Source organism: uncultured Neptuniibacter sp. (genome assembly GCF_947498015.1).
GTDB lineage: Bacteria > Pseudomonadota > Gammaproteobacteria > Pseudomonadales > Balneatricaceae > Neptuniibacter.
On record NZ_CANMIR010000006.1, the window covers coordinates 1 to 57,671 of the forward strand.

General features: G+C 47.4%; 48 protein-coding genes, 1 tRNA gene and 2 rRNA genes (1 of these 51 running past the window's edge). 32 read left to right on the plus strand and 19 right to left on the minus strand.

Going from position 1 to position 57,671, the window contains the following annotated elements; genetic code table 11:
• Position 1: 1 nt before the first annotated feature.
• The 4 genes from Q0882_RS09105 to Q0882_RS09120 all read left to right on the plus strand — a co-directional run bounded on the left by Q0882_RS09105 (position 2) and on the right by Q0882_RS09120 (position 3,942).
• Positions 2 to 77 (plus strand) — tRNA-Ala (locus Q0882_RS09105).
• Between the two features lie 227 nt (positions 78 to 304).
• A 23S ribosomal RNA gene (locus Q0882_RS09110) occupies positions 305 to 3,188 on the plus strand.
• 149 nt (positions 3,189 to 3,337) lie between these two features.
• A 5S ribosomal RNA gene (rrf, locus tag Q0882_RS09115) occupies positions 3,338 to 3,453 on the plus strand.
• A gap of 234 nt (positions 3,454 to 3,687) precedes the next feature.
• Positions 3,688 to 3,942: a succinate dehydrogenase assembly factor 2 gene (locus Q0882_RS09120; RefSeq protein WP_299180507.1), complete on the plus strand. Its 255-nt coding sequence runs from the start codon at positions 3,688 to 3,690 to the stop codon at positions 3,940 to 3,942.
• A 414-nt stretch (positions 3,943 to 4,356) separates the two neighbouring features.
• Here the strand turns inward: Q0882_RS09120 and nadB are convergent, their stop codons facing one another.
• Positions 4,357 to 5,949, minus strand: a complete 1,593-nt coding sequence (gene nadB, locus Q0882_RS09125) for an L-aspartate oxidase (RefSeq protein ID WP_299180510.1) — start codon at positions 5,947 to 5,949, stop codon at positions 4,357 to 4,359.
• Positions 5,950 to 6,228: 279 nt separating this feature from the next.
• On the opposite strand from nadB, the gene rpoE reads away from it, so the two are divergent.
• The 14 genes from rpoE to Q0882_RS09195 all read left to right on the plus strand — a co-directional run bounded on the left by rpoE (position 6,229) and on the right by Q0882_RS09195 (position 17,765).
• Positions 6,229 to 6,810 (plus strand): RNA polymerase sigma factor RpoE, encoded by a 582-nt coding sequence (gene rpoE, locus Q0882_RS09130; RefSeq protein WP_299180513.1) that lies wholly within the window; start codon positions 6,229 to 6,231, stop codon positions 6,808 to 6,810.
• Positions 6,811 to 6,840: 30 nt separating this feature from the next.
• Positions 6,841 to 7,677: a MucB/RseB C-terminal domain-containing protein gene (locus Q0882_RS09135; protein ID WP_299180516.1), complete on the plus strand. Its 837-nt coding sequence runs from the start codon at positions 6,841 to 6,843 to the stop codon at positions 7,675 to 7,677.
• Entirely contained in the window at positions 7,674 to 8,108 is a 435-nt protein-coding gene (locus tag Q0882_RS09140; RefSeq protein ID WP_299180519.1) for a SoxR reducing system RseC family protein, read from the plus strand. The genes Q0882_RS09135 and Q0882_RS09140 overlap by 4 nt, the downstream gene beginning before the upstream one ends.
• A 33-nt stretch (positions 8,109 to 8,141) precedes the next feature.
• The gene (locus tag Q0882_RS09145; protein WP_299180523.1) at positions 8,142 to 9,548 is read left to right on the plus strand and encodes a DegQ family serine endoprotease; all 1,407 of its coding nucleotides are present in this window, start codon (positions 8,142 to 8,144) and stop codon (positions 9,546 to 9,548) included.
• A 110-nt stretch (positions 9,549 to 9,658) separates the two neighbouring features.
• Positions 9,659 to 11,458, plus strand: coding sequence for a translation elongation factor 4 (gene lepA, locus Q0882_RS09150; protein WP_299180526.1), 1,800 nt, complete (start codon positions 9,659 to 9,661; stop codon positions 11,456 to 11,458).
• A 20-nt stretch (positions 11,459 to 11,478) separates the two neighbouring features.
• On the plus strand, positions 11,479 to 12,291 hold the full coding sequence (gene lepB, locus Q0882_RS09155) for a signal peptidase I (protein ID WP_299180529.1): 813 nt from the start codon (positions 11,479 to 11,481) through the stop codon (positions 12,289 to 12,291).
• Positions 12,292 to 12,302: 11 nt separating this feature from the next.
• Positions 12,303 to 12,677 (plus strand): DUF4845 domain-containing protein, encoded by a 375-nt coding sequence (locus tag Q0882_RS09160; RefSeq protein ID WP_299180532.1) that lies wholly within the window; start codon positions 12,303 to 12,305, stop codon positions 12,675 to 12,677.
• Positions 12,674 to 13,354 carry a ribonuclease III gene (gene rnc, locus Q0882_RS09165; RefSeq protein WP_299180535.1) on the plus strand — a complete coding sequence of 227 codons (681 nt, stop codon included), beginning with the start codon at positions 12,674 to 12,676 and terminating at the stop codon, positions 13,352 to 13,354. The genes Q0882_RS09160 and rnc overlap by 4 nt, the downstream gene beginning before the upstream one ends.
• 2 nt (positions 13,355 to 13,356) lie before the next feature.
• Positions 13,357 to 14,292 (plus strand): GTPase Era, encoded by a 936-nt coding sequence (era, locus tag Q0882_RS09170; protein WP_366915924.1) that lies wholly within the window; start codon positions 13,357 to 13,359, stop codon positions 14,290 to 14,292.
• Positions 14,293 to 14,309: 17 nt separating this feature from the next.
• On the plus strand, positions 14,310 to 14,999 hold the full coding sequence (recO, locus tag Q0882_RS09175) for a DNA repair protein RecO (protein WP_299180538.1): 690 nt from the start codon (positions 14,310 to 14,312) through the stop codon (positions 14,997 to 14,999).
• 13 nt (positions 15,000 to 15,012) lie between these two features.
• Entirely contained in the window at positions 15,013 to 15,783 is a 771-nt protein-coding gene (pdxJ, locus tag Q0882_RS09180; protein ID WP_299181086.1) for a pyridoxine 5'-phosphate synthase, read from the plus strand.
• Complete coding sequence (gene acpS, locus Q0882_RS09185; protein WP_299180540.1) at positions 15,780 to 16,154, plus strand: holo-ACP synthase; 375 nt, start codon at positions 15,780 to 15,782, stop codon at positions 16,152 to 16,154. Before pdxJ ends, acpS begins: the two co-directional genes overlap by 4 nt.
• Positions 16,155 to 16,160: 6 nt before the next feature.
• Complete coding sequence (locus Q0882_RS09190) at positions 16,161 to 16,889, plus strand: SDR family oxidoreductase (protein ID WP_299180542.1); 729 nt, start codon at positions 16,161 to 16,163, stop codon at positions 16,887 to 16,889.
• Between the two features lie 27 nt (positions 16,890 to 16,916).
• Positions 16,917 to 17,765: an amidohydrolase gene (locus Q0882_RS09195; RefSeq protein ID WP_299180545.1), complete on the plus strand. Its 849-nt coding sequence runs from the start codon at positions 16,917 to 16,919 to the stop codon at positions 17,763 to 17,765.
• A gap of 44 nt (positions 17,766 to 17,809) precedes the next feature.
• Here the strand turns inward: Q0882_RS09195 and Q0882_RS09200 are convergent, their stop codons facing one another.
• Both Q0882_RS09200 and Q0882_RS09205 read right to left on the minus strand, forming a co-directional pair.
• Positions 17,810 to 18,985: a mandelate racemase/muconate lactonizing enzyme family protein gene (locus tag Q0882_RS09200; RefSeq protein WP_299180548.1), complete on the minus strand. Its 1,176-nt coding sequence runs from the start codon at positions 18,983 to 18,985 to the stop codon at positions 17,810 to 17,812.
• Positions 18,986 to 19,024: 39 nt separating this feature from the next.
• Positions 19,025 to 19,792: a class II aldolase/adducin family protein gene (locus tag Q0882_RS09205; protein WP_299180551.1), complete on the minus strand. Its 768-nt coding sequence runs from the start codon at positions 19,790 to 19,792 to the stop codon at positions 19,025 to 19,027.
• 369 nt (positions 19,793 to 20,161) lie between these two features.
• Between Q0882_RS09205 and Q0882_RS09210 the strand changes: the two genes are divergently transcribed.
• The gene (locus tag Q0882_RS09210; RefSeq protein WP_299180554.1) at positions 20,162 to 21,379 is read left to right on the plus strand and encodes a bifunctional alpha/beta hydrolase/OsmC family protein; all 1,218 of its coding nucleotides are present in this window, start codon (positions 20,162 to 20,164) and stop codon (positions 21,377 to 21,379) included.
• On the opposite strand, the gene Q0882_RS09215 is transcribed toward Q0882_RS09210, so the two are convergent.
• Positions 21,376 to 22,191 carry an AraC family transcriptional regulator gene (locus Q0882_RS09215; RefSeq protein ID WP_299180557.1) on the minus strand — a complete coding sequence of 272 codons (816 nt, stop codon included), beginning with the start codon at positions 22,189 to 22,191 and terminating at the stop codon, positions 21,376 to 21,378. The genes Q0882_RS09210 and Q0882_RS09215 overlap by 4 nt on opposite strands.
• Before the next feature lie 9 nt (positions 22,192 to 22,200).
• Complete coding sequence (locus Q0882_RS09220; RefSeq protein ID WP_299180560.1) at positions 22,201 to 22,803, minus strand: LysE family translocator; 603 nt, start codon at positions 22,801 to 22,803, stop codon at positions 22,201 to 22,203.
• Positions 22,804 to 23,022: 219 nt separating this feature from the next.
• Between Q0882_RS09220 and cysM the strand changes: the two genes are divergently transcribed.
• The 9 genes from cysM (at position 23,023) to Q0882_RS09265 (ending at position 34,628) form a co-directional block, all read left to right on the plus strand.
• Positions 23,023 to 23,925, plus strand: coding sequence for a cysteine synthase CysM (gene cysM, locus Q0882_RS09225; RefSeq protein WP_299180562.1), 903 nt, complete (start codon positions 23,023 to 23,025; stop codon positions 23,923 to 23,925).
• Positions 23,926 to 24,174: 249 nt separating this feature from the next.
• Positions 24,175 to 26,439 carry a GTP diphosphokinase gene (gene relA, locus Q0882_RS09230; protein ID WP_299180564.1) on the plus strand — a complete coding sequence of 755 codons (2,265 nt, stop codon included), beginning with the start codon at positions 24,175 to 24,177 and terminating at the stop codon, positions 26,437 to 26,439.
• A gap of 20 nt (positions 26,440 to 26,459) precedes the next feature.
• Positions 26,460 to 27,281 carry a nucleoside triphosphate pyrophosphohydrolase gene (gene mazG, locus Q0882_RS09235; protein ID WP_299180567.1) on the plus strand — a complete coding sequence of 274 codons (822 nt, stop codon included), beginning with the start codon at positions 26,460 to 26,462 and terminating at the stop codon, positions 27,279 to 27,281.
• Between the two features lie 2 nt (positions 27,282 to 27,283).
• Complete coding sequence (locus tag Q0882_RS09240) at positions 27,284 to 27,676, plus strand: hypothetical protein (protein WP_299180570.1); 393 nt, start codon at positions 27,284 to 27,286, stop codon at positions 27,674 to 27,676.
• A gap of 142 nt (positions 27,677 to 27,818) precedes the next feature.
• Positions 27,819 to 30,428 carry a phosphoenolpyruvate carboxylase gene (ppc, locus tag Q0882_RS09245; protein WP_299180573.1) on the plus strand — a complete coding sequence of 870 codons (2,610 nt, stop codon included), beginning with the start codon at positions 27,819 to 27,821 and terminating at the stop codon, positions 30,426 to 30,428.
• A gap of 377 nt (positions 30,429 to 30,805) precedes the next feature.
• Complete coding sequence (adk, locus tag Q0882_RS09250) at positions 30,806 to 31,465, plus strand: adenylate kinase (protein WP_299180575.1); 660 nt, start codon at positions 30,806 to 30,808, stop codon at positions 31,463 to 31,465.
• Between the two features lie 124 nt (positions 31,466 to 31,589).
• A complete protein-coding gene (gene hemH, locus Q0882_RS09255; RefSeq protein WP_299180577.1) occupies positions 31,590 to 32,600 on the plus strand; it encodes a ferrochelatase in 1,011 nt (336 codons plus the stop codon).
• Entirely contained in the window at positions 32,600 to 33,337 is a 738-nt protein-coding gene (gene rlmB, locus Q0882_RS09260) for a 23S rRNA (guanosine(2251)-2'-O)-methyltransferase RlmB (protein WP_299180579.1), read from the plus strand. The genes hemH and rlmB overlap by 1 nt, the downstream gene beginning before the upstream one ends.
• A gap of 67 nt (positions 33,338 to 33,404) precedes the next feature.
• Complete coding sequence (locus Q0882_RS09265; protein WP_299180582.1) at positions 33,405 to 34,628, plus strand: DEAD/DEAH box helicase; 1,224 nt, start codon at positions 33,405 to 33,407, stop codon at positions 34,626 to 34,628.
• A 65-nt stretch (positions 34,629 to 34,693) separates the two neighbouring features.
• On the opposite strand, the gene Q0882_RS09270 is transcribed toward Q0882_RS09265, so the two are convergent.
• The 3 genes from Q0882_RS09270 to Q0882_RS09280 all read right to left on the minus strand — a co-directional run bounded on the left by Q0882_RS09270 (position 34,694) and on the right by Q0882_RS09280 (position 39,687).
• The gene (locus Q0882_RS09270; RefSeq protein WP_299180585.1) at positions 34,694 to 35,869 is read right to left on the minus strand and encodes an acetate/propionate family kinase; all 1,176 of its coding nucleotides are present in this window, start codon (positions 35,867 to 35,869) and stop codon (positions 34,694 to 34,696) included.
• A 2-nt stretch (positions 35,870 to 35,871) separates the two neighbouring features.
• Positions 35,872 to 36,840 carry a bifunctional enoyl-CoA hydratase/phosphate acetyltransferase gene (locus Q0882_RS09275; protein ID WP_299180588.1) on the minus strand — a complete coding sequence of 323 codons (969 nt, stop codon included), beginning with the start codon at positions 36,838 to 36,840 and terminating at the stop codon, positions 35,872 to 35,874.
• A gap of 189 nt (positions 36,841 to 37,029) precedes the next feature.
• A complete protein-coding gene (locus Q0882_RS09280) occupies positions 37,030 to 39,687 on the minus strand; it encodes a bifunctional diguanylate cyclase/phosphodiesterase (protein ID WP_299180591.1) in 2,658 nt (885 codons plus the stop codon).
• A 308-nt stretch (positions 39,688 to 39,995) separates the two neighbouring features.
• Between Q0882_RS09280 and Q0882_RS09285 the strand changes: the two genes are divergently transcribed.
• Both Q0882_RS09285 and Q0882_RS09290 read left to right on the plus strand, forming a co-directional pair.
• Positions 39,996 to 41,030: a DUF2333 family protein gene (locus Q0882_RS09285; RefSeq protein ID WP_299180593.1), complete on the plus strand. Its 1,035-nt coding sequence runs from the start codon at positions 39,996 to 39,998 to the stop codon at positions 41,028 to 41,030.
• 91 nt (positions 41,031 to 41,121) lie between these two features.
• A complete protein-coding gene (locus tag Q0882_RS09290) occupies positions 41,122 to 41,550 on the plus strand; it encodes a PilZ domain-containing protein (protein ID WP_299180596.1) in 429 nt (142 codons plus the stop codon).
• A 38-nt stretch (positions 41,551 to 41,588) separates the two neighbouring features.
• Here the strand turns inward: Q0882_RS09290 and Q0882_RS09295 are convergent, their stop codons facing one another.
• From Q0882_RS09295 to Q0882_RS09330, 8 genes are all read right to left on the minus strand, one after another.
• On the minus strand, positions 41,589 to 41,954 hold the full coding sequence (locus tag Q0882_RS09295; RefSeq protein ID WP_299180598.1) for a histidine triad nucleotide-binding protein: 366 nt from the start codon (positions 41,952 to 41,954) through the stop codon (positions 41,589 to 41,591).
• A 65-nt stretch (positions 41,955 to 42,019) separates the two neighbouring features.
• A complete protein-coding gene (locus Q0882_RS09300; protein ID WP_299180600.1) occupies positions 42,020 to 43,546 on the minus strand; it encodes a SpoVR family protein in 1,527 nt (508 codons plus the stop codon).
• Positions 43,543 to 44,829 (minus strand): YeaH/YhbH family protein, encoded by a 1,287-nt coding sequence (locus tag Q0882_RS09305; RefSeq protein WP_299180602.1) that lies wholly within the window; start codon positions 44,827 to 44,829, stop codon positions 43,543 to 43,545. The genes Q0882_RS09300 and Q0882_RS09305 overlap by 4 nt, the downstream gene beginning before the upstream one ends.
• Before the next feature lie 96 nt (positions 44,830 to 44,925).
• Positions 44,926 to 46,848 carry a PrkA family serine protein kinase gene (locus tag Q0882_RS09310; protein WP_299180605.1) on the minus strand — a complete coding sequence of 641 codons (1,923 nt, stop codon included), beginning with the start codon at positions 46,846 to 46,848 and terminating at the stop codon, positions 44,926 to 44,928.
• A 177-nt stretch (positions 46,849 to 47,025) separates the two neighbouring features.
• On the minus strand, positions 47,026 to 48,141 hold the full coding sequence (locus Q0882_RS09315; protein WP_299180608.1) for a dihydrolipoamide acetyltransferase family protein: 1,116 nt from the start codon (positions 48,139 to 48,141) through the stop codon (positions 47,026 to 47,028).
• Entirely contained in the window at positions 48,138 to 49,121 is a 984-nt protein-coding gene (locus Q0882_RS09320; RefSeq protein WP_299180611.1) for an alpha-ketoacid dehydrogenase subunit beta, read from the minus strand. Before Q0882_RS09320 ends, Q0882_RS09315 begins: the two co-directional genes overlap by 4 nt.
• A 2-nt stretch (positions 49,122 to 49,123) precedes the next feature.
• On the minus strand, positions 49,124 to 50,206 hold the full coding sequence (gene pdhA, locus Q0882_RS09325; protein ID WP_299180613.1) for a pyruvate dehydrogenase (acetyl-transferring) E1 component subunit alpha: 1,083 nt from the start codon (positions 50,204 to 50,206) through the stop codon (positions 49,124 to 49,126).
• A gap of 24 nt (positions 50,207 to 50,230) precedes the next feature.
• On the minus strand, positions 50,231 to 51,274 hold the full coding sequence (locus tag Q0882_RS09330; protein ID WP_299180615.1) for an amino acid dehydrogenase: 1,044 nt from the start codon (positions 51,272 to 51,274) through the stop codon (positions 50,231 to 50,233).
• 499 nt (positions 51,275 to 51,773) lie between these two features.
• Here Q0882_RS09330 and Q0882_RS09335 point away from each other — a divergent pair, with 499 nt between their 5' ends.
• Entirely contained in the window at positions 51,774 to 53,330 is a 1,557-nt protein-coding gene (locus Q0882_RS09335; RefSeq protein ID WP_299180618.1) for a FecR domain-containing protein, read from the plus strand.
• Entirely contained in the window at positions 53,330 to 54,454 is a 1,125-nt protein-coding gene (locus Q0882_RS09340) for a CHASE2 domain-containing protein (protein WP_299180621.1), read from the plus strand. The genes Q0882_RS09335 and Q0882_RS09340 overlap by 1 nt, the downstream gene beginning before the upstream one ends.
• A gap of 25 nt (positions 54,455 to 54,479) precedes the next feature.
• Here Q0882_RS09340 and purD read toward each other — a convergent pair whose 3' ends face one another.
• From purD to fis, 3 genes are all read right to left on the minus strand, one after another.
• Positions 54,480 to 55,766 carry a phosphoribosylamine--glycine ligase gene (purD, locus tag Q0882_RS09345; protein WP_299180624.1) on the minus strand — a complete coding sequence of 429 codons (1,287 nt, stop codon included), beginning with the start codon at positions 55,764 to 55,766 and terminating at the stop codon, positions 54,480 to 54,482.
• A 116-nt stretch (positions 55,767 to 55,882) separates the two neighbouring features.
• Positions 55,883 to 57,463 (minus strand): bifunctional phosphoribosylaminoimidazolecarboxamide formyltransferase/IMP cyclohydrolase, encoded by a 1,581-nt coding sequence (gene purH, locus Q0882_RS09350; RefSeq protein WP_299180627.1) that lies wholly within the window; start codon positions 57,461 to 57,463, stop codon positions 55,883 to 55,885.
• A 36-nt stretch (positions 57,464 to 57,499) separates the two neighbouring features.
• Positions 57,500 to 57,671: the 3' portion of a DNA-binding transcriptional regulator Fis gene (fis, locus tag Q0882_RS09355; RefSeq protein WP_297311576.1), read on the minus strand. 113 nt of this gene lie beyond the right edge of the window; the window shows 172 of its 285 coding nt (coding positions 114–285); its start codon lies beyond the right edge, outside the window — the gene reads right to left on this strand; its stop codon occupies positions 57,500 to 57,502.

Here is a 57,671-nt window from a genome sequence, read left to right on the forward strand (position 1 = left end):
TGGGGCTATAGCTCAGCTGGGAGAGCGCCTGCTTTGCACGCAGGAGGTCTGCGGTTCGATCCCGCATAGCTCCACCATCTCCTTTAGGAGAGAAGGGAAGAGTTTTAAAACATAGATCATCGACAGAAAATGTTTGTTGGATGAATTATTTTTTAAAGCTTTTTTGCTTTAAACGCTCTTTAACAATTTGGATTTGATTCATTGATTTAGATTGACATGTAGTTTTACTGCATGCGCCAATTCGGCGAAATCTATCGTTACTGTACCAACAAGTTACTGTGATCCAGACGCCTTCGGGTTATATGGTCAAGTGACTAAGCGTGCACGGTGGATGCCTTGGCAGTCAGAGGCGATGAAGGACGTTGTAACCTGCGATAAGGTTCGGGGAGCTGGTAAACAAGCTTTGATCCGGACATTTCCGAATGGGGAAACCCACCTATTTATAGGTATCTTTTACGTGAATACATAGCGTATTAGAGGCGAACCCGGGGAACTGAAACATCTAAGTACCCGGAGGAAAAGAAATCAACCGAGATTCCCTAAGTAGCGGCGAGCGAACGGGGATTAGCCCTTAAGCAATATTGTAGTTAAGAGAACACTCTGGAAAGTGTGGCCATAGTGGGTGATAGCCCCGTATCTGAAAACTTATATATTGTGAAATCGAGTAGGACGGGACACGTGATATCCTGTCTGAATATGGGGGGACCATCCTCCAAGGCTAAATACTCCTGACTGACCGATAGTGAACCAGTACCGTGAGGGAAAGGCGAAAAGAACCCCTGTGAGGGGAGTGAAATAGACCCTGAAACCGTGTACGTACAAGCAGTGGGAGCCGTTTTCGGACGGTGACTGCGTACCTTTTGTATAATGGGTCAGCGACTTACTTTTAGTGGCAAGGTTAAGCATTTGCGGAGCCGTAGGGAAACCGAGTCTTAATAGGGCGTCCAGTCGCTAGGAGTAGACCCGAAACCGAGTGATCTATCCATGAGCAGGTTGAAGATGCAGTAACATGCATTGGAGGACCGAACCGACTGTCGTTGAAAAGCCAGCGGATGACTTGTGGATAGGAGTGAAAGGCTAATCAAACTCGGAGATAGCTGGTTCTCCTCGAAAACTATTTAGGTAGTGCCTCGTGTCTAACCATGGGGGGTAGAGCACTGTTTCGGCTAGGGGGTCATCCCGACTTACCAACCCGATGCAAACTCCGAATACCCATGAGTTCAATCACGGGAGACACACGGCGGGTGCTAACGTCCGTCGTGGAAAGGGAAACAACCCAGACCGTCAGCTAAGGTCCCAAAGTTTATGCTAAGTGGGAAACGATGTGGGAAGGCTCAGACAGCTAGGAGGTTGGCTTAGAAGCAGCCACCCTTTAAAGAAAGCGTAATAGCTCACTAGTCGAGTCGGCCCGCGCGGAAGATATAACGGGGCTAAGCATAACACCGAAGCTACGGATGCACTTTGTGCATGGTAGAGGAGCGTTCTGTAAGCTGTTGAAGCGGAAGCTGTAAGGCACCGTGGAGGTATCAGAAGTGCGAATGCTGACATGAGTAACGATAAGGGAGGTGAAAACCCTCCCCGCCGGAAGACCAAGGGTTCCTGTCCAACGCTATTCGAGGCAGGGTGAGTCGGCCCCTAAGGAGAGGCTGAAGAGCGTATCCGATGGGAAACAGGTTAATATTCCTGTACTGCTCATAACTGCGATGGGGGGACGGAGAAGGCTAGGCTAGCGCGGCGTTGGTTGTCCGCGTTTAAGGTAGTAGGTTGAGGACTTAGGCAAATCCGGGTCCTTAAGACCGAGAACCGATGACGAGGTCCTATATGGACTGAAGTAGTTGATGCCATGCTTCCAGGAAAATCCTCTAAGCTTCAGGTTATGACTAACCGTACCCTAAACCGACACAGGTGGTCAGGTAGAGAATACTAAGGCGTATGAGAAAACTCGGGTGAAGGAACTAGGCAAAATGGCACCGTAACTTCGGGAGAAGGTGCGCCGGTTTTGGTGATGGGATTTACTCCCTAAGCTGAGGCCGGTCGAAGATACCAGGTGGCTGCGACTGTTTATTAAAAACATAGCACTCTGCAAACTCGAAAGAGGACGTATAGGGTGTGACGCCTGCCCGGTGCCGGAAGGTTAATTGATGGGGTTAGCTTAGGCGAAGCTCTTGATCGAAGCCCCGGTAAACGGCGGCCGTAACTATAACGGTCCTAAGGTAGCGAAATTCCTTGTCGGGTAAGTTCCGACCTGCACGAATGGCGTAACGATGGCCACACTGTCTCCACCCGAGACTCAGTGAAATTGAAATAGCTGTTAAGATGCAGTTTACCCGCGGCTAGACGGAAAGACCCCGTGAACCTTTACTACAGCTTCACAGTGGACTTTGACATTACTTGTGTAGAATAGCTGGGAGGCTTTGAAACTTGGACGCCAGTTCAGGTGGAGCCACCTTTGAAATACCAGCCTGGTAATGTTGAGGTTCTAACCTAGGTCCCTAAGCGGGATCGGGGACATTGTGTGGTGGGTAGTTTGACTGGGGCGGTCTCCTCCCAAAGAGTAACGGAGGAGCACGAAGGTACCCTCAGCATGGTCGGAAATCATGCAATGAGCGCAAGAGTAGAAGGGTGCTTGACTGCGAGACAGACACGTCGAGCAGGTACGAAAGTAGGTTCTAGTGATCCGGTGGTTCTGTATGGAAGGGCCATCGCTCAACGGATAAAAGGTACTCCGGGGATAACAGGCTGATACCGCCCAAGAGTTCACATCGACGGCGGTGTTTGGCACCTCGATGTCGGCTCATCACATCCTGGGGCTGAAGCCGGTCCCAAGGGTATGGCTGTTCGCCATTTAAAGTGGTACGCGAGCTGGGTTTAGAACGTCGTGAGACAGTTCGGTCCCTATCTGCCGTGGGCGTTTGAGATTTGAGAAGAGTTGCTCCTAGTACGAGAGGACCGGAGTGAACGAACCTCTGGTGTACCGGTTGTGATGCCAATTGCATTGCCGGGTAGCTACGTTCGGACGGGATAACCGCTGAAAGCATCTAAGCGGGAAGCCTCCTTCAAGATGAGATCTCACTGGGACCTTGAGTCCCCTAAAGGGCCGTTGAAGACTACGACGTTGATAGGTTGGGTGTGGAAGCGCTGTGAGGCGTTGAGCTAACCAATACTAATTGCCCGTGAGGCTTGACCATATAACGCCCAAGGCGTTTGGCAAGTAATTTGTTAGATACAGAGAAAGCGTGATAGAGAGTAACGAATTAGCGTTGCGGATAAGACTACAGTCATTAAGAAAGTCTAGATCATAGAGAAGAAGAATCAGATCCGAGTTGTAACAGTTTTGCTTGGCGACCATAGAGTTGTGGAACCACCTGAATCCATACCGAACTCAGACGTGAAACGCAACATCGCCGATGGTAGTGTGGGGCTTCCCCATGTGAGAGTAGGTCATCGCCAAGCATTTAATTAAGAGAAAGCCCCGGTCACCCAGTGATCGGGGCTTTTTCGTTTTAGGCATATGAAAGCAGGGGGAATGCATGCAGTTGTCAGTATGGATCTCGCGGGCCTTTAAGGATGTGAATGAACCGGGGTTCTTAATATAAGTCATAGGAATATTTCAGATTCGCTTTATAATGGCATGGCTCTATGATTGAGATAAAATGAACATTGAACTTAATAGGAAAGACCTGACTAATGTATACAGAAGAGGATATTCGTCGCCTAAAATGGCAAAGCCGTCGTGGTATGCTTGAGTTAGATGTGTTGTTTGTTCCTTTCGTTGATGAAGCTTTTTCTGAGCTTGATCAAGAGGATCAGAAGCGTTTTGTTAAGTTACTCGATGAAGAGGATCAGGACCTGTTTCTTTGGTTGATGGAGCGTGAGGTACCACAAGATCCCGATTTGCAAAGGATTGTGAGGATTATATTGGAGCGTGTTCAGCCTAAGTGATCTCCATTTAAACCAATCGAAGATATTTCTATCGATTTTTACTGGGCTTCACCTGATTGCGGTGGGGTATGCTTTAGCTCTGGACTTAACGCTAGAGTTAAAGCTTTGCATGTTATTAGCGATCAGTTTTTCATTTGCCTTTGCTATTAAGAGGGCTGTGCTTAATGTTTCTCCCTTTTCAATTGTTTCAATCTCATGGCATCCAGATACCGGCTTAGTACATCTAAAGCAGCTTAATGGACAGGTACTGCAAGTTGATGGCCTTAATCGTAAGGTGGTATGCCCTTTCTGTGTCTATATAGAGTTTAGTGTTGTGGAGCGGTTCTTTCCTGTACCCGTGATAGTTTTTACCGATAGCTGTTCTGAAAAAAACTTTAGACGGCTGAGAGTTCTTGCATTACATGCAAAAATTTCTTAATTCCAGATGAAGTTCTCGGGTGTGAGAATTGTGTCTAATGGCTCCGGCCCTAGATTTGGGAAATCTAGGGTATAGTGTAGTCCGCGACTTTCTTGTCTCTGCATTGCCGAGTTGATAATCAGCTCTGCGACCACTGCGAGGTTACGCAACTCTAGAAGATCATTGCTGATTTTATAGTGGCTGTAGTATTCGCTTATCTCTTGCTGCAATAAATCTACTCTATGTTTTGCGCGCTGAAGTCTTTTCGTTGTTCTTACAATGCCAACGTAATCCCACATAAAACGTCTTATTTCATCCCAGTTGTGTGAAATGATCACGTCTTCATCCGAATCTGTTACCTGTGTCTCATCCCAGGGAGGAATTAACGCCTCTTCTAGTGGTTTCTTCAGGGATATTGCAACATCATCAGAGGCTGATTTTGCGTAGACGAGACACTCTAGGAGAGAGTTACTTGCTAAGCGGTTTGCTCCATGTAAACCGGTAAACGATGTTTCACCAATGGCATAAAGTCCAGGAATGTCTGTCCTGCCTTTCTCATCAGTTAGTACTCCGCCGCAGGTGTAGTGGGCTGCAGGAACAACTGGAATGGGTTCTTGTGTCATATCAATTCCGAGTTTAAGGCAACGTTTATAGATAGTAGGGAAATGTGCCTGGATAAACTCTTTGGGCTTGTGGCTAATATCTAGGAACAGGGAGTCACATCCAAGACGTTTCATCTCATGGTCAATCGCACGTGCAACAATATCTCTGGGAGCAAGCTCTGCACGTTCATCAAATTGATGCATGAACTGTGTACCATCTGGTAACAGAAGTTTGCCTCCTTCGCCCCTCACGGCTTCAGTAATCAGAAATGACTTAGCTTGTGGGTGATAGAGGCACGTTGGATGAAACTGATTAAATTCCATATTGCCGACACGGCAACCAGCACGCCATGCCATCGCTATGCCATCACCAGTCGCACCATCGGAGTTACTGGTGTAGAGGTAGGCTTTTGATGCTCCCCCAGTTGCCAGAATGACGTGTGCAGCCTGAAACACTTCTACGTGTCCTGTTAGTGCATTCAGAATGTAAGCGCCAACACATCTATTCTGAGCCAGTCCTAGCTTTCTTCGTGTGATCAGGTCGACAGCAATATGGTGCTCGAATAGATCAATATTGGGGTTGCTTTCTGCTTGTTGTATTAGAGTTGTTTGTAGTGCTTTGCCGGTGGCGTCGGCAGAGTGAATAATTCGTCTGTGGGAGTGACCACCCTCTTTGGTTAGATGATAGTCATCTTTCTCCTGAGTGAAGGGAACGCCTTGTTGTATTAGCCAATCTATGCTCTCTTTGCCATGATTAACCGTAAACTCTACCGCTTCTTTATGACTTAAGTTTACACCGGCTGTCAGTGTGTCTTCAGCATGAGCTTGGGTGCTATCAGTTGTATCGAGTACTGCTGCTATCCCCCCTTGCGCCAGCCAGGTTGAGCCGCTTGTGAGTTTTCCCTTGCTGAGTACAGCCACCTTAGCGTGAGGAGCTAGTTGAAGTGCCATGGATAAACCGGCTGCACCGCTACCAATGATTAATGCGTCGTAATGATGATGCTGCATGGGGGGACTCTTATGATTCGCTGCTGTCGGGATCTGTGGTGAGTAAGTGCTGGCTTATACTAACCAAATAAGCCGAGCTATTGTTTTTTTATAGACGAAAGGCGCAATTTATCATTTTTTTATGGGCTGAGGGAACTAAGTCTGTTTTAGCTGCTCATAGAAGTGTCCCGATGCTCGTTATGAGGTTGATATGTTGTCCTAGTAGAAGAGATACTGTTGTTGCTATAACCTCTATGCTTATAGTTATTAAGTCTCATGGAAATTATTAAGGATTGCCGAGTGTCGAATGAAAGCCAGACAGTAGTTGATAAGCAACTGGTTGAACGCGTTAAAGCGGGAGACAAGCGTGCGTTCGATCTGTTGGTAAAAAAATATCAACACAAAATAATAGCGTTAATTGGGCGTTATGTTTACGACCAGCATGAAGCTCTGGATGTGGCTCAAGAAACATTTATTAAAGCGTATAGGGCCCTTCCAAAGTTCCGTGGCGATAGTGCCTTTTATACTTGGTTGTACCGGATTGCTATTAATACGGCCAAGAATCATCTGGTTGCAAGAGGGCGCAGGCCTGCTGATGTTGATGTTGATGATGCGCAGTTTTTTGAAGGTGATAATGCGTTGAAAGAGATTGCAACGCCTGAGAACCAGCTTTATCGAGATGAGTTGGAGCAGGTTATTAAAAAAACCTTAAATAAGTTGCCTGAAGACTTGCGTGTGGCTTTGACACTCAGGGAGTTTGAGGGGATGAGCTACGAAGAGATTGCTGATGTGATGGATTGTCCTGTGGGCACGGTCCGTTCGCGAATTTTTAGAGCGCGAGAAGCAATTGATAAAGAAGTAATGCCATTAATGGCTAGCTGATGATAAGAATGAATTTAGAGGTAAGTTACTATGGCTGATCGATCCAATGAATCTGTTTCAGCGTTAATGGATGGTGAAGTGGCTGATTTTGAGCTACGGAGGGTTCTTGAGCGTGTGGAAAATGAACCGGATCTTGTTGATGCTTGGCAGCGTTATCATACAGTTCGTTCTGTCCTGAGAAATGAAGAGGTTTCTGATCCTCAAGTTGATATCAGTTCTCAGATAATGTCAGTGTTGGATTCAGAGCCTGATTTTGATCTCAGTTCTGAGGCCGATAAACCTGTCGAACATAAATCAACAGAAAGCAAATTTCAGTTCTGGAAGCCTTTGGCCAGTATGGCTGCTGCGGCTTCGGTAACTGCCATGGTTATTCTAGGTGTGCAGAACGTCAGTCAGGAAGCTCCGGTGGAAGTTGCTGACCTCCGCCCAAGTTATACCCTTCCTGCGGGGACAGTTTCAAATGATATTGTACGCGCCCAGTTTGGTGAACGTTCTAGCTTGAGTGAGCATGGAACTCAGCCTGAAATTATCCGCATGTCGCAGGGTGTTGAACGTTATATTGAACAGCATCAGCATATGCTCACTGATAAAAAATCCAGTTGGCAAGCTGCCTGGCTACCAGAAGGATTTAATGGCGTAAAGCGTGAAGTTATGGCGCATGCAGAGGTTCAGGTATTCAGTAATGGTCGTAACTCATTTAGTGTGTGTGTCGAGGATTATGGTCGTCAGTCTGTTCCTGAGGGAGTGGCTCAATCCGGTGATATGGTCGCGGTAGGTAAGCGTATTGATGAACAGTTTGTCACTGTTGTTGGCGATGTGCCTTTAATGATCGCTGAACGTATTGCTTCATCTGTTGTGCCCAGATGATCGAAGAAAATGGAAAGGTGGTTGATGTCAGCCGCAATGAAGTTTGGGTAGAGACTGTGAGACAGAGTGCATGTGCATCCTGTGCTGCAAGAAATGGCTGTGGGCATAAGCTGCTTGCTTCAGCGGGGTCAGAAAAACAGTTTGTATTCAAAGTGACTAACCCTGGATCGGTTGCCGTTAAAAAGAATGACCGGGTTCTTCTGGGCATTGAAGAGGGGGCTTTTCTAAAGGCCACTTTATTTATCTATCTCTTCCCAATTTTTTGCATGTTTCTGGGTGCTCTGGGTGCGCAGTTCATATTTGTAAGTGAATTGAGTGTTATTCTGGTTTCGTTTCTTTCTCTTGCAGCCAGTTTTCTTATTGTGCGATACGTCAGCCGCTCGGTTTTTCGGTCCTGTAAGTACCAACCAACTCTTATAAAAGTTATTTAGTTCAACTCATTGATAGATATAGGTGATTTATTTATGAGATCAGTATCTAAGCTATTCGCTTTTGCTCTGTTTGTAATCGTCTTGCCACTCCATGCTAATCAGCTTCCTGATTTTAAAAGCTTGGTCAAGGATACCTCCCCTTCGGTTGTAAATATTAGTACCGTTCAAAAAGGAGGGGGGGATCAAGCGATTCATCCGTTTGCTGGACAGGGGAACGAAGACCTTCCTGAAATCTTTAAACATTTCTTCAGGATGCCTGAATTTCAACAGGGGGAGCGTCCTAGGAGAAAAACGCCCCAATCATTAGGATCTGGTTTCATTATTTCTGATGATGGTTATCTGCTAACGAATCATCACGTTATTGTTGATGCTGACAAAGTGATTGTCAGGTTGGCGGACCGGCGAGAATTGGAAGCTGAAGTGATAGGGTCCGATAAACGATCAGATGTGGCTCTGCTGAAAATCGATGCCGATCACCTTCCTACAGTTAAATTGGGTGCATCAAGAGAGTTAGAAGTCGGTGAATGGGTGCTCGCCATTGGTTCTCCCTTTGGGTTTGATCATAGTGTGACTGCAGGCATTGTAAGTGCAACTGAGCGTGCGTTAGCAAATGAAACCTATGTTCCATTTATTCAGACAGATGTTGCGATCAATCCAGGTAATTCGGGAGGGCCTCTGTTTAATCTTGATGGTGAAGTAATCGGTATTAATTCACAGATATACACCCGTTCAGGTGGATTTATGGGACTGTCATTCGCCATCCCGATCGATGTGGCTATGGATGTGGCCGAACAACTAAAAACGAATGGCTATGTAACTCGGGGCTGGCTTGGCGTCATCATTCAGGAAGTGAATCGAGATCTTGCTGAGTCCTTTGGTTTGAAAAAGCCGGCTGGGGCTCTGGTTGCTAAAGTGTTACCGAATAGTCCAGCAGAAAAAGCTGGTTTGCAGGAAGGAGATGTCATTCTTAAATTTGAGGGGTTTGATGTAGTGCGCTCATCAGACCTTCCTCATCATGTAGGACGGGTTAAACCCGGAGAAAAAGCTAAAGTCGAGATTGTGAGGGCCGGGAAACCCGAGGTGATGCGTGTTGAAATTGGAAAGTTGCCTAATCAGGAAGAGCTGGCGCAATCGACATTGAAAAAACCAGAAGTCGATAACAGTAACCGACTTGGGATCGATGTGGTTGGGCTTGATCAGAAACGTAAAGATAAGTGGCAGGTCAGTACCGGCGTTGTTGTCCGACGTGTGTTACCGGGAGCTGGTGCTGAAGCAGGATTGATGGTCGGCGATGTGATCACAATGCTAAATGGTGAGCAGATTCAGAGTGTCGGGCAATTCAGCCAAGTAACCGAATCGTTGCCTGAGAATAGATCTGTCCCGATGAGAATTGTTCGTCGTGGCAGTCCGATGTTTATCGCTATCCGCACCACGGATTGATCAGATTTTAGTTAAGGGGCCGTGGGCCCCTTTTTCATAGCTCATAGGGTACAAATGCTGTAAACTTCCGCCTTTTCAGCGTGTATCGAGCGACGGACGGTAGCCAGTAAGTGAGCAATCTAGACCATATCCGAAATTTTTCCATTATTGCCCATATTGATCACGGCAAATCCACCTTAGCTGATCGGTTTATCCAGATGTGTGGGGGGCTGAGTGATCGAGAGATGGAAGCCCAAGTTCTTGACTCAATGGAGCTCGAGCGAGAGCGTGGCATTACGATCAAGGCTCAAAGTGTAACTCTTAATTACACAGCTAAAGATGGTAAAACCTATCAACTGAACTTTATCGATACACCGGGCCATGTTGACTTCTCATATGAGGTATCACGCTCTTTAGCTGCATGTGAAGGTGCTCTCCTCGTTGTTGATGCAGCCCAGGGAGTTGAGGCGCAGTCAGTTGCAAACTGTTATACCGCGATCGAACAGGGCCTTGAAGTTGTTCCGATTCTCAATAAGATGGATCTGCCTCAGGCAGAGCCAGAAAGGGTGCGCCTTGAGATCGAAGAGGTGATCGGCATTGATGCGGATGATGCGGTGGCATGCTCTGCAAAAAGTGGATTGGGCGTTGAAGATGTCCTTGAGCAACTGGTTAAGGATGTTCCTCCGCCGGAGGGGGATGTTGATGCACCTCTCCAAGCTCTAATTATTGATTCCTGGTTTGATAATTATCTGGGTGTTGTCTCTCTGGTCCGTGTTACACAGGGCACTTTGCGTAAAAAAGATAAGATTCTTGTTAAATCTACAGGTCAAAGCTATCAGGCGGAATCTGTTGGTATCTTTACACCTAAGCGTACTGAAACCGGTATTCTTCAAGCCGGTGAAGTTGGATTTATTGTCGCGGGTGTAAAGGATATTCATGGCGCGCCGGTAGGTGATACCTTAACCCATCAGAAGACTGCAGAGGTTGATAGTTTACCTGGCTTCCAGAAAGTGCAGCCGCAGGTTTATTCGGGACTATTCCCAACCAGTTCTGATGATTATCAGGATTTTCGTGAGGCATTAGACAAATTAACGTTGAATGATGCATCTCTGTTCTTTGAACCCGAAACCTCTGATGCATTAGGGTTCGGTTTTCGTTGTGGCTTCCTGGGGATGCTCCATATGGAGATTATTCAGGAGCGTTTAGAACGAGAGTATGACCTTGATCTCATTACTACTGCACCAACCGTTATCTATGAGTTAGAGATGAATACCGGTGATGTGATTCATATCGATAGCCCATCAAAATTGCCTGATCCGGGTTCCATCAATGAGATGCGTGAGCCGATTGTTGAGGCGAATATCCTGGTTCCACAAGATTATCTGGGGCAGGTGATCGGCCTGTGTGTAGAGAAACGTGGGGTTCAGAAACAGATGAATTATGTGGGGAATCAGGTTCAGATCACCTATGAGCTTCCCATGGCAGAGGTCGTGCTTGATTTCTTTGATCGACTCAAATCTGTGAGCCGAGGCTATGCTTCTTTAGAGTATAACTTTATTCGTTTTGAGCCTGCGAAGCTTGTTCGTATGGATATTCTGATCAACGGCGATAAAGTTGATGCCCTTGCAGTGATATTGCACCGAGATAATGCACAGTACCGTGGGCGTCAGCTGTGTGAAAAAATGAAAGAGGTGATTCCTCGGCAGATGTTTGATGTGGCTATTCAGGCTGCACTGGGCGGCAAGGTCATCGCCAGAACAACTGTGAAAGCACTGCGTAAAAATGTTTTGGCTAAATGCTACGGTGGCGATGTCAGCCGTAAGAAAAAACTGCTGGCCAAGCAGAAAGAGGGTAAAAAGCGTATGAAACAGGTGGGTAGTGTTGAGATACCACAGGACGCGTTTCTTGCCGTACTTAAGGTCGATAGCTAGTTTCAAAAGGATACTGATAGATGGATTTCGACTTTGCATTGATTCTGGTTTTACTAACTTTTGTATCCGGGGTTGTATGGGGGTATGACCGACTTGTACTGAGCCCTAAGCGTGAAGCTAAATTGCAGTCGGCGATGGGGCAGGCAGCTGAGGAACTCCCCGCTGCGGTTGTTAATGAGATCAATCGGGCTCCAGGTTGGGTTGATACCGGGCGTTCAATGTTTCCGGTACTACTGATTGTACTTATTTTGCGATCTTTTTTAGTCGAACCGTTCCAGATCCCTTCAGGCTCAATGTTACCTACATTGAAAATTGGTGATTTCATACTGGTTAATAAGTTTCATTATGGTCTGCGCTTACCTGTTTTGAATACGGAAGTTGTGTCGATGAATGACCCATTGCGCGGAGATGTGGTCGTCTTCAAATATCCGAAACAGCCTAGTATTAACTATATTAAAAGGGTGGTTGGCCTCCCTGGTGATGTAGTACGCTACCAAAACAAGCAGCTTTACATTAATGGTGAGCTGCAACCTCAGACCCTGTTGGCTCAGTTGCCTCCAATAAGGCCTGAGCGTCTGATTATTAATGAAGAGTTGAGTGGAATTCAGCACCAGTCTTATATTGATCTGAACAGACCTTCACAAAATATGGAGTGGACGGTTCCGCAAGGTCATTATTTTATGGTGGGTGATAACCGTGATAATAGTAACGATAGTCGATACTGGGGCTTTGTCCCTGAGGAACTTTTAGTAGGCAAAGCGTTCGCAGTCTGGATGCACTGGCCAACTTTTCTGTCCATCCCATCTTTTGGCGATGTTCGTATGATTGAGTAATGGAGGAACCAATGAGAACTCGTAAACAGCAAAACGGTGCGTCAATACTTTCAGTATTAGTTGGCTTAATTGTTGCCGGGATTTTCTTCTCTGTCGGATTTAAACTGTATACCCCGTATGTTGACTATAAAACGATAGACTCGATTTTGACTGATGTAATTCAGAATCAGGATGAGCTGTCGAAGAATTTGCGAATTCTAAAGAAGGATTTAAGAAAAAAGTTTACAGTTAATCAGGTCCGTTTACCGAATAAAGACGCTTTGAAAATTACTCGCGAAAAAGGTGTCATCAGGTTCGTCCTGGATTATGAAGCGCGTGTTCCGATGTTTTATAACGTTGATGCACTCGTTGTATTTAAAAAAGAATATGAAGCTATAGCCCCTTGATAAAACCTGTATCTGAGCTAGCCCGCCGTATTGGGCACACATTTTCCGATGAGACACTGTTTGAATTGGCACTGACTCATCGTAGTTGCGGTAAAACGAATAATGAACGCCTGGAGTTTCTGGGTGATTCTATTCTCAATTTTGTGATTGCTGACGATCTGTTTCAGCGCTTTCCCAAAGCTAAAGAGGGAGAGCTCAGTCGCTTGCGTGCCCGTATGGTGAAAGGGGTGACCCTGTCAGAGGTGGCACGTGAACTTGGGTTGGGTGATTACTTACGCCTGGGTAGTGGTGAATTAAAAAGTGGCGGCTATCGCCGTGATTCTATTTTAGCTGATGCCGTTGAGGCTATTATAGGTGCTATCTACCTTGATACTGATATGGAAACTGCACGCGGCTTCATTCTATCTTGGTTCAAAGAACGGTTAGACAAACTGGATCTGAATGAAACGTTAAAAGATTCTAAAACCCGTTTGCAGGAGTTCCTGCAATCACGCCGACTTGCGCTCCCTGAATATGAACTAATTCAGGTAGATGGCGAAGCTCATGCGCAGACTTTTTTTATCGAATGCCGTGTTGAAGGCCTTCCTAAGCCCGCTAAAGGAAAAGGCAGTAGTCGGCGTCAGGCTGAACAGGAATCGGCTAAACAAGCACTTATCGCTTTACAGGTTGAGAAATAGAGATGGCTGAAGATTTAATGCACCTGTTGGAACCGCAAAATCCTGATCAGGCATGTGGGTTCGTTGCGATTGTAGGAAGACCGAATGTTGGGAAATCGACATTAATGAATCATATTCTGGGGCAAAAGCTGAGTATTACTTCACGCAAGCCTCAGACCACGCGCCATCAGATCATGGGGATTAAGACGGAAGGGGATCTTCAAATTGTCTATGTTGATACTCCTGGATTGCATAAAGATGACGGTAAAAAAGCGCTAAACCGCTATATGAATAAAGCGGCCTCCGATGCTCTTCGGGATGTTGATCTGGTTGTATTTATTGTTGACCGTACCGCCTGGACCGAAGAGGACCAGATGGTTCTGGATAAAGTGAAGTACGCGAAGTGTCCAGTGATTCTGGCTGTTAATAAGGTTGACCAGCTAAAAGATAAAACCTCCTTACTGCCTCAAATGCAGTCTCATGCCGAACGAATGGATTTTGCTGAGATGATCCCTCTGTCAGCAAAGCAGGGACACAATGTTGAACAGTTGGAAACGCTGATAGCTAAGTATATGCCCAAAGGGATGCATCACTTTCCTGAAGATCAGCTCACTGACAAAAGTTCACGCTTTATGGCCGCAGAGATGGTACGCGAAAAACTGATGCGTAATCTGGGTGATGAGGTGCCATACGGTACAACGGTGGAGATAGAAGCCTTCAAATATGAAGACAATGGGGTGTTGCATATCAACGCTTTGATCCTTGTGGAGCGGGATGGTCAGAAACGTATTGTGATTGGTGATAAAGGTTCACGTATCAAAACAGTTGGTAGGGATGCCCGCCTTGATATGGAGCGTATGTTTGATTGTAAAGTGATGCTCAATCTTTGGGTGAAAGTTCGTCGTGGTTGGGCTGATGACGAACGAGCCTTGAGAAGTTTAGGCTATAACGACAATTAGAATTCGCGCTCTTCCTTATGGCCCTCATCGATCAACAGGCCGCTTATGTGCTTCATAGCCGGCCTTATCGAGATACCAGCTTACTGGTTGATTTCTTCACTTTAGAACATGGTAAAGTTGCAGCAGTCGTTCAGGGTGCCAGGCGCCCTAACTCTAAACTGCGTGCATCGGTTCAGCCTTTTGTTCCTGTTCAGGTTGGCTGGCGTGGCAGGAATGAGCTCAAAACATTGACTCAGGCAGAACCTGTAGCTGCTATGATGTTCCTTAAAGGGGATGCTCTGCTGTGTGGTTTATATGTCAATGAGCTTTTGCAGCGCCTGTTACAACCTTTTGATCCTCACCCTAAGCTCTACGTGTACTATCAGTACGTGTTGAATGAGTTAGTGGGTTCACATGATGTTGAAGGGGCTTTACGGACTTTTGAACATCGCCTTCTCCATGAACTTGGTTATATGCCTGAACTTGCTTTTAAGCAAGCTGACCGAGTTTATCTTTTAAATATGGAGCAGGGCTTTATCGCTGTTGATCATGTTAATGAAGAGATAAAAGCAAGATGCTTTAATGGTTCTCAACTTTCTGCAATTGCAGAGGACGATTATACTGATCCACAAACACGAAGAGCAGCCAAGCGATTAATGCGGATCCTGATTGACCATACACTGGGCCATAAGCCATTACGCAGCCGCGAACTATTTCAGAAAATGTAAGGAGTGCAATGTGATTGAGCCATCCCGATTGCTGTTGGGGGTTAATATCGACCATGTAGCTACAATTAGACAAGCTCGCGGGACTCGCTATCCAGATACAGTGCAGGCCGCGGCCTTAGCTGAAGAAGCGGGTGCTGATGGCATCACTATTCACTTGAGAGAGGACCGACGTCACATCCAAGACCGGGATGTATATCTGTTGAAAGAAACATTGCAGACCCGGATGAATTTTGAAATGGCTGTGACCGATGAGATGATCACAATAGCCGAAGATGTGAAGCCAGCGCATTGTTGCCTTGTACCTGAGAAACGTGAAGAGCTAACGACTGAGGGTGGGCTTGATGTTCTGGGCCAAGAGAAGCGAATCCAGCAGGCCTGTGAACGGTTGTCCGCTGCGGGTATTGAGGCTTCTCTCTTTATTGATCCAGAACTGGATCAGATCGATGCAACACTTCGCTGTGGGGCTCCGGTTATAGAGTTACATACGGGTGCTTATGCTGAAGCCGATACTGTAGAACAGCAATCCGAAGAGCTTGAGCGTATCCGTACCGCTGCTGCATATGCCTATAAGAAAGGTTTAATCGTTAATGCAGGACATGGATTGCATTATCATAATGTGGAGCAGATCGCTGAAATTCCTGAGATGAATGAGCTAAACATTGGTCATGGCATCATTGCGCGAGCACTGTTTGTCGGATTGAAGAGTGCTGTTTCTGAGATGAAACAACAGATGTTACAGGCGCAAGCGAGGGTGCAACCCAAAAGGGATGCACTGACCAGATGATCAGGGGTATTGGCTCAGATATTTTGCAGATCTCTCGTATCGAGGCCGCCCTTGAAAGAACTGCTGGACTTGAACGTCGTATATTAACAGCTCCAGAGTTAACCGCCTTCTCAGATTCCAGTTTTCCTGCACGCTTCCTTGCTAAACGTTTTGCGGCAAAAGAGGCCATTGTGAAAGCACTCGGTACGGGTATCGGCCGAGGAGTCAGTTGGCAACATATAGAGATCGATAAAGATCAATTTGGAAAGCCACTGGTTCGCCTTTCAGAAGGGGCGGAGCAAAGGGCTGAACAGCTAGAGATCCGTAATATACATCTCAGTTACAGTGATGAAAAAGAGTATGTTATCGCTTTTGTTGTAGCAGAAGGGTAAGTGCCAATGAGTAAGGTCTGTATTGTCACAGGTGGATCAGCAGGTATTGGCGAAGCAGTCGTAAAACGATTGCTCAGCGAAGATTACAAAGTGTTTAATCTGGATCTGATACCCTCAGAGCTGGGTGAGTATATTGAGTGTGATATCTCTCAATTCTCTCAGGTCGTATCTGCTGTGGAGCATGTTGTAGCGGAGACAGGCCGAGTCGATGCAGTTGTCTCGAATGCTGGAATCCATTTTTCTGGAACCATAGAAGATACCAGTGAAGAGGATTTTGATCGGGTAATGTCGATCAATGTGAAAGGTGCATACTATCTCCTTAAATCTGTTCTACCGCAGATGCGTCAACAACAAGCAGGTTCGGTGGTGCTGTTAGGGTCAGACCAATCATTGGTCGGAAAGCCCGCTTCCTTTGCATACAACATGAGTAAAGCGGCACTTGCTTCAATGGCTAAAACAACCGCGTTAGATTATGCCAAATTTGGCATCAGAGCGAATGCTGTATGTCCTGGCACTATTGAAACCCCCCTCTACCATCAGGCAATAGAGCGTTACTGTGAACGCAGTGGCGCTGACAAAGTTCAAGTACATGAAGAGGAAGCTGCACAACAACCTGTTGGCCGCATTGGTCAGCCGGAGGAAGTTGCAGCTCTTGTTGCGCTGCTAGTGGGTGATGAGGCCAAATTTATCACCGGGAGTCTTCAGGTGATCGATGGTGGTTATACCACGCGCTAACCTATAGTCAGATTAAAGGGGAGGAGAATGCATCGAGTCATTGATCCACACATACATCTGTTCAATCAGGCTCAGGGAGATTATCACTGGCTTAAATCAGAAAATGCCCCCTTCTGGCCTGATAAGAAATATCTCTGTCAGGACTTTTCTGAAAGTAATCTTGCTGCGGGGCCTGAGGTGGAAGTGGCCGGTTTTGTTCATATTGAAGCCGGTTTTGATAACGAAGCACCATGGCGCGAGCTTGAGTGGTTGGAGGCTCACTGTAACCGGCCCTTCAGATCTATAGCCTTTGTGGATCTGACACGGAGCGATTTCCTTCGACACCTACATCTGCTGGAACAACACATATCTCTGGTTGGGATTAGGTTTATTCTTGATGACCATGCTGAAGAGTATCTAAGCAACCCACGAGTGCAAGAAAATCTGGCTTATATTGCTGAAAGGGGGTTGTTATTTGAAGCTCAGCTTCCACTGTCAGATACTCTATCAGTGGATGCGTTGCGGGCGGTGCTACAGGTAATGCCTGAATTGCAGGTGGTTGTGAATCATGCTGGTTTTTTTCAGGCCGACAATTTTGATTGGAAACACTCAATTTCAAAGCTGGCTGAATTGGCTGGATGCAGCATTAAATGTTCCGGTTGGGAGATGCTCAATCGGCAGTGGGATCTCGAAGCGATCAAACCTGCCATTACGCATATTATTGCTCAGTTTGGTTCTGAACGGGTGATGCTGGCCAGTAATTTCCCTGTTTCTGATTTAGGGTGTAGTTATCGGGAACTCTGGGCACGTTATATGTTCGGACTACAGATCCCTGAGGAATTAAGGTCAAAGCTGACTTTTAAAAATGCGCAGCGGATCTATCGCCTGGATATATGAAGATAAAAGGCCTCCAGTAGAAGCCTTTTATCTTCAGGAGCTGATTACTTCACTTCGATACGTGGTGAGCGCATAACGATCTCATCATTGAGCTCAATACCAATTCCCGGTGATTCAGAAACCTGGAAGAATCCATCAACAGGTTGTGGATCCTGAATACAGAGCTCTCTATTCCACTGCTTGATCGCATAGGTATGATGTTCATGGATCAGGAAGTTCGGAATAGCTGTTTCCAGATGGAGTGCAGCGGCTGTAGCGACTGGACCACCACAAACATGAGCCTGGATCCGTACATCATAGACATCAGCGTAGTCGCAGACTTTTTTGGTTTCAGTGAAACCGCCACACAGACCGATATCAGGTTGAAGTACATCCAGACTCTGATCCTCAAGATAGGGGCGCACACCCCAGCGGTTATATAGACGTTCACCGCCAGCAATCGGAACATTCACCTTATCTGCTACACGTTTGTGTAGTTCAGAGTTAAGGTAATTCACCGGTTCTTCAAAATACATACAGCGTGCTTCTTCAACCAGCTCACCCAGTTGGATGGCTGTAGAAGCGCCCGGTAGGCTATGGCACTCAAAAATGATATCGCCATCCTCCCCCATAACATCACGGATCGCCATTAAGCGTTCACGAAACATTTTCATATCTTGATTAGTGAAGAGTTTAGTACGATCAAAGTGTGTTTCTCCTTTTGAGTCGTACATAATCGGATCTACCTTGACTGCATCATAACCCTCAGCCAGTGCTTTTTCGGCCGCTTTGGCATAATCTGCTGGGTCAGTAAGGCGGGCAAACTCTGCATCCCAGTCAAATTGTAACTGGCTGGCATAGGTGCGCAGCTTGTCATTTACCTTGCCGCCTAATAGTTGATAAACAGGAAGGCCCAGGGCTTTGCCCTTGATATCCCACAGTGCGGTGTCAATTGCACTCATTGCTGCATAGATGATTGGGCCTCCACCTAGCCCCCAAAAGCTACCACGAAGCATCAAATTCCAGAGGTCTTCTGTCTGGAAAGGGTCGCGGCCGATCAGCATCTCCTCTGCAAACTCTTTAATCATATTTGCCGCAGCGCTGTGACCTAGGTCGTAAGCTAGCCCTGCTTCACCAACTCCATGAAGCCCCTCATCGGTATGGATTCTGACAAAGACCGGATTCCAGACGGGGCGATCAGGGCAGTGGATATCAAATATTTCTACACGATTAATTTTCATTGATTAGCCTTATTCGTTACAAACCAGAAGAGTAGGGTGTTAAGCAGCAAAGCCGGGATCTAGTCGATACGCTTTACGCAGCATAGCGGGCCATGATTTTTGACCTCCGGTTGAACCCGAGTGAACAACATTTGCTTGTTTAAAAATCCCATCGACAATTTCAGAAGCAACGGGAATTGCTTCCTGGCCCGATGCCTGAATCATTAACTGAATTTCGCAGGCTCGTTGGAGATCGTACATACGCATGAAAGCATCACCAACGGTCGGGCCAACGGTCAACGCCCCATGGTTTGGGAGTAGCAGGTGGTTATTAGTGCCAATATCTTCCTGTAGTCGTTTTTTCTCTTCATGGTTAACAGCAAGGCCTTCGTAACCGTGGTGTCCCAGTGAGGAGAGTGAAAAACAGGAGTATTGTGAGAGAGGAAGAAGACCCTCTTTCAGTGTAGAGACTGCGATAGTTTCATTGGTATGCAGGTGGATTACGCAGTGAGCATCGCTGCGGACTTCATGCACAGCGCTATGAATGGTGAAACCTGCAGGGTTTATGTCAAAAGGGGTTTCATCGAGAATATTCCCCTGCAGATCAACTTTGACCAGATTAGAAGCAGTAACCTCATCAAAACTCAGTCCAAATGCGTTCACCAGATAGTGTTCTGTATCGGGGACCTTAGCAGAGATGTGGGTATAGATCAGATCATCCCATCCCTGGTCTGCTACCAATCGGTAGCATGCGGCCAAATCGACCCTAGCCTGCCATTCATCAGATGAAACCTTATTCTTGAGATCCAGTGTAGGGAGATCAAACATGCCAAGTCCTCGTCATAACCGCTCTGATGTTTATTTCGTAACAAGGGGCTAATTATACAGTGATTTATGCTTGAGATTTCACTCGGTTTAGAAATTGCTAGTTTCTTCTTAGTGAGAATCGTTTACAATTAGGCTTTATCATTATTGATAATCATTACTGTCATGTTGGTCGCTATGAATTTTAAAATGCCCCCTTCTGCTCTGTGGTTTCCATTGGTTGTTACTATCAGTGCAGTTCCTCTTGCATTAATGCTTACCCTTTTCCCTGTATAAATCTAATTAATGATGTGAATAGATTTTTATAAATAGAGCATCCTGCATAGATCAAAGATACTTAATCGATAAATTGGCTGAATCCGGAGATTGTCGATGAGGACTCAACGTTTAGAATTTACTGGCCATGATGGGGCTGTATTGGCAGCTAGGCTGGACCTTCCAACAGGTAAGCCGGCTGCGTTCGCTCTTTTTGCACACTGTTTTACCTGCTCTAAAGACATACCCGCTGCCCGAAGGATCTCACAACGGCTTGCCTCTCTTGGGGTGGCTGTATTGCGGTTTGATTTTACTGGATTGGGACATTCAGGCGGTGAATTTGCAAATACCGGTTTCAGCTCCAATGTATTGGACCTGTATGAGGCAGCTGAGTATCTGCGAGATCACTATTCTGCTCCACAACTACTGATTGGTCACTCCTTAGGTGGGGCTGCCATGCTTGTAGCTGCTCGTCAGATTCCTGAGGCAAAAGCTGTTGTAACCATCGGTGCGCCGGCTTCTCCTGAACATGTGTTGCATAATTTTGGGAATTCGCTTGAAACTATCTGCAGTGAGGGCAAAGCTGAGGTTGACTTGGGGGGACGGCTATTTCAGATTAATCGTAATTTTGTTGATGAGATCGCTGAAATAAAATTAGAACAGAGTGTTGCGCAACTTAAAAAGGCGTTGTTGGTGATGCATGCACCTATGGATGAAACAGTTGAGTTGGAGAATGCAGCTCGGTTGTTTCAGATGGCGAAACATCCCAAAAGCTTTGTGACGCTTGATGATGCCGATCATCTGCTCAGTAGTCCGAAGGATGCAGAGTATGCAGCTGAGTTAATTTCTACCTGGGCACAGCGTTACATCAACGTCTCTTTATTGCCAAAATTGATGAATGCTCCGGAGGGTATAACTCGTGTGAGCGAAGCCGATGCAGAGAACTTTACTCAAGATATTAGTGTTGCGGGCCATCACCTGATTGCGGATGAGCCGGCGAACTATGGTGGGAGTTATCTTGGGCCAACGCCATATCAGTTAGTTGCGGCTGGACTCGGAGCTTGTACGTCGATGACGATACGGATGTATGCACGACAGAAACAAATACCACTCGAACATGTTCAGGTGGATGTCAGCCATACAAAAATCCACGCACAAGACTGCTCCAGTTGTGAAGAGAGTGCTGGCAAAGTTGATCAATTTTTGAGGAAAATAACCCTTAGTGGAGATCTTACGGATGAGCAGCGAGATCGTCTGATAGCGATCGCAGATCGATGCCCCGTGCATAAAACACTGGAAGGAGAGATTGACATAGTGACAGCGTTGGCAAGTTAAGCGTTAAAGAAAGATTGATATTGCTTGGGTGTCACTGCAACGCGTTTTTTGAAATTACGCTGAAAGTGACTTTGGTCAGCAAAGCCAAGTTGAAGCGCGGTGTCAGCCAGACTGGTCCCGTCTTGCAGGAGCGACTTAGCCTTTTTTATGCGCTGGTCCAGTTGATAGGCATGGGGTGATTGACCGTACCGGTCTTTGAAACTTCGAATAAGGTGGTAGCGGCTTAAGCCGGATTCTTCACTAAATTTTTCAAGAGACCAGTTACTCCCCAACTGATCCATGATGAGTTCCTGTACTCTGCGAATATGAAAATTGTCTCTCTGTTCTTTATATAGCTTTAAGCCTTTCGCGAAATGGTTTTTTAGGAATTCGATCAGATAGGTCTCCGCTTCCAAAGTAGAATCGGGGGCGAGTAATGCTTGGTAAAGTTTATCGAAGTTCTGGAAGCTTAAGGCCTGTTTTTCGTAGAGCTTTGGAAAAGGCAGATAATCTATTCCCTTGCATCCAAAAAGCTCCTGTTGAAGTTTGCCAATCCAGCCGGTATCGACGAATAGCATGCGATAAGACCATTCTCCCTGATCGGGGTTACAGGAGTGGGCGTCACCTGGATTGATCGTTACGGTTGTTCCAGTGCCAATACGATTACGCTGACTCAGGTTGCAATAGTTCGCGCTGCCAGTATCAATCACTCCAAAGGAAAACTCATCATGGGAATGGGTGTGATAACAAGCGGCTGAGCGGCTAGCCGATTTTATCTCTACAAAGGGTAGCATCTGGCATCGGGCTAAAAAGATGCTTTTATCCTGCGCCATAGTTTATTCCTATCCATTGATTAGAATTGAGACAACCGTTAAGCAGAGCAGAAAGCCCATAATATGATTAAAGCGTTTTTGGCGACCGGGTTTTTTAAGATAGTGCTTGATTATATGACCTGCCACGGCCCAAGTAGCAACCCCGGTAAAGCATAATACAAAAGAGATCAGGCAATATGCCAGCAGATAAAAATGTGCACTGTTCTGGCTGAGTACAAAAACGCTGACCCCTGACATTGAAACCAGCCAGGCTTTAGGATTTAAACCCTGACACAATACGCCTTCAATAAAGCTCGGCGGTTTTGAATTAGACTCTGGTTTATCAGGATCGCTGTTTGCGGTTGCAATTTTATAAGCCATATAGAGTAGAAAGGCGCTGCCCAGATAGCGCAGGTTTTCCGTGAATACAGGTGAATTTTGCAATAGTTGATTCAGTCCAATTCCCACTAAAAACACAATCAATGTGTATGAAACTGTAGCCCCCAGGACGTGTGGTACGGTACGTAGAAAACCAAATGAGGCACCGGAGCTTGTCGCAATGATATTAATGGGGCCTGGGGTTATTGCGCCAACCAGGGCAAATATGGACATCGAGAGGAATACAGTCATCATAAGGCGCTCATTTCATATAGTTATGAGTGCAATATGGCCTATAAGGTTGGGCTTTTATTGAACAAAATTGCGGTGGCTGTTTCACATGAGTTTCTTAGAAGCAGTTTTCTTGTGCTTTAGTTGAACCAACGGTAAAATTCCGAGTCATTTAATAGGGTATAAAAGCTATCCTTTTTATAGCTAATTGTTAGTTTCTCCCTTCCACATGGTGAATTTCGTATGAGCACTTATTTCCCAACCATTGAAGATTATGTTGGCAAAACGCCACTGGTGCGTTTGCAGCGTATAGGTCAGGGCAACGGCAATGTCATTCTGTGTAAATTAGAAGGGAATAATCCGGCCGGTTCAGTTAAAGACCGCCCAGCGTTGAGTATGATTCAGCGTGCAGAAGATCGTGGTCAGATTAAGCCTGGTGATACGCTTATCGAAGCAACCTCTGGCAATACGGGGATTGCCCTGGCGATGGCTGCAGCGATTAAGGGCTATAAGATGAAACTGATCATGCCTGATAACAGCAGTGAAGAGCGCAAGGCCTCTATGACTGCCTATGGTGCGGAGTTAATTCCCGTCACCAAAGAGGAGGGCATGGAGGGGGCGCGTGATCTCGCATTGGCGATGCAGGAGCGTGGTGAAGGTATCGTATTAGATCAGTTCTCCAATCTGGATAATCCTGAGGCTCACTATCAGGGGACCGGTCCTGAAATCTGGGAGCAAACAGCAGGTCAGGTCACTCACTTTGTTAGCTCAATGGGGACGACAGGCACCATTATGGGGACCTCCCGCTTCCTAAAAGAGCAAAATGCTGCGGTAGAGATTGTCGGCTTACAACCGAGCGAAGGTGCTCAGATCCCTGGTATCAGACGCTGGCCTAAAGAGTATCTGCCAAAAATCTTTGATGAAAACCGTGTGGATCAGGTTTTGGATATCACCCAGGAGGAGGCTGAAGACACAATGCGTGCATTAGCTCATGAGGAGGGTATTTTCTGCGGTGTCTCCTCTGGTGGCGCGGTTGCGGGTGCATTACGCCTGGCCTCACAGGTAAATAATGCTGTCATCGTATGTATTATTTGTGATCGCGGTGATCGCTATCTGTCTACCGGCGTGTTCAGCAGCGCTGAATAATCGTTTGAAGATATGATAAAAGCCCTGACTGCTGTCGGGGTTTTTTTATATCTAAGTGTTGTGTTTTGGCATTGAAAATGCAGAGTTACTCGCGATTTATATGCTGAAAGAATAGAATAATGCGCCTTGGGAGACAGTGGGGGAGCCGTTAAGGTTGAAATTATGGATGAACGCCCATATCTCCTGAGCAGATAACAATAAGAAAAGCCTATTCAAGGTGAGAATAATTTCTGGGAGTGGTAATAGAACATGGTTAAGGTGCGTCAGGATCAACCCATACGAGATGATGGCACGGTTGATCTGGAATTATGGCTGGAACACCTAAAAGATCTGACTGACATTGATGATGTTGAGCAGATTCGCCTAGCCTGTGAGATGGCCAAAATGGCCCAGGAAAGCTCGGATACAGAGGAAGATATTTGGGCTGAAAACTCCCATAGTAGTTACCGTACTGGGCTGGATATGGCCCAAATTCTTGCTGACCTTCATCAGGATCAGGAATCCTTAATCGCCGCAATTCTCTATCGAGTCGTTCGCGAACGTAAACTCCCGATTGAAAGGGTACGCAAAAAGTTTGGTAAGCCGATCGCCCAGTTGATTCAGGGTGTCTTGCAGATGGCTGCAATCGGCAGTCGTAAAAACCCCCGCATCGATGAGAGTGTTTTGGGTAGTGACACCACGCAGATGGATAATATCCGAAAAATGCTGGTGGCTATGATCGATGATGTCAGGGTCGCACTCATCAAAATTGCTGAGCGGACTTGTGCAATCCGTGGTGTTAAAGATGGATCAAGGCGTAAGCGCTATCTGGTTGCAAGAGAGGTGTTTGATATCTATGCACCGCTTGCCCACCGTTTAGGTATTGGTCACATCAAATGGGAACTTGAAGATCTCTCCTTTCGTTATCTGAAACCGAATGACTATAAACACATAGCTCAACTGCTTGATGAGAAACGTCTCGATCGTCAGGGGTATATCGATCAGGTTGTGGACCGGCTTGAGACGGAGCTCTCCAATGTAAATATTGATGGCGAAGTGAACGGTCGTGCCAAGCATATCTATAGTATCTGGCGCAAAATGCAGCGGAAGAATATTGAGTTCAGCCAGGTATATGATGTGCGTGCGGTACGCATACTGGTACCCCAAAGCCGTGACTGTTATGCCGTTCTTGGGATCGTTCATAGCCTATGGCGCAACATTCCGCACGAATTTGATGATTATATTGCTTCACCTAAACCAAACGGTTACCGCTCTCTACATACGGCTGTCTTCGGCCCCGATGGTAAAGTATTGGAGATCCAGATCCGTACCTTTGATATGCATGAAGAGGCGGAGCTAGGGGTTTGCGCGCACCATCTTTATAAAGGGACAGATACGAAGTCCAATAGTGATGCCTATGAAGATAAGATCGCCTGGTTACGCCAGGTTCTGGAGTGGCATGACGATCTTGGTGAAAGTGAAGGTTTTGGGGAGATGCTACGTGGCGATGTAGTGCAGGATCGCCTCTACATATTTACACCGGATGGCCATGTCATTGATATGCCGAAAGGTGCGACTCCGGTTGATTTTGCTTATCGAGTCCATACCGAGATCGGTCATCGATGTCGGGGCGCGAAAATCAATGGCCGTATTGTGCCTCTGAACCGCCGATTACAAACCGGTGATCAGGTTGAGATCATGACCGGTAACGAAGAGAAGCCTCGTCGGGACTGGCTGAATACCAATTTAGGTTTTGTTACGACCCCGCGTGCCCGGGCAAAGGTTGCTCATTGGTTTAAATTACAGGCCAAAGAGCAGAATGCTGAGGCAGGCCGTTCTATCGTTGTTAAAGAGTTTAAGCGTCTTGCGATCGAGTTGGATGAGTTAGATTTCAATAAAATCAGCGAAGAGGTTAACTACAAAAATACCGAAGATCTCTACGCTGCATTGGGTGCAGGCGATCTACGACTGTCTCAGATTATTAATGCAGCTCAGCGTCAGTTGCTGGCAGAGCCTGAGGAACAACTGGATCTGGAGTTGTCTGGTACATCTGCGGCTTCGAACGAAGCTGCTGAAGGCTTACGTATCCGAGGTGTCGGTAACCTACTCACAACGATGGCAACCTGTTGTAAACCGGTACTGGGTGACCCGATCTCAGGTTATATTACCCAAGGGAGAGGTGTTTCAGTGCACCGCGAAGATTGCTCCAATATGATTCAGCTTCAGGAGCGTGAACCGGAGCGCGTGATAGAGGTTGACTGGGGCGATTCAGGGGAGACTACTTACCCTGTAGATATCTTTATTGAAGCGTTTGACCGGTCTGGTCTGTTGCGTGATGTCATGCTGTTGGTAGCGGCTGAAGATCTGAATATTGTGGCGGCAAATACTTTGTCGGACAAACGAGATAACATCGCTCGTCTAACACTTACGGTTGAGATCTCCAGCCTGGATCTTCTGGGACGGATTATGGATAAGATCAATCAGGTGCCCAACGTAATGGAGGTCCATCGTCAACGTAACGGTGTGACTCACTAATTTTGGTTAAAGGTAGCATCATGTCAGAGCCCTACACCGTTGATGACCTGCTCTATCTGATGTCACGTTTACGCGATCCCGATGGTGGTTGTCCATGGGATCAGAAACAGACCTTTCAGAGCATTGTTCCACATACGCTGGAAGAGGCCTATGAAGTTGCTGATGCTATTGAAAGGCAGGATTGGAATCACCTGAATGATGAGCTAGGGGATCTCCTGTTCCAGGTGATTTTTTATGCCCAGTTGGGAACGGAACAACAGCGTTTTGATTTCTCCACCATCGTCTCCAATCTGGTAGAAAAGCTGATTCGTCGCCATCCTCATGTTTTTCCTGAAGGTCGCTTAGATTCACGTCGTTCTGACGGACTGCTGTCCGATGCCGAAATTAAGCAAAACTGGGAGGCGATCAAGCAGCAGGAGCGAGGTGGCAAGGAGTCTCGGGAACCTGCTCGGGTTCTTGATGATGTCCCTCGGACACTACCTGCGTTATCCCGAGCCGCTAAACTGCAGAAAAGAGCCGCACAGGTTGGGTTTGATTGGCACGAAACCGAATCCGTGCTGGACAAAATGGAAGAGGAGCTTGCCGAACTTCGGGAGGCTATCCGTTCTGGTGATAAAGCTGCTGTAGCGGATGAGATGGGGGATATGATCTTCGCTCAGGTAAATCTGGCACGCCACCTCGGTGTGAATCCAGAGAATGCGGTGAGAGGGACGAACAGTAAGTTTGAGCGTCGTTTCTCCTTTGTTGAAGATCGGGTGCGTGCTTCTGGGCGCGGTTGGGCAGACTTCTCTCTGGCCGAGCTCGATAGTTTCTGGGATGAAGCCAAAAAAGAGGGACTCTAAACGTGTCGTCGATACACTGGTTCCTGTTTGCTTTTGTACTCATTATTGCCTTTGGTTTTTGGAATTGGCAAAAGAGTGATCAACAGATCAAGCAGCTACATGCATCCGGGTTTCAAACTGATTTAGACCTGAAAGGAACGCCGCGCGTTTTGCTTGATAGATCGGCACAACAGATAGCTGTGATCGAACCCAGTGGATACCGTATCTATCCATTCTCTGCTATTAATGATCTGGAGCTGCAGTTTGATGCCAATGTGCATCAGGATGATAATTTTCGTTTGAGGCTGCATCTTATCAATAGCTCCAGAGGCGATGAGATCATTCATTACGAGAGTGAATGGCTCGCTAAAGAGAAGCTTAAAGCCCTCCAGCACGCTATATCTTCAGCACCGTAATCCGATAAGTAAGATCCCCTAATACCTTTTGCCAGTAGAGCCTAATCCTCTGAAAGGCTGGTGTTTTTCTTCTTTTTTATACGGTAGCATCGGGTGTAGCCGACTCCATCGGAATGCGAATTTTTAGCGTCAGGAGGGATATATGACCGATCTGCACGAAGCTTTACGCGATGATGTTCGAATGTTGGGCACAAGCCTTGGAGCTACGATTAAATCTGATCTTGGTGATGAGTTTTTCACTAAGATTGAGAAGGTGCGTAATTTAGCGAAAGAGGGGCGCACTGATGAGCAACCAGCCTATGAAGAACTTTTGCAGGCTTTGCATGAGCTGAGTGAAGATGATGTATTGCCGCTTTCAAGGGCGTTTACTCAATTCCTTAATCTCGCCAATATCGCCGAGGAACATCACCGGGTTAGACGTCATCTGGAGGTGTCAGATGTCTGTACACCTGATTCGCTCTGTACCCTTTTTGCGCAGCTGCGACAGAAAGGTTTCTCTCCAAAGCAGATCTCTGAAGCGTTGAATAATACTCAGATTGATCTGGTTCTCACCGCCCACCCTACCGAAGTGAATCGCCGGACCCTGATTCAGAAATATGATGATATTGCGGATTGCTTGCGCCGTTTGGATCAGGGTGATGAAGGCGCCCAGCTTCGTCTGGATGAACTGATTCGTCAAATCTGGCATACCGATGAGATTCGCAAACAGCGGCCAACCCCTGTAGATGAAGCCAAATGGGGCTTTGCTGTTATTGAAAATTCGCTGTGGACCGCTGTACCCAAATTTCTCCGACGTCTTGATGCCCAGCTGAATGAAACGCTGGGTGAGCGGTTGGCGCTGGATGCCTCCCCGATCCGATTTGCCTCCTGGATGGGTGGTGATCGTGATGGTAACCCTAATGTTACCTCCAAAGTGACGGAAGAGGTGTTGTTGCTCTCAAGGTGGATGGCGGCAGATCTTTACCTGAACGATATCGATGCTTTGCGGGCAGAACTGTCCATGTTCCGTGCAAGCAAAGAACTGAAAGAGAGAGTGGGTGATACGGCTGAGCCCTATCGTAAGTTGTTGGGTGAGGTGCGCGATAAGCTTGCGGCAACTAAGAACTGGGTCGCTAGTCAACTTTCAGGTCAACCTCATTCCTGTGAGGGGCTCTATCAGCGTGATGAGGAGTTGCTTGAGCCTCTGATGCTCTGTTATCGCTCTTTGCAGGCTTGTGGTATGGAGATCATTGCTGAGAGTGCCTTGGAAGATATTATTCGGCGCATCGCATGTTTCGGCCTGACTCTCGTTAAGCTTGATATCCGTCAGAGCTCAGATCGTCATGCACAGGTGTTTGAAGAGCTTTCTCAATTTTATGGATTGGGCTCCTATAACGGATGGAGTGAAGAGGGACGACAGAGTTTTCTCCTGAAAGAGTTGCAGAGCCGGCGGCCGTTGCTACCTAGTGACTGGTCACCGTCCGCGGAAGTTCAGGAGGTGATCGATACCTGTCGAGTGGTTGCCAATGCAGAGAAAAGTGCCTTAGGTTCCTATGTGATCTCGATGGCAAGCCAGCCTTCAGATGTGCTCGCTGTTATTCTTTTGCTAAGGGAGATGGGCATCGGTCACAATATGCGGGTGGCGCCGTTGTTTGAGACTCTCGCTGATCTGGAAAATGCGCGTGATTGTATCGATGCATTGTTAAAGGTTGATTGGTACAAAGCCTATACAGAGGGGCATCAGGAGGTCATGATCGGTTACTCTGACTCCTCCAAAGATGCCGGCCAGTTGGCAGCCGCCTGGGGACAGTTTAAGGCTCAGGAGGGACTAACTGAGCTGTGTCAGACTCATAATGTGCATCTCACACTATTTCATGGCCGTGGCGGTACAGTAGGCCGGGGTGGTGGTCCAAGTCATACGGCTATTCTGGCTCAACCTCCGGGGTCTGTGGACCATAGTTTGCGCCTGACCGAGCAGGGCGAAATGATCCGCTTCAAATATGGTATGCCTGATCTGGCAGTCCGAAATCTGGAACTTTGCACTGGTGCGGTGCTTGAGGCAACACTTAATCCTGCCCCTGGGCCGGAAGAGGCTTGGCGTGAACAGATGGAGACAATGGCACAGCAGGGGTTGAGTGAGTATCGTGCCATAGTGCGTGAAGACTCAATGTTCGTTCCCTACTTCAGAGCGGCGACGCCAGAGCAGGAGCTGGCAAAACTTCCCCTGGGATCTCGCCCCGCAAAACGACGTCAGGATGGAGGTGTAGAGAGCCTGCGGGCGATTCCCTGGATCTTTGCCTGGACCCAGATTCGTTTGATGCTGCCTGCCTGGCTTGGAAGCGATAAAGCGTTGAACAGTGCTATGAATAACAGCAGCGCGGAGTTGGTTAAGCAGATGTATCAGCAGTGGCCTTTTTTCCGTTCAACCATCGATATGCTCGAGATGGTGTTGGCTAAAAGTGATCGTAATATCTCGGCTTACTATGACGAGCGTTTGGTGTCTCAGGAGCTGCGTATACTGGGTTCCAGCTTGAGAAATCGGCTGGGTGAGGTTGTAGATGTGATCAATCAAATTAAAGGGCAGGCGGGATTACTTGAAGGGAATCCGGTTATTCGCCAATCGATCGATGTCCGTAACCCCTATATTGATCCATTGCACTTTTTACAAGCGGAACTGTTGCACCGTGACCGTAATCAACCTAATCAGCGTCTGGAGCAGGCTTTGATGGTTACGATGGCGGGGATCTCCGCGGGTATGAGGAATACGGGTTAGGTCTGTTCTTGATCGGCAGATACTGCGATGCAACATTTATTGCTTGAATGTCGGGGTGCAGATGACGTAACCTCGATTGCTGCTCTGTGGAACCGGAGGCCTTAGCTTCTGTATGACAGATCAGGGAGTGATGTGGGCAACAGGTATAGGTTGTAGAGCGGATAAAGTTAATTTTACGGGGATCTCTAGTCGTGTTAACGCATCCTTTAGTTGATCCCTGGTAGTCCTAATGTCGAATTGTTCGGCATCTGAGGCATGGTATTGTCCGGCATTAACGTTTTTTCTGATTCAAGAATTTCGTTTTTTCGATAGCTGATACGCATCGGGAAAGCAGCAATTTATAAAATTATAAACTTACTAAGTTAGGAGTCTCCTGTATGCGTATTATCCTTCTGGGCGCACCAGGCGCAGGTAAAGGTACTCAGGCACAGTACATCACAGAAAAATACAGCATTCCCCAGATCTCTACGGGTGATATGCTGCGTGCTGCAGTGAAAGCGGGTACCCCACTGGGCGTGAAAGCCAAAGAAGTTATGGACGCAGGTCAGCTGGTTTCCGATGAGATTATCATCGGCCTGGTTAAAGAGCGTATTGCTGAAGCTGATTGTGAAAATGGTTTCCTGTTTGATGGTTTCCCTCGTACGATTCCACAGGCTGATGCATTGAAAGATGCAGGCGTTAAGATCGATGCTGTAGTTGAAATTGATGTTGCAGATGAAGAGATCGTTAAGCGTATGGCGGGTCGTCGTGTACATCCGGGTTCTGGTCGTACTTACCATGTTGTCTTCAATCCACCTAAGGTTGAGGGTAAAGATGACGTGACTGGTGAAGATCTGGTTCAGCGTGCTGATGATGCTGAAGATACAGTACGTGATCGTTTGAACGTCTACCATGATCAGACTGCACCTCTGATCACATACTACAAAGGCTGGGCGGAAGAAGATGCAGCGGCTGCACCTGCTTACGTCTATGTTCCAGGTGTAGGTTCTGTCGAAGATATTCGCGATGCAGTATTTGCAGGTCTGGAAAACGCTTAAGCGACAGATCTGGATTCGTATAAAAACCGTACCCTATTGGGTACGGTTTTTTTATGTCTGCTTGCTGGGCTTTTGTGCGTAGTTTCGGGATAATCACGCTCTTAATGAAGAGGAATGTTGCTGAATGAGCCAATCTGGGAAAGCCGCTGTTGTATTAGTTAATCTGGGAACTCCAGATAAAGCGGAAGCAGGAGCTGTACGCCGATACCTGAAAGAGTTCCTGTCTGATGATCGTGTTGTCGAGGGTAAAGGGCTCAGACGTCTGCTGTGGTTGTCAGTTCTCAATGGCATTATCCTGAATCTGAGGCCCTCTAAAGTAGCTAAAGCCTATGCCAGTATCTGGGAAGATGATTCTCCGATGCGGAAAATACTCGATAAGCAGGTTGCAGAGTTACACCTGTCGCTACAGCAACGCTATGGCAGCAGGGCGCCAGATGTCTTCTCAGCGATGACATATGGCAAGCCCGGGTTAACAATGCGTTTGCAGAAACTGGCTGAGAGTGGATATGCCAAGGTTTTAGTTGTTCCAATGTACCCTCAGTATTCAGCGACGACTACGGCACCCGTCTATGACCAGGTTGCCCGGTTTCAACTGAAGCAGCGCAGGGTTTTGGATATTCGAATTGTAAACTCCTATTATAATCACCCTGACTATATCTCCGCGTTAGCTGAACAGATTAGTCGGTATCAGGAGCAAGAGGGTAGGGCTGATAAGCTAATCCTCTCCTATCATGGTATCCCCAGAGAGTATGCGGACAAAGGTGATCCTTATCCTGATCAGTGTCATCAAACATCAGAACTGGTAGCCAAAAAAATGGGGTTGGCAGATACGCAGTGGATGACCACTTTTCAATCCCGCTTTGGCCCGGCTGAATGGATGCAGCCTTATACAGATAAAACGCTGGAGGCCTTACCTGGAAAAAGTGTGAAATCTGTTCAGATTACCTGCCCAGCTTTTTCTGCGGATTGTCTGGAAACCCTTGAGGAGATCGCTATCGAAAATCGAGATCTGTTTCTCAAGGCAGGGGGAGAAACTTATCAATACATCCCGGCGCTTAATGCGGAAGCAGCCTTTATTGAACTGTTAGCCAGTTTGGTTCAGGAGCAGGCCGGTGATTGGGTAGGAGTACGCTAATGCAGTATGAACATCTATTCGGAATCCATGCGGTCAGTACAGCCCTAAAACGGGATGCCCAGCGTATACAGAGAATTTTAATTCTCAAAGGCCGTCGTGATGAACGTATGCAGCGCCTGATAGAAGCAGCGGTGGGGCTCAAAATACAGATTGAGCAGGTTAGTAAGCGAGAGCTTGAATCCCTGGTGGAGGGGAGTGTTCATCAGGGTGTGGTTGCTTTCTGCAAGCCGATACAGACCTATAATGAAAAATCACTGGAACAGTTATTGGATAACCTCGATGGGGAGGCGTTTCTGCTCGTTCTTGATGGCGTAACAGACCCGCATAATTTGGGAGCATGTCTGAGGACTGCTGATGCTGCTGGTGTACAGGCCGTCATCGCACCGAAGGATAAATCGGCACCGTTAAATGCTACAGCAGCTAAGGTGGCTTGTGGGGCAGCTGAAGCCGTCCCCTATGTGTTAGTGACAAATCTGGCCAGAACACTGAAACAGCTGCAGGAGCGAGGTGTCTGGATTACAGGTACCGCAGGTGAGACCGATCAGGATATCTATATGGCAAACCTCAAAGGCCCAATGGCACTGGTCATGGGGGCCGAGGGACAAGGAATGAGACGACTGACACGCGAGCATTGTGATCAGTTAGTGAAAATACCTATGGCCGGAGAAGTTAGCAGTCTGAATGTTTCTGTGGCGACAGGGATCTGTTTGTTTGAAGCCGTACGCCAACGCGGTTAAGCCTGATTTTTAATTCCCGTAAAGCGTTGAAGGGGACTTCAGCGCTTTCTTTATTTCTGGATCTTCCATGTTTAAAGATATTGCGCTAGCCGCTCAACTCGAACAAAACCTTAAATCACTGGGCTACAGTGAAGCAACAGAGGTGCAGGCACGCTCTGTATCGCGATTGCTTGAGGGGCAGGACCTGTTGGTGAGTTCTCCTACCGGCACGGGTAAAACAGCAGCGTACCTGATACCGTTGATTCAGGAGCTGACGAGAGGGAAGTCTCCCTCACGTCAGCCCAAAGCTTTGGTTTTGGTCCCTGTTCGAGAGTTGGCGGAACAGGTTGTGAAGCAGTTTCAGGCGTTAGCCCAAGGGTTAGAGCTTGATGCTGTTTCAATTGTAGGTGGTCAGGATTTTAAGCAACAGGAGAAAAAGCTGCAGCGTGCCGACTTAGTTGTGGCTACGCCGGGCCGTGTACTACCTCACCTGGAAAATCGCTCGATTGAATTAGATAGCCTTGATCTGTTAGTGCTTGATGAAGCTGACCGAATGTTGGAAACCGGCTTTCAGGAAAGTCTGGAAAACATTATCGTTGAATGCCCGCAAGCCCGGCAGACACTGCTAATCTCAGCCACGCTCCCCTCAGCTGTCCGGAAGATGGCAGATTCGATATTGGTTGAGCCCGAATGGATTCGAGTCGGCAAAGCGGTGGATAGCGGTGAGCAAATAAAACAATCCATCGTGCTCTCAGATGATCAGAGCCATAAAGATAAGCAGCTTTGCTGGCTTCTTCAGAATGAGAGTTTTAATAAAGCGATTGTGTTTACAAACAGTAAAACGCAGGCACGGCGTTTAGATGGATTTCTCCGATACCATAAATTCAGGGCAGCTTTGCTGCATGGGGATGTTCAGCAAAAAGGACGTTTTGCGACGATAGAGGGGTTCCGAAAGGGCACGACCAACGTGCTGGTCACAACCGATCTTGCATCACGTGGTCTTGATGTTGAAGGCGTTGATCTGGTGATTAATCTTGAGATGCCGCGTAAAGGCGATCTCTATCTTCATCGAATCGGTCGTACCGGGAGAGCCGGGGAGAAGGGAGAGGCAATTTCCCTGATTGATCCGGCAGAATGGAATCTGATGTCTTCGATCGAGCGTTATCTGAAGATTCGTTTTCGGCGGAAACTGATTGAAGGGCTGGTCGGCCATTATAAAGGACCTAAAAAACTTAAAGCTTCAGGCAAGGCTGCTTCTACAAAGAAAAAGAAGAAAAAAACTGATAAGAAAACGCTACGCAAAAAACGGTAACTGACCTGGTTTAGTTAGCGAAAGGGAGGATGAGGCTCAACTTTAGCGGGACCTCATCCTGCTGGTTATGTCAACTCTTCGACATGAAGTGCGATCATCGCTTCCTCATTGGTGGGGATAACACGTACTTTAACAGCCGATTGTGCAGTACTAATTTCAGGTAGTGCTGCAAGGTTGGCCTGACTGTCGTATTTCACTCCAAGCCAGTGCATTCGGTCCAGAATACGTTGCCGTACATCTGCATCATTCTCCCCGACACCTCCAGTGAATACTATCTGTTCAAGCCCTTCCAGTGCTGCACTTAATCGGCCGGCTTCAAGCGCAGCCCGATAACAGAACATCTCTATTGCCTGATCTGCTTCATCGGCTTCGGATTGATGCAGTTCAAGCATATCTGAACTGAGCCCAGAGACACCCAACCAGCCGCTCTGTTTATAGATCATTGTTTCAAGATCATCTGTGCTCATCTGATGGTGGCGTTGCAGGTAGAGCAGGACTCCCGGGTCAATATTACCGCACCGGCTTCCCATCGGGAGGCCATCAACTGCAGTAAATCCCATTGACGAGGCGATCGAACTGCCCTTTTTAATCGCACACATACTCGCGCCTGCTCCTAAGTGGCAGACAATGGTATTGAGGGTTCCAGAGTTTAGCTTTAAGAGTTCACGTTGAATAAACTCATATGAAAGCCCATGAAATCCATATCGGTGGACACCTTCTGCGGTATATTTCTTAGGTATTGCGTAATAACGTTCCAGGGCTGTCTGGCTGGCATGAAACATCGTGTCAAAGCAGGCAACTTGAGGTAGCTCTGGGGCCAGTGCTCTGCAAGCATGAATAAGTTTCAAATTATAAGGCTGGTGGAGCGGTGCGAGCGGGATAAAAGAGGCAAGCTCAGCCAACAGGCTATCATCAATAATCTGCGGGTCGCTGAAGGCAGACCCGCCATGAACAACACGGTGTCCGATCGCGCATAACTGGTTATCACTCACTTCATCAGTAAGCCAGTTAAGAATAACGTTCAGACAGGCTTGATGGCGTTGATCAGCCGGTAGGTGGTCGAACTCGGGCTCCTGTTGCGATAACAGGCTTCCATCTGAATCCATTACCCTCACAAGAGGTTGGTTTAAGATATTACTGAGCTTAAAACTGTATCTCAGAATCAGGTCAGTATCAGTGCGCTCAAAGAGAGCGCATTTAAGGCTTGATGAGCCACCATTAACCGTGAGAATTGTCTGCATAGTTATCGCTGCTGATGATGAACCATGTGAGAGGCGAGTGCGCAGGAGGCCAAACGGCCTAGCGTTTTTTCTGCACGACTGGTTAGAATGATCGGGACTTTAGCACCCAGGGCGATACCAGCGGATTTAGCATTGGCTAGATACATGAGCTGTTTTGCGATCATGTTAGCCGCTTCAAGGTCGGGCGCCAGGAGGATATCCGCGTCACCTGATACATCAGAGACAATATGTTTGTCGATAGCCGCTTGCTTTGAAATGGCATTATCAAATGCCAGGGGGCCATCAATTAAGCCGCCTGTCAGCTGCTCGCGGTCAGCCATTTTACAAAGTGCAGCCGCATCTAGCGTACTCTGAATATTGGGCTTTACCTTTTCCACTGCAGACAGAATGGCAACTTTCGGAACTTCGACACCGAGCGCTCGGCAGAAATCGATCGCATTTTGTGTGATATCTTTTTTGCAGTAAAGATCCGGCACAATATTGATAGCTGCATCGGTAATCACTAAGGGTTTGTGATAATTAGGGATATCAAAGACAAATACATGGCTTAGCCTGCGCTCTGTACGGATCCCCTTTGTTTTATGCACTACGGCACGTAACAGCTCAGAAGTTCCAAGGTGCCCCTTCATCAATGCTTCAGCTTCACCCCGTTTAATGACTTCACAGGCAACTTCAGCGGCTGCGTGACTATGTTCAGTGTTGATCAGTTCAAAGTTACTGATATCAAGGTTCTGCTCTTCAGCCACGGATCGGATTTTCATCTCCGGGCCAATCAGAATCGGGACTATCAAGTCGTGCTCAGCAGCTTCAACGGCACCAATAAGGCTGTTGCTATCCACTGGGTGGGCAACTGCGGTACGAATTGGGCGAGCTTTTTCAGCTTGCTCAATAAAAAATTCTAATTGGTCATGAAGCGGTGGCTTCTCTTTGATAACCATTGATACCTCTGAGTCGTTTTCGAAAAGTAACATTCCAGTTCCCCCTTGCATCTATGGATCTCGAAGAGGGTAACTAAAGTCTATTACCTGATTATGACGCACTGCAGCAATATTTCTACTGATATGAATCAGATAAGGTGTTAGCTATCAAAAATTAGAGTGTTGGTGATCTGAATTAGATCGCTAGGCTCACCGAAACTGAGTTAGGAGCTGGCTCGTGTTTCAAGTGTTTGTTCCGAAGCTGGTGGTCTCTGGCAGGTTATTAGTTTCAACTAATATAATCATCTCATGCTTGGTCAGAGGTTTGCTGAAAAGGTAACCCTGACCGATGTCACAGCCAAAATTCTGAAGCATTTTCAGCTGATCCCGATCTTCGATCCCTTCAGCAACAACCTTAAGGCTGAGTGCATGGGACATGGTGATAATAGTGTTAGTTAATGTGGCATCCCCGCTGTTGGTCACCATATCTTTTACAAATGCACGGTCAACTTTCAGGGTAGAGACTGGGAAGGTGGTCAGGTAGCTTAAGGAGCTATAGCCGGTACCAAAATCATCAATCGTCAGGGATGTGCCAAGTTGAAGCAAACCCTCAAGCCGTGGCAGCAGTTTATCTAAATTTTCTGCCAGCATACTTTCGGTGATTTCGAGTTCCAGAAGCTTTGGATCAATGCCTGAGGTTTTGATGATGTCGGCTACCGTATTAACAATATTGGCATCGTTAAGCTGTCTGACGGAAAGGTTGACGGCCATACGCAGAGGTTGGGAGCTGAAGTTTTGGAACTCCTGCAGGTCTACACAAGCCTGCTGAAGTGCAAATTCGCCCAGTTCGTCGATGACACCTATCTCTTCAGCGATCTCAATAAACTCAACCGGGCTAACCTCACCCAGGGCTTTACTCTTCCAGCGCATCAGTGCTTCAAAACCGATAATCGATTCATTCTGGATATCATTTTTGCTCTGGTAGACCATGTAGATCTCATTATGCTTCAGGGCAGTGCGGAGCTCAGTTTCTATCTGATGGCGTCGTTTGAGAAGCTGATCTAACTTATGGTCAAAGTAGCTGTAACGGTTACGGCCCGCTTTTTTGGATTCATAAAGGGCGATATCAGCAAACTTCATTAAGCCTACTACATCGTTGTTATCATCCGGGTAGCAGGCGATGCCGATACTGGCCGAGTTATAGATCTGTTTTCCAGAGATCGAGACCGGTTTTTCAATATCCCTGAGAATGCGGTTAGCCAGATAATCGATCTCTGTTTTATCCTCATAGCTAACGTAGATCAGAAACTCGTCTCCGCTGATATGACAAACATGCCCATGACCTTTACTGGTTTTAACCAAGCGACCCGCAATTAACTGCAGTAGCTGATCTCCAATCAGATGACCAAAGGTGTCGTTAACGTTCTTGAAATTATCGATATCCAGATAAAGGACGGCTACCTTTTGTTTACTTTGCCAGGCATTTTGTAGCTCTTTAGTCAGATTTTCATTAGCTTTACGGCGATTAGGGAGTTCTGTGAGAGGGTCAAAGTATGCTTGCTTGAATAGCTTCGCTTCAGCTTCTTTACGGCTACTGATGTCCTGAACAACCACAACGTAGTGAGTGATCTGGCCATCATTGTTGGTGATATGACTGACAGAAAATGAGTACCATTTAGCTTCAAAGTCAGTTTTACGCTCCCCAAACCAACTCCCGTTGTTCCTGATTTCATTCTCAACCTTTTCTAGGATTTCACTCATCAAGTTGTAAGGGGGGTAGTCGAAGATATTTTTGCCTTTAGCCTGTTTGCGTGCATTTGGCTTCGCATTCAGAAGGTCAAAGTGACTATTGGCGTACTCGATTGACCAATTGTTATCAGTGATGACGACACTATTCGGGCTTTGTTCTATCGCTTTAGAGAGTTTTTGGATCTTGCCCTCGGCCTGAAGACGGGCCTCCGCAATATTGCGACTGATTTTCAGTGCGATACGGTAGGCGAGGATCGCAGCAACCAAAAAGAGTGCAAAAACAGAGGCGATGGGTTGTATTCTATCGAGCCAGATCTGGATCAGTTTTGTCTGTGGTACAGAGTTCAGTGAGATCAATTGATATTCAGGTAAATAACCGACATTGGCCAGTACCTGTCCCCCTTTTATCTCCAACTCAATACCATCACGACTATTACCCGCACGCAGGCTCTCCTGCATCGAGAGAACCGTTTCCTGAGCCAGTCGCCATCCCAGCAGATCTGATACAAAACCTTTGGGTACAGGGTAAGACATTCTTACCAGTCCCTGTTCACCCAGTAACCAGACAGTATTCTCATCCAGATTAATAAACTTTTTCATCACAGAGTGTTCACCCTGAACCCGGTAGAAGGAGGCAGCGATTGCGATGATGTTTTTCTTTTCATCCAGTAGAGGAACGTAGAAAGGCAGGTAGTATTCACCCAGCAGCCCTGAACGGAAAAGGTAGCCAATCTGTGCAGTCTTGCTGGAGCGAAGACGTTGTATGACGGTGAGGAATTGCTCGTTTGGTGGAGACGGCTCTATGTCTCCATGACTCAACAGTAATTGCCCGTTTGGTTTCAGGAGGGCATAAGAGGCCGCTTCATCGGTTGTTGAAAGAAGGTAGTCAAAGGTGTTTGTCGCATCATCGCTATTAATGTTGTTTGCAGAGATGACTGACTGGAAGGTTTTAATAATCAGGCGTGTTTGGTGATCGAAAAAAGTCCGGCTTTGACTGATCAACGTCTGATTCTGTTTATACAGCTTATCGAACTGACTACTCTTTACATCTGTCCAGAGTGCATAACTAAATACAAGGAGTGCAGATATAAGAATTACGGAAAGAAGAGTAAAAAGCAGTTTAAGCGGTTTTGCCCCTTCATTACCTGCCATATATATCCCTTAGAAGTACTATAGCTAAGTTATAGCAAACCTTTTCATCACTGAAAATTAATATTAAATACGATTTTGCAGGTGCAATAAACAGCCGTCAACCTGTACTTTATTATAATGATAGCGGCATCTGGCTGTCGTGCTGTTAATTGATACACTATTTTTCGTCCCAGATTCTATGATAACTATATCCTGAAGGAGGGAGAGGTTAGAATGAAATTCCAGTGATGAATCTGTCATGTCTGGATGTTGGTTATTTGACGGTTTTTCATCTGCCTGGCAGGTGAGCTTATAAAGTAGAGGATGCTATGGGGTTTGTAATTGATTGGTTTTTAGACTTTTGGGATAACGCCCCAGGTGGGAAGATCAGCCGAGGGATCATTGCGGCGCTGCTCCTGATGATCGTTGTTTCCATCCCTCTAGGATTCTATTGGAGTGTAAAGCCGACCGCGTTCGAACCTCTAGAAGAAGCTGAAGCGCATGCAACAGAGCAGGGTTTGAAGTCGACGACCGGATATGTTTCTGTGTTCACACTACACCGCCTTATGGATACGCTTTTAACAAAGCCGGGTGGCTATATTAGCAACGATATGCTGCCACCGGGGGTTGTGTTGGATAATATCAGTAACTGGGAATATGGCGTACTGGTGCAAATTCGCGATATGGCCCGAGCACTCCGAAAAGATTTCAGTCGTTCTCAATCCCAATCTGTTGAATACCCAGCCCTAACGATTGCGGAGCCTCAATTCCATTTTGATGCTAATAGCTGGTTGCTTCCCTCATCTGAATCACAATACAAAGAGGGTCTGGAGGCGCTGGACTCCTACCTTATGGGGCTGGCTCAACCGGAACAGTCTGAAGCCCAGTTTTTTGCACGTGCAGATAATTTGAACAATTGGTTAGGTGATGTGCAAACCCGTTTAGGTAGCCTTTCTCAACGGCTAAGTGCCAGCGTTGGACAGAAACGGTTGAATACTGATCTAGCTGGGGATCCGGATGCTGAACAGTCCACAAAGTCGGCTAAAGACTCAGAGGTTAAAACACCCTGGTTAGAGATCGATGATGTGTTCTATGAAGCCCGAGGATCTGCTTGGGCCTTGCTGCACATCCTCAAAGCGATTGAACATGATTTTGCACCTGTATTGGATAAGAAAAATGCGCGTGTCAGCTTGCAGCAGATTATACGCGAATTGGAAGCGACACAGGATACTGTTTGGAGCCCTATGATCCTGAATGGCGGTGGGTTTGGCTTATTCGCTAACCACTCGTTGGTGATGGCAAATTACATTTCCCGAGCTAATGCGGCAATCATCGATCTACGTGAGCTGCTGGCACGAGGTTAGGATCTTCTTGCTATATAGATAAGGGAGCCACTGGCTCCCTTATTTTTTATTCAGGCTACACTTATAGGTATGAGTCTGGAGGAGATAGCTTATGCCTCGCCGCTTTATCCGTCATCCCGCTGAAATCCCTATTCATATCTGTAATGTTGCTCACAAAAATGAGATCGAAAATCAGGACGTGAAAACGCGTGATGTCAGTGCGGGTGGTCTATCCTGCGAATCGGCCTGTTTAATGAACCCAGGGGAAGCTGTTGAGGTTGAGATTACGATTGAGCCGCCGCCATTCAAAACGATAGGTCATGTGGTCTGGTGTAAGCATGAAGGCTCCCACTACCTGATCGGAATCGGTTTTGCTGATCTGGCAACCGCTTACGCGGTGAGAATGGTAGAGCAGGTCTGCTACATTGAGCAATACCGGCAGGAGATTTGGCGAAAAGAGGGGAGAGAGCTGACAACCGAGCAGGCTGCTCTGGAATGGATCTCAGAGCATGCCCATGATTTTCCACAAAACGTGAATTAATCTCCTATTACCAATCCCTTAAGCCAGGAGCATGAGAATCATACCGGTGTTTTTAATGTCTCCTGATAGGGAGGCCATCCCATTGGTTTACCGCCCAGAAGGTGCAGGTGAATATGGTAGACGGTCTGCCCGCCGTGCTCGTTGCAGTTGAAAACAGTGCGGTACCCAGTGCTATCAAAGCCTAGCTGTTTGGCGATCTTCCCCGCGACTTGGACCATATGTCCCACTAATGAGGCATCTTCATCAGCAATATCATTCAGTGTAGCGATATGTTTACGAGGGATGATCAATGCATGTGTAGGTGCTTGCGGATTTATATCGTTAAACGCAATCACCTGATCATCTTCATAGATAATCTCCGCAGGAATTTCATTGTTTACAATCTTGCAAAACAGACAATCCATTACACGTCCTCACTTAAACAGGTTTAGCTGAGTATAACGGGAGTTGAGAGAGGGGAAAACCAACTTTATAGCAGCGAGTCAGTTTCCCCTTCGGTGATTATTTCGGGGCAGTGATAACTCTTTGTCACAGTTCCGTCGGGTAAAACTGACTCAAGATGGACATCAAATCCCCAGAGGCGGTGGATATGCCGTAACACTTCGCCAGAGGAGTCACCCAGAGGCTGCTGATTGTGCATGAAGTGCCTGAGGGTAAGGCTGCGATCACCCCGGACATTCACATTATAAACCTGAATATTGGGCTCTCTGTTGCCAAGATTGTACTGTGCGGATAGATCTTCACGTACCTGACGATAGCCCGATTCATTATGGATAGATGTAACCTCCAGTGTCGGTTTTTCTGCATTATCCATGATGGTGAATAGCTTGAGTTCACGAATCAGTCGGGGTGAAAGGTACTGTAGGATGAAACTTTCATCTTTGTAGTTTCGCATGGCATGATCCAGCGTTTTTATCCAGTCGGATCCGGCAATATCCGGGAACCACTCCCTATCCTCCTCGGTTGGGTCCACACAGATCCGCTTGATATCCTGCATCATGTTATACCCCAGTGTATAGGGGTTGATTCCATTGAAATACGGGCTGTCAAAAGGTGGCTGATAAACCACGCTGGTATGAGAGTGGAGAAATTCGACCATAAATCCGTCTGTCACCAGGCCCTCTTCATGGAGTTGATGCAGTAATGTGTAGTGCCAGAAACAGGCCCAGCCCTCATTCATTACCTGTGTTTGTTTCTGTGGATAAAAGTATTGTGCAACCTTACGTACAATTCGCACGATCTCCCTCTGCCAGGGTTCCAGCAGAGGCGCATTCTTCTCTATGAAATAGAGAATGTTTTCCTCTGGATCTCTGGGGAAGCGCTCAATGGAGGGAGCCGCACCCTCCTCTTTCTTCGGAATTGTATTCCAGAGGTCATTCAAGTGACGCTGTATATACTCCTCGCGGGCCTGTTGTCTCTCTTTCTCTTCATCGGCGGTTAGCGGTTGAGGGCGTACATAACGGTTTACGCCGTAGCTCATCAGCGCATGACAGGAATCCAATAACTCTTCGACGGCATCAACACCATGGCGCTCCTCACAATGGGTGATGTAGTTTTTCGCGAAGAGCAGGTAATCGATGATTGCGGAGGCATCCGTCCAGGTTTTGAACAGATAGTTGCCTTTAAAAAATGAGTTATGGCCATAGCATGCATGCGCGATTACCAGCGCCTGCATCGTCATAGTGTTCTCTTCCATCAGGTAAGCGATACAGGGATCGGAATTGATTACAATCTCGTAGGCAAGTCCCATTCGTCCACGTTTGTAGTTCTGATGGGTTTCAACAAACTGTTTACCAAACGACCAGTGGTTGTAATTCAACGGCATTCCGATGGAGGCATATGCGTCCATCATCTGTTCCGACGTGATCACCTCTATCTGATTAGGGTAGGTATCCAGGCCAAACTCCTGAGCGATTCGACCAATCTCATGATCATATTCCGCGATCATTTCAAAGGTCCACTCTGCACCTGTCGAGATAGGTTCGCGTTTCTTCATGCCGCCCCCTCCGATTTTTTCTCAAACAGACTGCGGAAAACGGGGAATATGTCAGCAGGTTCTCTTATCTGCTGCATCGCAAAGCATTCAGCCCACACCGATTGAAGCTTTTCATATTCCTGCCAGAGGTTCTGGTGGGGACCGGTAGTGATCTCTACATAGGCAAAATACTGCACTTTATTGAGAATTTTTTCATGAAGAACTTTCGAGCATTTGGAGGAATCACCATCCCAGTTATCACCGTCAGATGCCTGGGCGATGTAGATATTCCAGTCGGCAGGGGAGTAACGTTTTTCAATAATATCCGAACTCAGATCCAGAGCACTGGAGACTATGGTGCCACCGGTCTCCCTTGAGTAGAAAAACTCCTGCTCATCGACCTCTTTTGCATGTGTGTGATGCCGAACGAAGACGACTTCAATCTGCTTATAGTTACGCTTCAGGAACAGATAAAGCAGGATAAAGAAACGTTTAGCCATATCTTTAATGCTTTGGGTCATCGACCCCGAAACATCCATGATGCAAAACATGACCGCTTTGCTGGAGGGGACCGGTATTTTCACCAGGTTATTGTATTTAATATCAAAATCATCCAGAAAAGGGATACGCTTGAGTCGCTGTTTTAAAAGCTCTATCTCCTCATTGAGCTTATTAATCTGCAGGGAGGTCTCCGGATTGGGTAATTGTTGTTTGAGTAGTTCGATCTCTTTGCTTAGCTCTCTGATCTTTTTACGATCTTTCCCGGTAAGAGCGATTCGACGTGCATGAGCGGCTTTGAGTGAGCGAACAATATGGATCTTCTCCGGGCTGCCGGCATTAGTGAAACCCGCTCGACGTGTTTCATACTGGGTGGCATTTTTAAGTTGTTTTTTTACGAGGTAGGGGAGCTCAAGCCCATCAAACATAAAGTCGAGAAACTCCTCCTGATTGATCTGAAATGTGAATTCATCCTCGCCCTCACCCTGATTACTGGCTTTGCCTTCACCTGCACCACCACCGCCTCCACCAGGAGGGCGTTGAAACTGATCACCGACGACAAACTCTTTATTGCCTGGGAATACTTTGGTACGCATCCCGCCTTCGCCATGATGGAAGATTGGCTCAGAGATATCGCGACGGGGGATCGTGACGTTACCGCCCTTATCAATGTCGGTGATGGAGCGGTTGTTGACCGCATCTTCAACCGCATCTTTGATATGTTTTTTGTAGCGGCGGAGAAAACGTTGTCGGTTTACCGTACTCTTTTTCTTGGAATTTAGGCGGCGATCAATGATGTAACTCATACTTCTATCCCCATAGAAGGCCTGCTCAATTAATATACCTATCAATCGGGCGGGCCTTTGCCCGAGAGTTTGGCTAACTGCCTATGTGATGGTCCATTATTGTGACTTCCTGACGCGGATATACCATTCCGAGAGCAGGCGAACCTGTTTCTCGGTGTAACCTCGCTTGATCATCCGTTTCACGAATTCACCATGTTTGGTTTGCTCATCACTGGAAGCCTTCGCATTGAAGGAGATAACGGGTAACAGATCTTCGGTATTGGAAAACATCTTCTTCTCGATGACGGTACGCATTTTTTCATACCCCATCCAGGAGGGGTTATTACCGTTATTATTTGCGCGAGCACGAAGGACGAAGTTAACAATCTCGTGCCGAAAATCTTTAGGATTACTGATGCCGGCTGGTTTTTCTATCTTCTCCAGCTCCTCATTAATCGCCTGCCGATCGAGGATATCCCCGGTTTCAGGGTCACGATATTCCTGATCTTGAATCCAGAAATCGGCATAGGTTACATAACGATCAAAAATATTCTGTCCGTACTCTGAGTAGGATTCCAGATAAGCGGTCTGAATCTCTTTACCGAGGTACTCAATATATTTAGGTGCAATAAACTCTTTCAGGAATCCCAGATAGCGTTCCTGCTTTTCCTGTTGGAACTGCTGCTGTTCGATCTCTTTTTCCAGTACATACATCAGGTGCACAGGGTTTGCTGCAATCTCAGATGGATCAAAGTTGAATACTTTTGAAAGGATTTTGAAGGCAAATCGGGTGGAGAGACCATCCATCGCTTCGTCGACTCCGGCGGAATCTTTGTATTCCTGCATCGATTTTGCTTTCGGATCCGTATCTTTTAGGTTCTCACCATCATAGACCCTCATCTTAGAATACAGGCTTGAATTTTCGGGTTCTTTCATACGAGAGAGAACCGAGAATTGAGCCAGCATATTCAGAGTGTCAGGTGCGCAGGGGGAGTGACTGAGAGAGCTGTTTTCAAGCAGTTTCTCATAGATATGGATCTCTTCAGTGACACGGCAGCAGTAGGGCACTTTGACAATATAGATACGGTCAATAAATGCCTCATTGGTTTTATTGTTTTTGAAGGTTTGCCACTCAGATTCGTTAGAGTGGGCGAGGAGAATACCTTCATAGGGGATTGCGCCCATCCCCTCAGTACTGTTGTAGTTACCTTCCTGAGTAGCGGTTAAGAGTGGATGGAGGACTTTGATCGGAGCTTTAAACATCTCGACAAATTCCATCATCCCCTGGTTAGCCCGGCACAGAGCACCCGAGAAACTGTAAGCATCCGGGTCATGCTGTGGATATTCTTCAAGCTTGCGGATATCTACTTTACCGACAAGGCTGGAAATATCCTGGTTGTTTTCATCACCGGGCTCGGTTTTGGCAATACCAACCTGATCGAGAATAGAGGGGTAGAGTTTGACTACTCTGAATTTGGAGATGTCCCCGCCAAACTCATGCATACGTTTGGCCGCCCAAGGTGACATGATCCCTTTAATATAGCGGCGTGGGATTCCATACTCCTCCTCCAGTATTGTGCTGTCCTCTTCCGGATTGAATAATCCCAGAGGAGATTCGAACACAGGAGAGCCCTTAATAGCATAGAAAGGGATGTGTTCCAGGAGGTGTTTTAGACGTTCAGCCAGAGAGGATTTACCACCGCCGACCGGGCCTAATAGATAGAGAATCTGTTTTCGTTCTTCCAGCCCTTGTGCTGCGTGTTTGAAGTAGGAGACGATGTTCTCTATGGCATCTTCCATGCCATAAAACTCACTAAAGGCTGGGTAGCGTTTGATCAACTTGTTGGAAAAAATGCGGCTTAAGCGTGGATCCCGGGAGGTATCGATCATCTCCGGTTCGCCGATTGCCTGAAGCATTCGTTCGGCAGCATCGGCATAGACGGAAGGGTCTTGTTTACAGAGTTGCAGAAACTCATCCAAACTAAACTCTTCCTGCTGTATGGATTCATATCGGGCTTTATAGTGGTCAAATATACTCATACTAATCACCTTTTTCAGCCAAGCCTTTTATTACGCTTACACATTAATTTGTCATGCTGTTCTCTAGCTATCTGTTGTTAGTGTAGTCCACATTTTCTAACTCTGATTGTTTGACAGCGATTCTTTCTGGAAGGTTGCAGTAAATTTTAATCTTATGATTTATAAGGAATTATAGTTTTATTCCTGTAGCGCCCTTAGAAGAGCAAGCAAGAAGCGAGCGGCTTCCCCACCGGTCAGAGCCCGATGATCAAATGTTAAGGAAAGGGGTAAAATTCTATGGATGCAGAGCTTACCCTTAACGGCCACTGGCTGTTGACGGATAACCCCTGCGCCAATAATGGCGACTTGCGGTGGAACTACAATCGGGCTGGCGTAACGTCCGGCAATGGTGCCGAAGTTACTCAGCGTTAGGGTAGCCCCTTGTAACTCCTGTGCAGGAATAGTACGAGCTTTGACATCAGCCCTAAGACGATTCAGGCCATCCCTTATATCTTCTGGAGTACGGTTGCCAATATCCCTGAGCACCGGGACAAAGAGGCCCTGGTCTGTATCAACCGCAACGCCAAGATCGATATGGGTATGTATTCGCCGGCTCAGAGACTGGCCATCAAACCAGGTGTTGAAAGCGGGTTCAGCTATACAGGCACTGGCGATTGCCTGAATCAGTCTGAGCGTGATATCTGAACCCTTTGGCCAGTGCTCTATATCAGCATCCTCTGTAATGGTGACCGGAACCACCTCAGCGTGTGATCGCGCCATCGCCTGCGCCATATGTTTTCTTACACCGCGAAGAGGCTCTGCTTTACCATGTTTCTTATCCAGGTATGCTGCCTGCTCAACGTCTTTGGGAGTGATGTTGCCGTTATGACCGCTGCCGCTGAGTTGGCTGAGGTCAATGTTGAGTCGCTTTGCCAGTGCTCGAACGGCGGGTGTTGCTCGAGTCTGTGGTTGTCCTGATCGACTGCTGGGTGCCGCACCGATAATGAACTCATCCTGATGTGAAAGCTGATTCGCAGCCTGAGGTATCTCACCGACAACGGTGCCACTGTCTGTTTCATCAGCGCCGGCAAACTCCAATAGTGGCTCGCCGGTGTGGATGGTATCACCTGGTTCTCCAAACAGATGAGCAATCACGCCTGATTGTGGGGAGGGCACTTCAATAATCGCTTTTGCGGTCTCCACCGAGACGAGTATCTGATCGGTTGTGACTTCATCGCCTTCCTGTATGTGCCACTCCAGAATCTCTGCTTCAGGCAGGCCTTCTCCCAGATCCGGTAACTTGAAATACTTCATACAAACTCCAGTGTCTGATTGACAGAATCAATGATGTCCTGTGTATTGGGCATGAAATGGTTTTCCATCCTGAAATAGGGCATAACAGTGTCGTATCCGGCGACCCGAGCGATTGGTGCTTGTAGATCGAGAAGTGACTTTTCCGCGACAGTTGCCGCAATCTCAGCACCTAACCCCAGATTTTTTGACGCTTCATGGATGATGACCAAACGCCCTGTTTTACGCACCGAAGCCAGAATGGTTTCGGTATCCAGTGGACTGATACTGGCGACATCAATGACTTCACATTGGATACCCTGTTCACTGAGTAATTCCGCTGCGCTGAGTGTTTCTGTGATCATCGCCCCCCAACTGACCAGCGTAATATCCTTACCTTCACGGAGCGTGAAGCATCTGCCTAATGGAAGTGCTTCGCCATTATCTTCGATCTCTTGATGAACGCTGCGGTAGATACGTTTAGGTTCAAGGAATATCACTGGATCCGGGTCACGAATGGCTCCCAGCAGTAAACCGTATGCTCGTGTAGGGGAGGAGGGTATGACGACTTTAAGTCCGGGGATATGAGCTAGCAGAGCCTCGGTACTCTCTGAATGGTGTTCTGGTGCGTGGATACCTCCGCCAAAAGGTGCTCGTATTACCAGAGGGCAAGAGAGGCGGCCGCGAGTTCTATTACGCATCCTGGCTGCATGGCAGATAATGTGCTCAAGGGCGGGAAAGATAAACCCCATAAACTGGATCTCAGCGATCGGTTTGAGCCCTTGTGTAGACATCCCGATGCTGAGCCCTGCAATCATCGACTCAGCTAAGGGGGTGTCCATAACCCGTTTAAGGCCGAATTCATCTCTGAGGTTTGCTGTCGCTCTGAAAACACCGCCATTTACACCGATATCTTCGCCAAGCAAGACAATATCTTCATCTTTACGCATCTCTGATGCGAGTGCCAGATTGACGGCTTCAAGAAGGCAAACTGAATGTTTCATGGTCATTCTCCCTCCTGGTAGTGGCTACCGCCTTTCATCGCACGGACAATAGCCCAATCCCGCTGCTCGATCAGATGATCCGGGAGCTCTGCGTAGAGGTAATCGAACATCGATTCAACAGGTTGAATACCTCGGGTTAGATAATCATCAGCGGCTTGTTGAATCAGTTGATTAATCTCCTGTAAAAGGGCCTGCTCCTTATTCTCATCCCAGAACTGACTTAGAACCATAAAGTTGCGTAAGCGCTTGATCGGTTCACGCTCCCAGGCTTCTTTCAGTTCATCGTTTGAGCGGTAACGGGTCGCATCATCTGCCGTCGTATGATCGGACAATCGGTAGCTCACGGCTTCAATCAATGTCGGACCTTTACCTTCATAAGCCCGTTGCAGGGCGGAATCGACCGCCTCACGCATCGCTATGACATCATTGCCATCAACTTGCATGCCCGGAATACCTGCCGCAACGGCTTTATCTGCAAGTTGCGTTGCCGCAGTCTGAATCTTTCGTGGTACAGAGATCGCCCACTGGTTGTTGTTAATGATGAATACCACCGGTAGCTGCCAGACCCCGGCGATATTGAGGGCCTCCATGAAGTCACCTTTAGAGGTGCCGCCATCGCCAATAAGAGTGATGGTGGCGCGTTTTTGATTACGGACCTTCATGGCTGTGGCGACGCCACATGCGTGCAAAGATTGTGTCGCTATCGGGACCGCGTTGGGGAAATCTTTCTGCATTGCTGCAGATGCATTGCCACGCTCATCTCCCCCCCAGTAGAGAAAGGCTTCATCGATCGGCATACCGCGGATGATCTGGCAGGCGTGGTTACGGTAATATGGAACCAGAACATCTTCAGAACTCATGCTTAAACCAACACTCACATCGATCGCTTCTGAGCCCAGCAAGGACGCATAGGTCCCCATCTGCCCGGTTCTTTGCAGGGCGATCGCTTTGGTATCAAACTGCCGCGCAAGCACCATGTAGTGGTAACAGCGGAGTAACCAGTCAGGAGAGCTGCACCACTGAGGTAGTGTTTGTGTCGGTGTGCCCTCTGGATCTAGATACTGCAAAATATTATGCGTAGTCATAACAGGCTCCTCTGGATACACAGATTATGCGGCGGAAGTCATCTTACCGGCAGAGGCGATGATCGACTGTGCTCTCTCATCTGCCAGACGGTGGATGGCTGTGCCGGATTGCTCTGCTTCCTTATAGAGGTGTAGGAGAGAATCACCGATTCGGATCACTTTATTTCGAATCATGGCAGCGGGTTGCTTCGCGTATTGAAGCGCGACAAAGATAAGGCCTCCTGAATTAATCAGATAGTCAGGCGCATAGAGAATCCCTTTGTCTTTGAGTTGATCGCCGTGATGCTCCTGTGCAAGCTGGTTGTTAGCTGAACCGGCAATAATTGGGACCTGCAGTTGTGAAATATGCTCATCGTTCAGAATAGCCCCCAGTCCGCAAGGGCAGAAAACTTCTGCGGGCACGCTATAAATATCATCTGGAGCAACCGCTGAAGCCTGGAAATCTCGCTGGCAGCGTTTGACTGGTTCAGTATTCATATCGGATACAGTGAGAATTGCGCCCGCCTGATGCAGTAATCTGGCGACCTCATATCCAACGTGACCAACCCCTTGTATTGTAACGTGAAGCCCGCTCAGTGACTGGAGTCCCAGTTTGAACTTTACGGAGGCCTTGATCCCTTCAAATACGCCTAATGCCGTGTGGGGAGAAGGATCGCCGATCTCGCTTGTGCAGGTGACCCAGCGGGTCTTCATGCTGATATTATCCATATCGCTGATCTGAGTGCCGCTATCCATCGCGGTGATATATTCCCCCCCCAGCTCTGTGACAAACTGTCCAAATTGCTGCATCAAAGCTGCCCGGTCAAAGGGGTGATCTGGGTAGATCAGAACCGATTTTGCGCCGCCGTGGGGAAGTCCTGCCAAAGCTGATTTATAACTCATGCCTCGCGCTAATCGCATCGCATCAGTAATAGCATCATTATCATTCTGATAACTGATAAAACGGCAGCCGCCGATGGCTGGTCCGCGTAGGGTTGAGTGAATAGCGATGATCGCTTTTAATCCGGTAGCGGGATCTGAGCAAAAGTGGAGGCGTTGCGCTCCATTGCTTTCCATCTGTTTAAACATCACGGGGTCCTCCGTCTGCATCTACAGGAAAACAGCTGAAATAAAACCTGATAGTTGGTTTTAGTGGGTCTCACTTGCCATCAATCGGGTTGTTATATTCGAGGGGATCTTTTGAATCCCTCTCTTTTGGGATAGCACAGCTTTGGGCAAATATCAGATGAAAAGATTCATTTTTTTTACTTTTTTTGCATGGGAAAGCTGAGTCTGAGATATGGAAAAACCTGAAAAAACCTAAACTTACAGCCTCATTGGTCGACAATATACTAATGGGGGAATGGATGGTGGCTCAGCGTATTACGTTGAAGGTTTCTGAAAGGAAACGAACATTTGACGAGTTGCCTACGGTTATCATTCTCAGCAGTTTTTCTGCACAGATTCAAACTTTCATAGGCACTGTAACTACGTGAAAATACTACTCAGACGATCCTTTTTAACTCTGTTCCTATTCTGCACCACGTCACTCTCGTATGCAGAGACACAGAATAATTGGACCTATCCGATGCAGCCTGGTGAAACGATCTGGAGTATCGCTCATGAGTTGTTAACCGACTGGCGCCAGTGGCAGGCTGTTGAGAAGTTAAACCATGTTCGTAATGATCGAAAGATGCCTCCAGGCACGGTTTTAAAAATACCGCGATCATTCATCAGTGAATACCCGTCAGATATTAAAATTATTGATGTGTCCGGTACCGTCACAGCTCAGATTGTGATGAGAGGGGAAGCTAGAGCGCATCTGCCTTTAGTTAGGGGGCAGAGTTTGGGGCAGGGGGATATTATCAAAACAGCAGATAATGCCTCTGTTCTATTGGAATTTGATGACGGTACCCAGGTTCTGATTCTTGAAAATAGTCGGTTGCGAATTGAGCAGGCGACTGTGCTTGGCAGTAAACGGCGTGTGGTTGATATTAAAGTCTTTCTTGAAGAGGGGGAGGCAGAGATCCGCTCTAATCCAGCCAAGGTCCCTGGTTCTCAGTTCTTGATCGATACACCGGCTGCGTTTGCTACCACAAAGGGTACGACCTATCGCGTGCGTGCCAAGCCTGAAAGTACAATGGCAGAGGTCACTCAGGGAGTGATTGGTGTAGGCAATGCGGAAGGTGCGGTAAGGGTCGCGCAGGGGTTTGGGACGGTCACGGAGATGAATCAGCGGCCTAAGGCTCCTGAGGCGTTGTTACCTGCTCCGAATCTACCCGAACCTCCAGCTGTGATCCGCTATCTACCAGGGAAAATGGAATGGCGTGTATTGAGCGGGGCCGCTCATTATCGTAGCCAGATCTCTGTAGATTCTGAATTTTCAAGCATTCACTATGATGAACTGTCTAATCAGCCGAAGGTGAGCTTGCCAGTTACACTTCAAGATGGAGTCTATTGGCTGCGCGTCAGTGGGTTGAACCCTGATGGACTGCAGGGATTCAATGCACTTAAAAAACTCACCATCGATGCGCGTCCATTCCCGCCGGTCAGGCAGCTGCCGCGTCCGGCCCAATCAAGTTATGTTGGGGCAGTGAGCTTCTCCTGGACTCGGCCTGATCTTGCAGCATCATTCCGGTTTGAATTATCCAAAGATCGTGCTTTTAGCCGCTTGGTTATATCTGAATCCGGGTTGAAAGGAACCGAGTTTGAAGTTGAGCTGAGTGAGCCAGGGGAATACTTCTGGCGGGTAACCAGTGTGACAGAATCGGGTGAAGTAGGACCCGTAGGCTTTCCTGGAGAGTTCCTGCTGAAGCCTATTCCACCAATACCTGAACTGAAAGCACCAGTCAAAACAGAAAATGAACTGTTCTTTAGTTGGCAGCCGGAAGAGCAGGTTGTTCAGTATGAGTTTCAGATGGGGGCGGACAGGGCGTTTAAGGAGGTTTTGTTTGAGCGTATATCTGACGCCCCAGAGGTTGCAGTCGATAAGCCGGAAGTAGGTACTTACTATATACGTGTAAGATCACTGGATGCTGATCATTATGCTGGAGCCTGGAGTGAACCTCAGCGCGTTGTCGTTCCGGTTGAGAACTGGTGGCCCGTTATTTTAACCGGGGCAGCATCATTGCTGCTGATGCTTTGATGAAAGGAGTTTACCGTCTGCTACTACAGGCGGTACTACCTACATTGATGGTAATCACTGTCGGCTTATCCCCTCTGCTTGAGTGGTTTGACCGTCATCTTTATGACATGGCGAATCACTATGCAACTCAGAAGGTTGATGCTGATGAAGTGGTACTGATCGATATTGATGCCGAAACTCTTGAGCGGTTAGGTCACTGGCCGATAGACCGCACTTACCATGCCCAGGCAATTGATATACTGGAGGCAGGCCAGGTCGGTGCGATTGTTTATAACATCGCATTTGTTGAAACGGATCCTGATAATGACTCTGCTGACAGGGCGTTAATCACGGCGGTCGAAAACAGCGGTCGGGTGGTGTTACCACTGATTGCAGAAAAAAGTGTTGAGCTTCTCCCTTTAGGCCGTCCGGACCTCCCCGGTGTCTTGGTTGGTCATGCGGATCTGGCATCGGATTCTGATCAGGTGTTACGGCGAAGTTTTCTCTATGCGGGTGTCTCATACCCTCGTTGGCCGAGCCTGGCATTATCTGCACTGTTTAGCTACGCTCCCATAAAAGCAGATGACTATGTTGGTTTAAGAACCCCGTATCTGCATGTAGGGTTCCATGATCGATGGAGCCGTGATTATGAGGTGTTGTTACAACCAGGTATCAGGAACTATTTTCAGACGGTCCCAAGGTTTAGCTTCCACGCGTTACTTAATGGGACGGTGAGATCTGAACAGCTAAGAGATAAAGCTGTATTTGTAGGCTTGAGAAATGATTCTCTTGAAGAAAGTCATCTTTTGGGAGGGGCTCTGCAGTTAAGCTCTACTGAGGTTCAGGCGTATCTATTCAGCAGTCTTCATCAAGGAAAAGTGCTGTCACCCTCTCTGCCTTTTTGGTCGATCAGCCTGGGTGTCTATGTTGTGCTCTTTATGCTTATTGCAAGCTATCAAGCTCTGCCACCATGGGGCAGAGGTGCCATTCTGCTTTTTGTGGTGTTCGGGGCAGTGATGCCAGTCATGTTCTACAAGCTGGGCTATTGGATAAGCTGCCTGCCTATGCTGAGTGGGCTGCTAGTCCTCATTTTACAAAGAGTGTTATCTAGTCAGATCAGCAGACATAAAAAAGCCCTGAACTAGTCAGGGCTTTTTCTGAGATGGTTATTTAGCTGTTCTGTTCACGTGCAATAGCACGATACGCGATATCATTGCGGTAATATGCGCCTTCCCAGTTGACCTCTTTGAGTAGCTCATATGCACGTTGTTGAGCTTCTGTCACAGAATCTCCCAGTGCAGTTACACAGAGTACACGACCGCCTGCAGTGACGACATTGTCACCATCCAGCTTAGTACCTGCGTGGAAAATTTTAGTACCTTCCGGACAGGTTTCAGGGAAAGTAATCACATCCCCTTTGCCATAATCACCGGGGTAACCACCTGCAGCCATCACAACACCTACAGATTTACGTTCATCCCAATCAGCAGTCGTCTGATCAAGTTTCTTATCAAGAGCGGCGTTACACAGGTCTACCAGGCTTGATTTCAGGCGTAGCATGATCGGCTGCGTTTCTGGGTCACCAAAGCGGCAGTTATATTCAATAACTTTAGGGGTTCCATCCGCCTGAATCATCAAACCGGCATAAAGAAAGCCTGTGTATTCATTCCCTTCCGCTTTCATGCCGTTGACCGTTGGCATGATGACTTCGTCCATAATCCGCTGGTCGATCTCAGGTGTCACAACCGGAGCGGGGGAGTATGCACCCATGCCACCGGTATTCAGACCTGTATCGCCATCGCCCACACGTTTGTGGTCCTGGCTGGTAGCCATTGGGAGAACGTTGTCGCCATCAACTATTACGATGTATGAGGCTTCCTCACCTTCAAGAAACTCTTCGATCACAACTCGACTGCCTGCATCACCAAAGGCATTTCCAGCCAGCATATCTTTAATAGCGTCTTCTGCTTCCTGCAGTGTCATCGCAACGATAACGCCTTTACCAGCAGCAAGGCCATCTGCTTTAACGACAATCGGGGCGCCCTTCTCTCGCACGTATGCGAGTGCTGGCTCGATCTCTGTGAAGTTTTCATATTCTGCAGTTGGGATCTTCTGACGGGCCAGGAAATCCTTAGTGAAAGCCTTGGAGCCTTCCAGTTGAGCAGCACCTTCGGTTGGGCCAAAGATTTTAAGCCCTTCGGCCTGGAAACGGTTTACAACACCCGCAACCAGAGGCGCTTCAGGGCCGACAATTGTTAGGTCTACACTTTGTTCTTTAGCAAATGCAGCCAGGCCTTCCAGGTCCATCACGTCGATGGCAACATTCTGCATCTTATCTTCCTGAGCTGTTGCAGCATTTCCCGGTGCAACAAAGATCTGCTTCACTTTTGCATCTTGAGCTGCTGCCCATGCGAGAGCATGTTCACGGCCGCCAGAACCAATAATCAGTACGTTCATTGTTTAATCCTTCTATGTAGAAAACCCCGCACCTGATGTTGCCAACAAGTCGGGGTTTTGGGCAATAAGCCTGATTTAAAACTAAACCATTTTTCAGGCTTATTGCGATCTAATTCTTAGTGACGGAAGTGGCGCATGCCGGTGAAGACCATGGCCATGCCATGTTCATCCGCTGCATCAATTACTTCCTGATCACGCATGGAACCGCCTGGCTGGATCACTGCTTTGATACCCGCAGCCGCAGCTGAATCGATACCGTCACGGAATGGGAAGAATGCATCAGATGCCATCACGGAGCCTTTCACTTCCAGACCTTCATCTGCAGCTTTAATACCTGCAATTTTGGCACTGTAAACACGGCTCATCTGACCTGCACCGATACCGATTGTCTGACCATCTTTGGCGTATACAATCGCGTTGGACTTAACAAACTTCGCAACTTCCCAGCAGAATAGCAGATCGCGGATCTCCTGCTCAGTTGGCTGAACCTTAGTTACAACTTTTAGTTCAGATGCATCTACACGACCCAGATCAAGGTCCTGAACAAGCAAGCCTCCATTGACACGCTTGTAATCAAAACCGTGTGCACGATTTACTGACCAGTCGCCACATTCGAGCAAACGAACATTCGGTTTAGTCGCAACGATATCAGATGCTTCCTGGGTCACCTTAGGTGCGATGATAACCTCAACAAACTGACGATCTACAATCGCCTGAGCTGTTTTGCTATCCAGCTCCTGGTTGAAGGCGATGATGCCGCCAAAAGCAGAGGTCGGATCTGTCTGGAAAGCTCGGTTGTAAGCTTCCAGAATATCTGCACCCACAGAAACGCCACATGGGTTTGCGTGTTTCACAATGACACAGGCAGGTTCTTTAAAGGACTTTACACACTCTAGTGCTGCATCAGTATCTGCAACATTGTTAAATGAAAGTGCTTTCCCCTGCAGTTGGCGAGCAGTAGAAACTGATGCTTCAGCAGGCTCCGCTTCTACATAAAAAGCGGCACGCTGATGTGGGTTTTCGCCGTAGCGCATATCCTGTGCTTTGATAAACTGCGTGTTGAAGGTGCGTGGAAAGTCAGCAGGTTTCTCCTCTTCACCTTCGACAATTGCGCCAAGGTAGTTCGCAATCATGCCGTCGTAACCAGCGGTGTGCTCAAACGCTTTAACTGCAAGGTCAAAACGAGTTTTGTGAGTCAGTCCATTCTCGGAATCAAGTTCAGTCAGGATGTTGTCGTAATCAGAGGCATTCACCACAATCGCAACATCTTTATGGTTTTTCGCTGCTGAGCGAACCATAGTAGGGCCACCGATATCGATATTTTCGATAGCCATCGGCAGATCGCAATCAGGGCGTGCGATGGTTGCTGCAAACGGATAAAGGTTAACAACAACCATGTCGATTGGCTGAATGCCATGCTCTGTCATGATGCCATCATCCTGACCGCGACGACCCAGAATACCGCCATGCACTTTCGGGTGCAGGGTTTTAACACGACCGTCCATCATTTCAGGGAAGCCGGTGTAATCGGATACCTCTACTGCAGGGATATTGTTTTCCTTGAGTAGCTTGAAAGTACCACCAGTAGAAAGGATCTCAACGCCGCGAGCGTTCAGGGCCTGTGCAAACTCAACGATACCTGATTTGTCAGATACGCTGATCAATGCACGGCGAACGGGAGTGATGTTCTCTGCCATTGTTTCTGGATTCCGAGTAGTCAATATAAATTTAGATTAAAGCAAACCGTACTGTTTAAGCTTTTTACGCAGCGTACCGCGGTTAAGCCCAAGCAGTTGAGATGCTTTAGTCTGGTTATCTTTGGTGTAAGTCATCACTGTCTCGAACAGCGGTGCTTCAATTTCTGAAAGAACCATCTGATAAACGTCAGTCACAGGCTGTCCGTCA

What these genes read in the sequence shown, in the direction of transcription:
- mazG (WP_299180567.1), top strand. Translation starts at nt 26,460, where the DNA reads ATGTCAGAGCCCTACACCGTTGATGACCTGCTCTATCTGATGTCACGT.
- purD (WP_299180624.1), bottom strand. Translation starts at nt 55,766, where the DNA reads ATGAACGTACTGATTATTGGTTCTGGCGGCCGTGAACATGCTCTCGCA.
- lepB (WP_299180529.1), top strand. Translation starts at nt 11,479, where the DNA reads ATGGATTTCGACTTTGCATTGATTCTGGTTTTACTAACTTTTGTATCC.
- rlmB (WP_299180579.1), top strand. Translation starts at nt 32,600, where the DNA reads ATGCAGTATGAACATCTATTCGGAATCCATGCGGTCAGTACAGCCCTA.
- Q0882_RS09335 (WP_299180618.1), top strand. Translation starts at nt 51,774, where the DNA reads ATGCAGCCTGGTGAAACGATCTGGAGTATCGCTCATGAGTTGTTAACC.
- Q0882_RS09280 (WP_299180591.1), bottom strand. Translation starts at nt 39,687, where the DNA reads ATGGCAGGTAATGAAGGGGCAAAACCGCTTAAACTGCTTTTTACTCTT.
- relA (WP_299180564.1), top strand. Translation starts at nt 24,175, where the DNA reads ATGGTTAAGGTGCGTCAGGATCAACCCATACGAGATGATGGCACGGTT.
- Q0882_RS09205 (WP_299180551.1), bottom strand. Translation starts at nt 19,792, where the DNA reads ATGTTTGATCTCCCTACACTGGATCTCAAGAATAAGGTTTCATCTGAT.
- purH (WP_299180627.1), bottom strand. Translation starts at nt 57,463, where the DNA reads ATGGCAGAGAACATCACTCCCGTTCGCCGTGCATTGATCAGCGTATCT.
- ppc (WP_299180573.1), top strand. Translation starts at nt 27,819, where the DNA reads ATGACCGATCTGCACGAAGCTTTACGCGATGATGTTCGAATGTTGGGC.
- Q0882_RS09275 (WP_299180588.1), bottom strand. Translation starts at nt 36,840, where the DNA reads ATGTTACTTTTCGAAAACGACTCAGAGGTATCAATGGTTATCAAAGAG.
- Q0882_RS09120 (WP_299180507.1), top strand. Translation starts at nt 3,688, where the DNA reads ATGTATACAGAAGAGGATATTCGTCGCCTAAAATGGCAAAGCCGTCGT.
- Q0882_RS09290 (WP_299180596.1), top strand. Translation starts at nt 41,122, where the DNA reads ATGCCTCGCCGCTTTATCCGTCATCCCGCTGAAATCCCTATTCATATC.
- Q0882_RS09210 (WP_299180554.1), top strand. Translation starts at nt 20,162, where the DNA reads ATGAGGACTCAACGTTTAGAATTTACTGGCCATGATGGGGCTGTATTG.
- Q0882_RS09215 (WP_299180557.1), bottom strand. Translation starts at nt 22,191, where the DNA reads ATGGCGCAGGATAAAAGCATCTTTTTAGCCCGATGCCAGATGCTACCC.
- Q0882_RS09320 (WP_299180611.1), bottom strand. Translation starts at nt 49,121, where the DNA reads ATGAAACATTCAGTTTGCCTTCTTGAAGCCGTCAATCTGGCACTCGCA.
- Q0882_RS09190 (WP_299180542.1), top strand. Translation starts at nt 16,161, where the DNA reads ATGAGTAAGGTCTGTATTGTCACAGGTGGATCAGCAGGTATTGGCGAA.
- Q0882_RS09135 (WP_299180516.1), top strand. Translation starts at nt 6,841, where the DNA reads ATGGCTGATCGATCCAATGAATCTGTTTCAGCGTTAATGGATGGTGAA.
- hemH (WP_299180577.1), top strand. Translation starts at nt 31,590, where the DNA reads ATGAGCCAATCTGGGAAAGCCGCTGTTGTATTAGTTAATCTGGGAACT.
- Q0882_RS09270 (WP_299180585.1), bottom strand. Translation starts at nt 35,869, where the DNA reads ATGCAGACAATTCTCACGGTTAATGGTGGCTCATCAAGCCTTAAATGC.
- Q0882_RS09265 (WP_299180582.1), top strand. Translation starts at nt 33,405, where the DNA reads ATGTTTAAAGATATTGCGCTAGCCGCTCAACTCGAACAAAACCTTAAA.
- Q0882_RS09305 (WP_299180602.1), bottom strand. Translation starts at nt 44,829, where the DNA reads ATGAGTTACATCATTGATCGCCGCCTAAATTCCAAGAAAAAGAGTACG.
- Q0882_RS09285 (WP_299180593.1), top strand. Translation starts at nt 39,996, where the DNA reads ATGGGGTTTGTAATTGATTGGTTTTTAGACTTTTGGGATAACGCCCCA.
- Q0882_RS09140 (WP_299180519.1), top strand. Translation starts at nt 7,674, where the DNA reads ATGATCGAAGAAAATGGAAAGGTGGTTGATGTCAGCCGCAATGAAGTT.
- Q0882_RS09340 (WP_299180621.1), top strand. Translation starts at nt 53,330, where the DNA reads ATGAAAGGAGTTTACCGTCTGCTACTACAGGCGGTACTACCTACATTG.
- nadB (WP_299180510.1), bottom strand. Translation starts at nt 5,949, where the DNA reads ATGCAGCATCATCATTACGACGCATTAATCATTGGTAGCGGTGCAGCC.
- pdhA (WP_299180613.1), bottom strand. Translation starts at nt 50,206, where the DNA reads ATGACTACGCATAATATTTTGCAGTATCTAGATCCAGAGGGCACACCG.
- Q0882_RS09330 (WP_299180615.1), bottom strand. Translation starts at nt 51,274, where the DNA reads ATGTTTAAACAGATGGAAAGCAATGGAGCGCAACGCCTCCACTTTTGC.
- Q0882_RS09145 (WP_299180523.1), top strand. Translation starts at nt 8,142, where the DNA reads ATGAGATCAGTATCTAAGCTATTCGCTTTTGCTCTGTTTGTAATCGTC.
- adk (WP_299180575.1), top strand. Translation starts at nt 30,806, where the DNA reads ATGCGTATTATCCTTCTGGGCGCACCAGGCGCAGGTAAAGGTACTCAG.
- Q0882_RS09160 (WP_299180532.1), top strand. Translation starts at nt 12,303, where the DNA reads ATGAGAACTCGTAAACAGCAAAACGGTGCGTCAATACTTTCAGTATTA.
- recO (WP_299180538.1), top strand. Translation starts at nt 14,310, where the DNA reads ATGGCCCTCATCGATCAACAGGCCGCTTATGTGCTTCATAGCCGGCCT.
- Q0882_RS09200 (WP_299180548.1), bottom strand. Translation starts at nt 18,985, where the DNA reads ATGAAAATTAATCGTGTAGAAATATTTGATATCCACTGCCCTGATCGC.
- cysM (WP_299180562.1), top strand. Translation starts at nt 23,023, where the DNA reads ATGAGCACTTATTTCCCAACCATTGAAGATTATGTTGGCAAAACGCCA.
- Q0882_RS09220 (WP_299180560.1), bottom strand. Translation starts at nt 22,803, where the DNA reads ATGATGACTGTATTCCTCTCGATGTCCATATTTGCCCTGGTTGGCGCA.
- Q0882_RS09295 (WP_299180598.1), bottom strand. Translation starts at nt 41,954, where the DNA reads ATGGATTGTCTGTTTTGCAAGATTGTAAACAATGAAATTCCTGCGGAG.
- Q0882_RS09310 (WP_299180605.1), bottom strand. Translation starts at nt 46,848, where the DNA reads ATGAGTATATTTGACCACTATAAAGCCCGATATGAATCCATACAGCAG.
- Q0882_RS09300 (WP_299180600.1), bottom strand. Translation starts at nt 43,546, where the DNA reads ATGAAGAAACGCGAACCTATCTCGACAGGTGCAGAGTGGACCTTTGAA.
- acpS (WP_299180540.1), top strand. Translation starts at nt 15,780, where the DNA reads ATGATCAGGGGTATTGGCTCAGATATTTTGCAGATCTCTCGTATCGAG.
- era (WP_366915924.1), top strand. Translation starts at nt 13,357, where the DNA reads ATGGCTGAAGATTTAATGCACCTGTTGGAACCGCAAAATCCTGATCAG.
- Q0882_RS09315 (WP_299180608.1), bottom strand. Translation starts at nt 48,141, where the DNA reads ATGAAGTATTTCAAGTTACCGGATCTGGGAGAAGGCCTGCCTGAAGCA.
- Q0882_RS09195 (WP_299180545.1), top strand. Translation starts at nt 16,917, where the DNA reads ATGCATCGAGTCATTGATCCACACATACATCTGTTCAATCAGGCTCAG.